Annotated in this window: 52 protein-coding genes, 1 other RNA gene and 1 pseudogene (1 of these 54 running past the window's edge); 17 read left to right on the plus strand and 37 right to left on the minus strand. The window is 63.8% G+C overall.

From position 1 onward, the window contains the following. Positions 1–95 precede the first annotated feature (95 nt). Together H6979_08510 and H6979_08515 are read left to right on the plus strand one after the other, a co-directional pair. Positions 96–593 carry a hypothetical protein gene (locus H6979_08510; protein ID MCP5139885.1) on the plus strand — a complete coding sequence of 166 codons (498 nt, stop codon included), beginning with the start codon at positions 96–98 and terminating at the stop codon, positions 591–593. Continuing rightward, complete coding sequence (locus H6979_08515; GenBank protein ID MCP5139886.1) at positions 590–775, plus strand: hypothetical protein; 186 nt, start codon at positions 590–592, stop codon at positions 773–775. Before H6979_08510 ends, H6979_08515 begins: the two co-directional genes overlap by 4 nt. Before the next feature lie 230 nt (positions 776–1,005). On the opposite strand, the gene clpB is transcribed toward H6979_08515, so the two are convergent. The 3 genes from clpB to rluD all read right to left on the minus strand — a co-directional run bounded on the left by clpB (position 1,006) and on the right by rluD (position 5,397). After that, entirely contained in the window at positions 1,006–3,588 is a 2,583-nt protein-coding gene (gene clpB / locus H6979_08520; GenBank protein MCP5139887.1) for an ATP-dependent chaperone ClpB, read from the minus strand. Positions 3,589–3,658: 70 nt separating this feature from the next. Next, on the minus strand, positions 3,659–4,423 hold the full coding sequence (gene pgeF / locus H6979_08525; GenBank protein MCP5139888.1) for a peptidoglycan editing factor PgeF: 765 nt from the start codon (positions 4,421–4,423) through the stop codon (positions 3,659–3,661). Beyond that, on the minus strand, positions 4,393–5,397 hold the full coding sequence (gene rluD / locus H6979_08530; protein MCP5139889.1) for a 23S rRNA pseudouridine(1911/1915/1917) synthase RluD: 1,005 nt from the start codon (positions 5,395–5,397) through the stop codon (positions 4,393–4,395). The genes pgeF and rluD overlap by 31 nt, the downstream gene beginning before the upstream one ends. Here rluD and H6979_08535 point away from each other — a divergent pair. Continuing rightward, positions 5,380–6,276: an outer membrane protein assembly factor BamD gene (locus tag H6979_08535; GenBank protein MCP5139890.1), complete on the plus strand. Its 897-nt coding sequence runs from the start codon at positions 5,380–5,382 to the stop codon at positions 6,274–6,276. The genes rluD and H6979_08535 overlap by 18 nt on opposite strands. Before the next feature lie 57 nt (positions 6,277–6,333). On the opposite strand, the gene H6979_08540 is transcribed toward H6979_08535, so the two are convergent. The 3 genes from H6979_08540 to sucC all read right to left on the minus strand — a co-directional run bounded on the left by H6979_08540 (position 6,334) and on the right by sucC (position 10,118). Further along, complete coding sequence (locus H6979_08540; GenBank protein ID MCP5139891.1) at positions 6,334–7,974, minus strand: NAD+ synthase; 1,641 nt, start codon at positions 7,972–7,974, stop codon at positions 6,334–6,336. Positions 7,975–7,981: 7 nt separating this feature from the next. Continuing rightward, positions 7,982–8,851, minus strand: a complete 870-nt coding sequence (sucD, locus tag H6979_08545; GenBank protein ID MCP5139892.1) for a succinate--CoA ligase subunit alpha — start codon at positions 8,849–8,851, stop codon at positions 7,982–7,984. 106 nt (positions 8,852–8,957) lie between these two features. Next, a complete protein-coding gene (sucC, locus tag H6979_08550; protein ID MCP5139893.1) occupies positions 8,958–10,118 on the minus strand; it encodes an ADP-forming succinate--CoA ligase subunit beta in 1,161 nt (386 codons plus the stop codon). Between the two features lie 193 nt (positions 10,119–10,311). Here sucC and H6979_08555 point away from each other — a divergent pair, with 193 nt between their 5' ends. The 8 genes from H6979_08555 (at position 10,312) to zapD (ending at position 19,785) form a co-directional block, all read left to right on the plus strand. Beyond that, complete coding sequence (locus H6979_08555; GenBank protein MCP5139894.1) at positions 10,312–11,964, plus strand: PAS domain-containing protein; 1,653 nt, start codon at positions 10,312–10,314, stop codon at positions 11,962–11,964. Positions 11,965–11,980: 16 nt separating this feature from the next. Further along, positions 11,981–13,303 (plus strand): sigma-54-dependent Fis family transcriptional regulator, encoded by a 1,323-nt coding sequence (locus H6979_08560; GenBank protein ID MCP5139895.1) that lies wholly within the window; start codon positions 11,981–11,983, stop codon positions 13,301–13,303. A 341-nt stretch (positions 13,304–13,644) separates the two neighbouring features. Beyond that, positions 13,645–14,163: a pilin gene (locus tag H6979_08565; GenBank protein ID MCP5139896.1), complete on the plus strand. Its 519-nt coding sequence runs from the start codon at positions 13,645–13,647 to the stop codon at positions 14,161–14,163. A gap of 182 nt (positions 14,164–14,345) precedes the next feature. After that, the gene (pilB, locus tag H6979_08570; protein MCP5139897.1) at positions 14,346–16,070 is read left to right on the plus strand and encodes a type IV-A pilus assembly ATPase PilB; all 1,725 of its coding nucleotides are present in this window, start codon (positions 14,346–14,348) and stop codon (positions 16,068–16,070) included. A gap of 15 nt (positions 16,071–16,085) precedes the next feature. Continuing rightward, positions 16,086–17,300, plus strand: coding sequence for a type II secretion system F family protein (locus H6979_08575; protein MCP5139898.1), 1,215 nt, complete (start codon positions 16,086–16,088; stop codon positions 17,298–17,300). After that, entirely contained in the window at positions 17,300–18,214 is a 915-nt protein-coding gene (locus H6979_08580) for a prepilin peptidase (GenBank protein MCP5139899.1), read from the plus strand. The genes H6979_08575 and H6979_08580 overlap by 1 nt, the downstream gene beginning before the upstream one ends. A 61-nt stretch (positions 18,215–18,275) precedes the next feature. Next, positions 18,276–18,872: a dephospho-CoA kinase gene (locus H6979_08585; GenBank protein ID MCP5139900.1), complete on the plus strand. Its 597-nt coding sequence runs from the start codon at positions 18,276–18,278 to the stop codon at positions 18,870–18,872. A gap of 190 nt (positions 18,873–19,062) precedes the next feature. After that, positions 19,063–19,785, plus strand: coding sequence for a cell division protein ZapD (zapD, locus tag H6979_08590; protein MCP5139901.1), 723 nt, complete (start codon positions 19,063–19,065; stop codon positions 19,783–19,785). A gap of 11 nt (positions 19,786–19,796) precedes the next feature. Here zapD and mutT read toward each other — a convergent pair whose 3' ends face one another. The 3 genes from mutT to H6979_08605 all read right to left on the minus strand — a co-directional run bounded on the left by mutT (position 19,797) and on the right by H6979_08605 (position 23,960). After that, entirely contained in the window at positions 19,797–20,216 is a 420-nt protein-coding gene (gene mutT / locus H6979_08595; GenBank protein ID MCP5139902.1) for an 8-oxo-dGTP diphosphatase MutT, read from the minus strand. Positions 20,217–20,241: 25 nt separating this feature from the next. Continuing rightward, positions 20,242–23,025 (minus strand): preprotein translocase subunit SecA, encoded by a 2,784-nt coding sequence (gene secA / locus H6979_08600; GenBank protein ID MCP5139903.1) that lies wholly within the window; start codon positions 23,023–23,025, stop codon positions 20,242–20,244. 140 nt (positions 23,026–23,165) lie between these two features. Continuing rightward, positions 23,166–23,960, minus strand: coding sequence for a M23 family metallopeptidase (locus tag H6979_08605; protein ID MCP5139904.1), 795 nt, complete (start codon positions 23,958–23,960; stop codon positions 23,166–23,168). Here H6979_08605 and H6979_08610 point away from each other — a divergent pair. Beyond that, on the plus strand, positions 23,948–24,283 hold the full coding sequence (locus H6979_08610) for a DUF721 domain-containing protein (GenBank protein MCP5139905.1): 336 nt from the start codon (positions 23,948–23,950) through the stop codon (positions 24,281–24,283). The two genes, H6979_08605 and H6979_08610, sit on opposite strands and share 13 nt — an antisense overlap. Here H6979_08610 and H6979_08615 read toward each other — a convergent pair. The 17 genes from H6979_08615 to mraZ all read right to left on the minus strand — a co-directional run bounded on the left by H6979_08615 (position 24,256) and on the right by mraZ (position 42,890). Beyond that, positions 24,256–25,209, minus strand: a complete 954-nt coding sequence (locus tag H6979_08615; GenBank protein MCP5139906.1) for a UDP-3-O-acyl-N-acetylglucosamine deacetylase — start codon at positions 25,207–25,209, stop codon at positions 24,256–24,258. The genes H6979_08610 and H6979_08615 overlap by 28 nt on opposite strands. Before the next feature lie 78 nt (positions 25,210–25,287). After that, positions 25,288–26,490 carry a cell division protein FtsZ gene (gene ftsZ / locus H6979_08620; GenBank protein ID MCP5139907.1) on the minus strand — a complete coding sequence of 401 codons (1,203 nt, stop codon included), beginning with the start codon at positions 26,488–26,490 and terminating at the stop codon, positions 25,288–25,290. Between the two features lie 43 nt (positions 26,491–26,533). Beyond that, positions 26,534–27,769 (minus strand): cell division protein FtsA, encoded by a 1,236-nt coding sequence (ftsA, locus tag H6979_08625; GenBank protein ID MCP5139908.1) that lies wholly within the window; start codon positions 27,767–27,769, stop codon positions 26,534–26,536. Beyond that, positions 27,762–28,538, minus strand: a complete 777-nt coding sequence (locus H6979_08630) for a cell division protein FtsQ/DivIB (protein MCP5139909.1) — start codon at positions 28,536–28,538, stop codon at positions 27,762–27,764. Before H6979_08630 ends, ftsA begins: the two co-directional genes overlap by 8 nt. Then, positions 28,535–29,494, minus strand: coding sequence for a D-alanine--D-alanine ligase (locus H6979_08635; GenBank protein ID MCP5139910.1), 960 nt, complete (start codon positions 29,492–29,494; stop codon positions 28,535–28,537). Before H6979_08635 ends, H6979_08630 begins: the two co-directional genes overlap by 4 nt. A 2-nt stretch (positions 29,495–29,496) precedes the next feature. Next, entirely contained in the window at positions 29,497–30,411 is a 915-nt protein-coding gene (murB, locus tag H6979_08640) for a UDP-N-acetylmuramate dehydrogenase (GenBank protein MCP5139911.1), read from the minus strand. Then, positions 30,411–31,829: a UDP-N-acetylmuramate--L-alanine ligase gene (murC, locus tag H6979_08645; GenBank protein ID MCP5139912.1), complete on the minus strand. Its 1,419-nt coding sequence runs from the start codon at positions 31,827–31,829 to the stop codon at positions 30,411–30,413. The genes murB and murC overlap by 1 nt, the downstream gene beginning before the upstream one ends. A gap of 4 nt (positions 31,830–31,833) precedes the next feature. Continuing rightward, positions 31,834–32,934, minus strand: coding sequence for an undecaprenyldiphospho-muramoylpentapeptide beta-N-acetylglucosaminyltransferase (gene murG, locus H6979_08650; GenBank protein ID MCP5139913.1), 1,101 nt, complete (start codon positions 32,932–32,934; stop codon positions 31,834–31,836). After that, entirely contained in the window at positions 32,931–34,106 is a 1,176-nt protein-coding gene (gene ftsW / locus H6979_08655) for a putative lipid II flippase FtsW (GenBank protein ID MCP5139914.1), read from the minus strand. The genes murG and ftsW overlap by 4 nt, the downstream gene beginning before the upstream one ends. Beyond that, positions 34,103–35,464: a UDP-N-acetylmuramoyl-L-alanine--D-glutamate ligase gene (gene murD / locus H6979_08660; GenBank protein ID MCP5139915.1), complete on the minus strand. Its 1,362-nt coding sequence runs from the start codon at positions 35,462–35,464 to the stop codon at positions 34,103–34,105. Before murD ends, ftsW begins: the two co-directional genes overlap by 4 nt. A gap of 14 nt (positions 35,465–35,478) precedes the next feature. After that, complete coding sequence (locus H6979_08665) at positions 35,479–36,561, minus strand: phospho-N-acetylmuramoyl-pentapeptide-transferase (protein ID MCP5139916.1); 1,083 nt, start codon at positions 36,559–36,561, stop codon at positions 35,479–35,481. Next, entirely contained in the window at positions 36,561–37,952 is a 1,392-nt protein-coding gene (gene murF, locus H6979_08670; protein ID MCP5139917.1) for a UDP-N-acetylmuramoyl-tripeptide--D-alanyl-D-alanine ligase, read from the minus strand. The genes H6979_08665 and murF overlap by 1 nt, the downstream gene beginning before the upstream one ends. Next, the gene (locus H6979_08675) at positions 37,949–39,454 is read right to left on the minus strand and encodes a UDP-N-acetylmuramoyl-L-alanyl-D-glutamate--2,6-diaminopimelate ligase (GenBank protein MCP5139918.1); all 1,506 of its coding nucleotides are present in this window, start codon (positions 39,452–39,454) and stop codon (positions 37,949–37,951) included. The genes murF and H6979_08675 overlap by 4 nt, the downstream gene beginning before the upstream one ends. Continuing rightward, positions 39,451–41,184, minus strand: coding sequence for a penicillin-binding protein 2 (locus H6979_08680; GenBank protein MCP5139919.1), 1,734 nt, complete (start codon positions 41,182–41,184; stop codon positions 39,451–39,453). Before H6979_08680 ends, H6979_08675 begins: the two co-directional genes overlap by 4 nt. Next, positions 41,181–41,405 (minus strand): cell division protein FtsL, encoded by a 225-nt coding sequence (gene ftsL, locus H6979_08685; GenBank protein ID MCP5139920.1) that lies wholly within the window; start codon positions 41,403–41,405, stop codon positions 41,181–41,183. Before ftsL ends, H6979_08680 begins: the two co-directional genes overlap by 4 nt. Before the next feature lie 50 nt (positions 41,406–41,455). Then, complete coding sequence (rsmH, locus tag H6979_08690; protein MCP5139921.1) at positions 41,456–42,400, minus strand: 16S rRNA (cytosine(1402)-N(4))-methyltransferase RsmH; 945 nt, start codon at positions 42,398–42,400, stop codon at positions 41,456–41,458. Positions 42,401–42,434: 34 nt separating this feature from the next. Continuing rightward, a complete protein-coding gene (mraZ, locus tag H6979_08695; protein ID MCP5139922.1) occupies positions 42,435–42,890 on the minus strand; it encodes a division/cell wall cluster transcriptional repressor MraZ in 456 nt (151 codons plus the stop codon). 433 nt (positions 42,891–43,323) lie between these two features. Here mraZ and H6979_08700 point away from each other — a divergent pair. Beyond that, positions 43,324–43,906 (plus strand): annotated as a pseudogene (locus H6979_08700) (transposase). Between the two features lie 176 nt (positions 43,907–44,082). On the opposite strand, the gene H6979_08705 reads toward H6979_08700, so the two are convergent. The 5 genes from H6979_08705 to H6979_08725 form a co-directional block, all read right to left on the minus strand. Continuing rightward, positions 44,083–44,691, minus strand: a complete 609-nt coding sequence (locus tag H6979_08705) for a hypothetical protein (protein MCP5139923.1) — start codon at positions 44,689–44,691, stop codon at positions 44,083–44,085. Between the two features lie 2 nt (positions 44,692–44,693). After that, on the minus strand, positions 44,694–46,466 hold the full coding sequence (locus H6979_08710) for a hypothetical protein (GenBank protein ID MCP5139924.1): 1,773 nt from the start codon (positions 46,464–46,466) through the stop codon (positions 44,694–44,696). Positions 46,467–46,470: 4 nt separating this feature from the next. Next, a complete protein-coding gene (locus tag H6979_08715; protein ID MCP5139925.1) occupies positions 46,471–46,989 on the minus strand; it encodes a hypothetical protein in 519 nt (172 codons plus the stop codon). Positions 46,990–47,527: 538 nt separating this feature from the next. Continuing rightward, entirely contained in the window at positions 47,528–48,154 is a 627-nt protein-coding gene (locus tag H6979_08720) for a hypothetical protein (protein MCP5139926.1), read from the minus strand. 40 nt (positions 48,155–48,194) lie between these two features. Further along, positions 48,195–49,730 (minus strand): IS3 family transposase, encoded by a 1,536-nt coding sequence (locus tag H6979_08725; GenBank protein MCP5139927.1) that lies wholly within the window; start codon positions 49,728–49,730, stop codon positions 48,195–48,197. Between the two features lie 56 nt (positions 49,731–49,786). Here H6979_08725 and H6979_08730 point away from each other — a divergent pair, with 56 nt between their 5' ends. Then, positions 49,787–50,848 carry a GH3 auxin-responsive promoter family protein gene (locus tag H6979_08730; protein ID MCP5139928.1) on the plus strand — a complete coding sequence of 354 codons (1,062 nt, stop codon included), beginning with the start codon at positions 49,787–49,789 and terminating at the stop codon, positions 50,846–50,848. A gap of 545 nt (positions 50,849–51,393) precedes the next feature. On the opposite strand, the gene rnpB is transcribed toward H6979_08730, so the two are convergent. Beyond that, an RNA gene (gene rnpB, locus H6979_08735) (RNase P RNA component class A) lies at positions 51,394–51,760 on the minus strand. Between the two features lie 66 nt (positions 51,761–51,826). Continuing rightward, positions 51,827–52,756 carry a 16S rRNA (cytidine(1402)-2'-O)-methyltransferase gene (rsmI, locus tag H6979_08740; protein MCP5139929.1) on the minus strand — a complete coding sequence of 310 codons (930 nt, stop codon included), beginning with the start codon at positions 52,754–52,756 and terminating at the stop codon, positions 51,827–51,829. Here rsmI and H6979_08745 point away from each other — a divergent pair. The 3 genes from H6979_08745 to H6979_08755 are packed head-to-tail and all read left to right on the plus strand — an operon-like array spanning position 52,751 to position 55,101. Next, positions 52,751–54,049 carry a penicillin-binding protein activator gene (locus tag H6979_08745; protein MCP5139930.1) on the plus strand — a complete coding sequence of 433 codons (1,299 nt, stop codon included), beginning with the start codon at positions 52,751–52,753 and terminating at the stop codon, positions 54,047–54,049. The two genes, rsmI and H6979_08745, sit on opposite strands and share 6 nt — an antisense overlap. A 16-nt stretch (positions 54,050–54,065) precedes the next feature. Further along, positions 54,066–54,446, plus strand: coding sequence for a YraN family protein (locus H6979_08750; GenBank protein MCP5139931.1), 381 nt, complete (start codon positions 54,066–54,068; stop codon positions 54,444–54,446). A 49-nt stretch (positions 54,447–54,495) separates the two neighbouring features. Beyond that, complete coding sequence (locus H6979_08755) at positions 54,496–55,101, plus strand: phosphoheptose isomerase (protein MCP5139932.1); 606 nt, start codon at positions 54,496–54,498, stop codon at positions 55,099–55,101. Positions 55,102–55,118: 17 nt separating this feature from the next. On the opposite strand, the gene H6979_08760 is transcribed toward H6979_08755, so the two are convergent. The 4 genes from H6979_08760 to H6979_08775 form a co-directional block, all read right to left on the minus strand. Continuing rightward, positions 55,119–55,517: a ClpXP protease specificity-enhancing factor gene (locus H6979_08760; GenBank protein ID MCP5139933.1), complete on the minus strand. Its 399-nt coding sequence runs from the start codon at positions 55,515–55,517 to the stop codon at positions 55,119–55,121. Positions 55,518–55,564: 47 nt separating this feature from the next. Beyond that, positions 55,565–56,167, minus strand: a complete 603-nt coding sequence (locus tag H6979_08765; protein MCP5139934.1) for a glutathione S-transferase N-terminal domain-containing protein — start codon at positions 56,165–56,167, stop codon at positions 55,565–55,567. 153 nt (positions 56,168–56,320) lie between these two features. Beyond that, positions 56,321–57,079 carry a cytochrome c1 gene (locus H6979_08770; protein MCP5139935.1) on the minus strand — a complete coding sequence of 253 codons (759 nt, stop codon included), beginning with the start codon at positions 57,077–57,079 and terminating at the stop codon, positions 56,321–56,323. Between the two features lie 20 nt (positions 57,080–57,099). Further along, positions 57,100–57,671 carry the 3' portion of a cytochrome bc complex cytochrome b subunit gene (locus H6979_08775; GenBank protein MCP5139936.1) on the minus strand. It continues 700 nt past the right edge of the window, so the window shows 572 of its 1,272 coding nt (coding positions 701–1,272); its start codon lies beyond the right edge, outside the window; it ends in the stop codon at positions 57,100–57,102.

The following is a 57,671-nucleotide window of genomic DNA, read 5'->3' on the forward strand; positions in this document are numbered from 1 at the left end:
CGGTCAGCAGGACTGCAGGGCTGCAGGCCGCCCGAAGGGTGCGGCACAGGAACTGCGACCTTTACCCTGCTTACCGACCCCGTTAGGCTTGCCACATGAAGGTCGCCAGCTTCGAGGCCATTGCCCGGGCTCTGCAGGAAGCCTCCGTGCGTTACCTTGTGGCGGGCGGGCTAGCCGTCAACGCGCACGGTTATCTGCGGTTCACCAAGGACGTAGACCTCGTCGTGCAACTCGATCCGGCCAACGTCCAGCTCGCGCTCGGAGCGCTCGCGACCCTCGGCTACCGGCCGGCCATACCGGTGGCGGCCGAGCAGTTCGCCGATCCGGCACAACGCGAAGCCTGGGCGCGGGACAAAGGCATGCAGGTATTCCAGCTCTGGAGCGATCAGCATCGCGAGACGCCCATCGATATTTTTGTCAACGAACCATTCGCATTCGATCCGGAGTACGGTGCCGCGCTAGTCAAGCCCTTGCGGGCCGATCTGCCGGTGCGTTTCGTGTCCATCGCGACGTTGATCCGGATGAAGCAGCTTGCCGACCGGCCGCAGGACCGGCTCGACGTCGAGCACCTGAAGCTGCGACTGACGCCATGAGCACAGCGACCCCGCCGGACATCGACTGGTCTATCACCACCTTCGAGGGCGCGCGGCGCGAACAGATACGCCGCTGGGCAGAACTGCCGCTCATCGAGATACTCGAGGCACTCGAGGAGATGGAAGCGCTCGCGCAGACGCTCGGTACCGACACCAGCGCAGGGAGAGCCCCATCGCCGTAGAAAGGTGCCAGAAAAGGTGCCGGATTTTATTTTCCCCTGACCCCGACTACCGCGACTTCCCCTGCGCAGCAAAAAAATCCCAGATCACATCAGTAGCATTCACTGATGTACCCGGCGCAGCCGCTCACCCCGGCCCCGTGACGGCGCCATGAACCGGACAGCTGACTGATCAGAGAAAACCCGAATCCCCCAGCGGTGGCCCGCAATGAATTCCTTGAGCACCTGATTGATCAGCCAGCTTGGGCTGCGAAGGCCAACTGCCCGTCGGCCACGCTGGCCCTGATCAGCGTCCCCGGACCGAAATGGCCGCGCAGGATCTCCTGCGCCAGCGGGTTCTCGATGTATTGCTGGATCGCACGTTTCAGCGGCCGGGCACCATACACCGGGTCGAAACCGGCCTCGGCCAGCTTGTCGAGTGCCGCATCGTCGAGTTCCAGCCGCATGTCGCGATCGGCGAGGCGGGCCTGCAGATAGCGGAGCTGGATGCCGACGATGTCGCGGATCTGGTCCGCCGATAGCGGGTGGAAGACCACGATATCGTCCACGCGGTTGATGAACTCCGGGCGGAAGTGCTCGGTGAGCACTTCCATCACCGCGGCTTTCATCGCCGCGTAGTTTTCCTCGCCCGTCATGCTCTGGATGCGCTGCGAGCCGAGGTTCGAGGTCATGACGATGACTGTGTTGCGAAAATCCACGGTACGGCCCTGGCCGTCGGTCAGGCGCCCGTCATCGAGCACCTGCAGCAACACGTTGAAGACGTCGGGGTGCGCCTTCTCGACCTCGTCGAGCAGCACCACGGAATAAGGCTTGCGGCGCACCGCCTCGGTCAGGTAACCGCCCTCTTCGTAGCCCACGTAACCCGGCGGTGCGCCGATCAGCCGGGCCACGGAATGCTTTTCCATGAACTCGGACATGTCGATGCGCACCATCGCGTCTTCGGTATCGAAGAGAAACTCCGCCAGCGCGCGGGTCAGCTCGGTCTTGCCGACACCCGTCGGGCCGAGAAACATGAAGGAACCGTTCGGCCGCTTCGGATCCGAAAGGCCGGCACGCGAGCGGCGGATTGCATCGGCAACGGTCTTCAGCGCTTCGGTCTGGCCGACCACGCGGCGGCCGAGCGCCTCTTCCATGCGCAGCAGCTTGTCCTTCTCGCCTTCGAGCATCTTGCTGACCGGGATGCCGGTCCACTTGGCGACGACCTCGGCGATTTCCTCGTCGGTCACCCGGTTGCGCAGCAGGCGGGTCTCGCCCTGATCGGCACCGATGGCCGCTTCGAGCTGTTTTTCGAGCTCCGGAATCCGCCCGTACTGCAGTTCCGACATGCGCGCCAGATCCTGGCCACGACGCGCGGTTTCCAGATCCATGCGCGCGCGCTCGAGTTCTTCCTTGATGTGCGCCTCGCCCTGCACCGCCGACTTCTCGGCTTTCCAGATCTCCTCGAGATCGGCATATTCTTTTTCCAGCGCGGCGAGCTGCGTGCTGAGGTCCGCCAGGCGCTTCTTCGAGGCCTCGTCGGATTCCTTTTTCAGCGCCTCGCGCTCGATCTTGAGCTGGATGATGCGGCGGTCGAGACGGTCCATCTCCTCGGGCTTGGAATCGATCTCCATGCGCAGCCGCGAGGCCGCCTCGTCGATCAGGTCGATGGCCTTGTCGGGCAGCTGCCGGTCGGCAATATAACGGTGCGAGAGCGTGGCGGCGGCGACGATGGCCGGGTCGGTGATGTCCACGCCGTGATGGACTTCGTAACGCTCCTTGAGGCCGCGCAGGATGGCGATGGTGTCGTCCACCGAGGGCTCGTCGACCAGCACCTTCTGGAAGCGGCGCTCGAGCGCGGCGTCCTTCTCCACATACTTGCGGTATTCGTCGAGCGTGGTCGCGCCCACGCAGTGCAGCTCGCCACGCGCCAGCGCGGGCTTGAGCATGTTGCCGGCATCCATCGAGCCTTCGGCCTTGCCGGCGCCGACCATGGTGTGCAGCTCGTCGATGAACAGGATCACCTGGCCTTCCTGTTTGGCCAGGTCCTTGAGCACGGCCTTCAGCCGCTCCTCGAAGTCGCCGCGATATTTCGCGCCGGCGATCAGCGCGCCCATGTCCAGTGCGAGGATGCGCTTGCTCTTCAGGCTCTCGGGCACTTCGCCGTTGACGATGCGCTGCGCGAGGCCTTCGACGATCGCGGTCTTGCCGACGCCCGGCGCGCCGATCAGCACGGGATTGTTCTTGGTGCGCCGCTGCAGCACCTGGATGGTGCGGCGGATCTCGTCGTCGCGGCCGATCACCGGATCGAGCTTGCCCTGCTCGGCACGCTCGGTGAGATCGACGGTGTATTTTTCCAGCGCCTGGCGCGTCTCTTCGGCGTTGGGATCATCGATGGTCGCGCCGCCGCGCACCTCATCGATGGCCTTCTCGAGTGCGCCGCGTACCACGCCGGCGTCCTTGAGGATGCGGCCGAGAGCGCCCTTGTCCTCGCAGGCGGCGAGCGCAAACAGCTCGCTGGAAATGTACTGGTCGTTGCGCTTCTGCGCGAGCTTGTCGGTGACATTGAGCAGCCGGCCCAGATCGTTGGACATCGCCACATCGCCGCCGGCCCCTTCGACCTGGGGCAACTGGTCGAGCGCCTCGCCGAGCCGCGAGCGCAGCAGGTTGAGGTTGGCACCCGCCTGGCTGAACAGCGGCCGCACCGTACCGCCGCGCTGTTCCAGCAGTGCGAGCATCAGGTGTACCGGTTCGATGAATTGATGATCACGGCCAACCGCCAGCGACTGCGCGTCCTGCAGTGCCGACTGGAACTTGGCGGTCAGTTTGTCCATGCGCATGATTCAGCTCCGCTGCCTGGGATTCATGAATACCGGGTACTGCAGAAAGATGGGGACGCGATGCAGGAATTCAACATGGGCTCAGCCAGATCAGCGTTGCCTGTCTGCCGGTCCTGCCGCTACGCCGGTGCGAGTAGAAATGCTGCGGATCGCTCCAGGTACAGTAATTGCCGCCCCAGACGGCCGTGACCCCGGCGCGCGCCAGCCGGGCACGGGCCGCCGCATAGAGATCAAGCCACCAGTGGCCTGGCCGGCCGTCACGAAAAGCGGCTTCGGCGCCCGGATCGGCGGCCAGAAATGCATTGCGGACCTCCTCACCGACTTCATAGGCCTGCGGGCCGATTGCCGGACCGAGCCAGGCCAGCAGATCCTCTGCCGCCGCACCGGAACTGCAGAGTGCCGCAACGCTGGCCTCGAGCACGCCGCCCGCCAGTCCGCGCCAGCCGGCATGCGCAGCTGCCACGCGCGTGCCGGCGCGATCACAGAACAGCACCGGCAGACAGTCGGCCGTCAGCACGGCGCATACCCGGCCTGACGAATCGGCATATGCGGCATCGGCCACAGGGCGCAAGCCAGCGGTCGCGGCATTCACCACCTCGATGCCATGCACCTGCTGCAGCCACAGGGGCTCGGCGGGCAGCTCAAGGGCTGCGCGCAGCTTTGCGCGGTTGCTCTGTACCGGCGCACGCCCGTCAGACACGTGGTCGCCGAGATTGAGCGAGGCATATACGCCCCTGCTGCAGCCCCCGGTACGCGTGGTCGCAAACGCGCGCACGGCTGCCGGTGCCGGCCAGTCGGGCCGGATCAGATCGAGTTCTGCTGGTGCCCGGGCCATGGCAGATTCTCCAGCCGGTCGACGGCGGCATCGTCATCGGCGAGCGCCGCCAGAAGGATGCGGAAATCCGCCGGCAAGGGCGCCAGCAGATCGATCGTTTCACCGCTGACCGGATGCACGAAGGACAGACGCCGTGCGTGCAGCGCCTGGCGGCGAAATCCGCGCAGCGCGTCAGCGAGGCGCGGTGTGGCACCGGCCGGAATGATCAGCCGGCCGCTGTAGGCGGGATCGCCCACCAGCGGGTGACGCACGTGCGCCATGTGCACGCGGATCTGGTGCGTGCGGCCCGTCTCGAGCCGCACGGCGATATAGGTGTGGTGCGCAAAACGCGCCAGCACCCGGTAGTGCGTGAGCGCCACACGCCCGCCCTGCTCCACCGCCATCTTCGTGCGCTGGGTACGGTGCCGGGCGATGGGCTCGTCGACCATTCCGCCGCCGGTCATCGTACCCACGCATACGGCGCGATACTCGCGGGTGATCCGCCGCGCCTCCAGGTCGCGCACCAGGTGCGTGTGCGCGCGAATGGTCCTCGCGATCAGCAACAGGCCGCTCGTGTCCTTGTCGAGGCGATGCAGGATCCCGCTGCGCGGCAGTTCAGCGAGTTCCGGCAGGTAAGCCAGCAGACCGTTCTGCAGCGTACCGGCCGGATTGCCGGCCCCGGGATGCACCACCAGCCCCGCGGGCTTGTCGACCACCAGCACATCACCGTCTTCGTACACGACGTTGAGCGGCATCGCTTCTGCCCGCGCGTCGTCCGCCGGTTCGGGGCCGGGGATCCCGATCACTGCCCACTGGCCGGCCAGCACCCGCGTGCGCGGTTCGGGCACGGTGTCATCGAGCAGCACCTGGCCATCGAGAATCCATTGCTTGATGCGGCTGCGCGAATAATCGGGCATGAGTTCCGCCAGCACCTGGTCGAGCCGGTGCCCGTCCCGTCCCGGCGGAATCTGTACCCGATGCTGCGGAAGGTCCATGGCGCGCTAGGCTATACTCTCGGCCCGCCCGGCGACAGCACGGAAACCGAATTCCATCCCATGCACCTGTACAACTCCCGCAGGCCATCCCTTCAGCGCATCACCGTGACGCTTGTGCTGGCCACAGTGCTCGCCAGCAGCCTGAGCGGCTGCTTCTTGCGCAAGGACAAAGAAGACAAGTCCGGGGTGGAACAGCTCTACGAGCGCGCCCACAAGTCCATGGACTCGGGCAATTTCAAGAACGCGATCCAGTATTACGAGGCACTGGAAGCGCGCTTTCCGTTCGCCAACCAGAGCAAGCAGGCCCAGCTCGACCTGATTTACTGCTATTACAACGACCGGCAGATCGAGGCGACGGTCGATGCGGCCACCACGTTCGAGCGCGAAAATCCGACCCATCCGCGCGTCGACTACGCGCTGTACATGCGCGGCCTGGCTTATTTCTCGGGCGAAAGCAGCTGGTATCACCGCTGGTTCAATGCGGATCTCTCGGAACGGCCGCCGAAGAACCTCGAGGAATCCTTCTCGGCCTTTGCCCAGCTCATCCAGCGTTTTCCGAACAGCGCCTACTCGGCGGATGCCCGCCAGCGCATGGTCTTTCTGCGCAACCGGCTGGCCGACTACGAACTGCATGTCGCCCGGTACTACATGAGTCGCGGTGGCTGGCTGGCAGCCGCCAGCCGTGCCCGCTACATCGTCGAACACTACGATGGGGCACCGGCCGTGGCCGAGTCGCTGAAGATCATGCTGGATGCCTACCGGCAACTCGGCATGCGCGACCAGGCCGACGACGTGCGACGGGTGATCGCCAGCAATTACCCGGACACGCTCAAGCAGGTCGTCAAGGAAGAAAAGAAGCCCTGGTACAAGTTCTGGTAGGAGCGGCTTCAGCCGCGATCATGGCTTGAAGATTTGGAATCGCGGCTGAAGCCGCTCCTACGCCTTGTGGCGGTAGCCCGAAGTGATCGGATAGCGCCAGTCGCGGCCGAAGGCCCGCCCGGAAATCCGTACGCCCGGCGGCGCCTGCCGGCGCTTGTACTCGGCACGACGCACCATCTCCAGAACCCGCACGACCACTTCCCGGTCGAAGCCGTGCGCGGCGATCTCGTCCACCGAACGGTTGTCGATGATCAGCGCATCGAGTATCGCATCGAGCACCGGATAGGGCGGCAGTGAATCGCTGTCCTGCTGGTCCGGACGCAACTCGGCGCTCGGCGGACGGCTGATCACGCGCTCGGGAATCACCGCGCCGATGCTGTTGCGATAGCGGGCCAGTTCGTAGACGAGGGTCTTGGTGCAGTCCTTGATCGGTGCGAAGCCGCCGGCCATGTCGCCGTAGAGCGTCGCGTAGCCGACTGCCATCTCGCTCTTGTTGCCGGTCGCCAGCACCATCCGGCCACTCTTGTTGGAGATCGCCATCAGCAGGATGCCGCGGCAGCGCGACTGGATGTTTTCCTCGGTCGCATCCTCCGGCAGCCCGGCAAACAGCGATGCCAGCGAGTTGCGCGTGGCCTCGACCATCGGCTCGATCGGCAGCACCTGGTAGTCGACGCCCATCAGCTGCGCCTGCAAGGCAGCGTCCTCGATGCTCATCGCCGCCGTATAGCGGTAGGGCATCATCACCGCCTGCACCGCCATCGCACCCAGCGCATCGACGGCCAGCGCCAGGGTCAGCGCGGAATCGATGCCGCCGGACAGGCCGAGCACCACGCCGGGGAACCCGTTCTTGTGCACGTAATCGCGTATGCCCGTAAGCAGCGCCGCATAGACGCTGGGCACGTCGTCGAGCAGCGGCACGACGGTGCCCGGCACCGGTGCGAGGCGCCCGTCAGGCTCGCGGCGAAAGCGCAGCAAATGCAGTCCGGCCGCAAAGGCCGGTGCGCGAAACACGATCCGGCCATCGGCATCGGCGACACAGGAACCGCCGTCGAAGACCAGTTCGTCCTGGCCACCGACCAGATTCAGATAGGCCAGCGGCCGGCCGGTTTCGACCGCACGCGCCGCGATCACCGCTTCGCGCCGCGCCTGCTTGCCGGTTTCGAAGGGTGAGCCGTTGATGACCAGCAGCAGTTCCGCACCGGCCGCGACCGCGCGCGCCGGGAGACCGGGCTGCCAGATGTCTTCACAGATGCCGAGACCGAGTCTGTAGCCGCGAAACTCGACAACCGCCGGATCGCCGCCAGGGGTGAAATAGCGCTGCTCGTCGAACACGCTGTAGTTCGGCAGGCAGCACTTTCGATAATTGGCAAGCTGCCTGCCGCCCGCAAACAGCGCCACGGAATTATAAATACGCTGGTCCGCGAACTCGGGATAGCCGACCAGCACCCCGGGGTCGGCGCTCTCCGCACGGATTCGCTCGAGGCCCTCGGCGACCTGCCGCCTCAGTCCGGCATGGAAGAGCAGATCTTCCGGCGGGTAGCCGCACATGGCGAGTTCGGGAAAGACCACCAGATCGGCATTCCCGGCCTGCCGGACCTGGCGCAACACGGCGATGATCTTGTCGGTGTTGCCACTGACATCGCCAACCGGGAAATCCTGCTGGGCCAGCGCGATACGGAGTTCCGGTGAGCCTGGCATCGGCGCATCAGCGCATCAGTTCAAGCATCGCGCTGCCGAGTTCGGCAGGTGAGCGGACGGTGCGTACCTTCGCTGCTTCAAGCGCAGCGAACTTGGCGTCTGCCGTACCTTCGCCGCCGGAGATGATCGCGCCGGCATGGCCCATGCGCTTGCCCGGCGGTGCCGTCACGCCGGCGATGTAGGCGACGACCGGCTTGGTGACATGCTTCTGGATATAGCGTGCGGCGGCCTCTTCGTCCGTGCCGCCGATCTCGCCGACCATGATCACGCCTTCCGTGGCCGGGTCCTGCTGGAAGAGTTCCAGACAGTCGATGAAGTTCATGCCGCGGATCGGATCGCCGCCGATGCCCACGCAGGTGGTCTGGCCGAGGCCGTTGCGCGTGGTCTGGTAGACCGCTTCGTAGGTCAGTGTGCCGGAGCGCGAGACGATGCCGATCCTGCCGGGCTTGTGGATGAAGCCCGGCATGATGCCGATCTTGCATTCGCCCGGCGTGATGATGCCCGGGCAGTTGGGACCGATCAGCCGGCAATCGTGGTCCTTGAGACCGGCCTTCACGCGCACCATGTCGAGCACCGGAATGCCCTCGGTGATGCACACGATCAGCTTGATGCCGGCATCGGCCGCCGCGAGTATCGAGTCTGCCGCTGCCGGCGCCGGCACGAAGATCATGCTGACATCGGCGCCGGTGGCGCGCACCGCTTCCGGCATGGTGTTGAACACCGGCAGTCCGAGGTGTTCCTCACCGCCACGGCCCGGCGTCACGCCGGCCACGATCTTCGAGCCATACTCGATGCACTGCTGGGCGTGAAACGAGCCCTGCCTGCCGGTCAGACCCTGGCAGATGATGCGGGAGTTCCTGTCGACGAGAATGCTCATGCTGATTGCTCTGCTTGTACAAGCGTAGGAGCGCCTTCAGGCGCGATATTAGGCTGAAGAATCGCGGCTGAAGCCGCTCCCACAGAAGGCGCGGTATCCGGGAACCTCATGACAGCGCTGCCACAGCCTTGCGGGCCGCATCGCTGAGGTCGTCGGCCGGAATGATGGCGAGGCCGCTGTCCTTGAGCATCGCCCGGCCCTGTTCGACATTGGTGCCTTCCAGGCGCACCACCACCGGCACCGCAACCTTCACGTCGCGCACCGCGCGCACCACGCCCTCGGCGATCAGGTCGCAGCGCACGATGCCGCCGAAGATGTTGACGAGAATGGCCTTCACGTCCGGGTTGGACAGGATCAGCTTGAAGGCTGCCGCCACCCGCTCGGGCGTTGCGCCACCGCCGACATCGAGAAAGTTCGCCGGCTCACCGCCGTGCAGCTTGATGAGGTCCATGGTCGCCATGGCCAGGCCGGCACCGTTGACCATGCAGGCGATATTGCCGTCGAGCGAAACGTAGTTGAGATCGTGCTCGGCAGCGCGCCGCTCCATCTCGTCTTCCTGGCTCGGATCGCGCATGGTCTGCAGCTCGCGCTGACGGAACAGGGCGTTGTCTTCGATGTTGATCTTGGCATCGAGCGACAGCAATTCGCCGCCCCTGGTGACGATCAGTGGATTGATCTCGACGAGGCTGGCATCGCACTCGTTGCACAGGCGGTAAAGCTTCGTGGCCAGATCGACAAACTGCTTGACCTGCTCGTGATTGAGGCCGAGCCCGTAAGCCAGCTGGCGTGCCTGATAGGGCTGCAGGCCGGCGCCCGGATTGATCGCCACGCTGAGGATCTGTTCCGGCGTCTTCGCCGCGACTTCCTCGATGTCCATGCCACCGGCCGCCGAAGCGATGAAGGCAACGCGTTCGCGGGAACGGTCGACGAGCAGGCTCAGATAGAGTTCACGGTCGATCTCGCTGCCCGCCTCCACATAGACCTGGTTGACCGGCATGCCCTGCGGGCCACTCTGCTTCGTGACGAGCCGGGTGCCGAGCATGGCCCGGGCCAGCTGGCCGACCTCCTCGGCACTGCGTGCGAGCTTGACGCCGCCGGCCTTGCCGCGCCCGCCGGCGTGGACCTGGGCCTTGACCACCCAGACCTTGCCGCCGATACGCCCGGCAGCAGCCGCAGCCTGGGTCGGGGTACTGGCCACCTCGCCGGAGGGGACCGGGATGCCGAAACGGTGGAACAGTTCTTTGGCCTGGTATTCGTGCAGATTCATGGCGCGCGCCTGAGCGGGGAAGGCGCGTATTGTGGGCGAATCAGTCGCACTGTCAAACCGCAGCGTGGCGCGCCGGGCAGAGACCTCGACACGGGCCAGGCAGCGGGGGAAGTGGGAAAGGCGTCACGCTTTCAGGCAGGCGGGCAGACATAATGTGTCTGCTAAGGTCTCCTGGAACACGCAAGCCGGATCGATGGCGACAGCTGAACACACACTGACGGCGCAAACCGGTGCCACACCGGAACCGGCCGCGCGGAGCATCGGCAACGAAACCTCGCGCCGCATGCTGCGCTTCGTGGCGATATTCCGCGCCGTGGTCGCCGTCGTCCTGCTGGCGATCGCGCTCGGCTTCCGCAATCCGCAGCTGCTCGGCATCCGCGACGCGGGGCTGTTTCTGGCCAGCGCGGCGAGTTACTGCCTGTTTGCCCTGCTGCTGCTCGTCTGGCAGTGGCGCCGGCCGGTCATCGTGCCCCGTCTGGTACTGGTGGAACTGCTCATCGACGTGCTGGCCATCATCCTGCTGATGTACGCCAGCAGCGGGGTACGCAGCGGTCTCGGCGGCCTGCTGGTGGTGTTTGTCGGCGCAGCGAGCCTGTCGCTCCAGGGCCGGCAGGCCTTCTTTGGCTCCGCCATCGCCGCCCTTGCCATCCTCGCCGAACAGTCGCTGCGCGTCCTCGAGCACGGCGCGCCCAGCGGTGATTTCGTCGCCGCCGGCGTGCTCGGTGCCATCATCTTCATGATCGCCTCGGCTGCCTATCCGCTTGCCCGCCGCCTGGAGGAAAGCGAGGCGCTGGCCCGGCAGCGCGGTATCGATCTCGCCAATCTCGCCCAGCTGAATGACTACATCATCCAGAACCTGCGCGAGAGCATCGTCGTGGTGGATGCAGCCAACCGCGTGCGGCTCATCAACCAGTCCGCCGCCGAACACACCGGTATCCGCACACGCGAACCGGGCCAGGATCTCGCACAGCTGGCACCGCATCTGGACCGCATGCTCCGCGACTGGCGCCGCCAGGGGAATCCGCTGCTGCAACCGCCATCCTTCCTTTCCGCCGACGGCAGCACGCGCATCAACGCCTACCTCGCCCCGCTCGGCGGTGGCGACGACGGTCCGGTGCTCATGTTTCTCGAAGACGCGGGGCTGCTCAGCCAGAAGGTCCAGCAAACCAAGCTGGCGGCGCTCGGCCGGCTGTCGGCGAGCATCGCGCACGAGATCCGCAATCCGGTCGGCGCGCTGAGTCATGCCAGCCAGCTGCTCGAAGAATCGCCCCGGCTCGGCGCCGACGACCGGCGGCTGATCGACATCATTCGCACCAATTCCGGACGGGTCAACGAGATCATAGAGAACGTCCTGCAGCTTTCGCGGCGCGAGACCAGCCGTCCCGAACTGACCTACCTGGCCGGCTGGAGCCGCGATTTCGCGGCCGAGTTCAGCTCGACGCTGGAACTCCACGAAGGCCAGATAAGCATCACCAGCACCGAAGATGTGGAGGTGCGCGTAGACCCAAGCCACCTGCGGCAGATCGTCTGGAACCTGTGCGAAAACGCCATCAAGTACGGCAGCAGCAATGGCGGCATCGCCGTGGAAATTTCCTTCGGACGCCTGTCCGGCAACCGGCGGCCCTATCTTGAAGTCAGCGATTGCGGTGCGGGCATCCCGGAAGAGATGCGTGAACAGATTTTCGAACCCTTCGCCACGGGGCGCAGCGGCGGCACCGGGCTCGGCCTGTTCATCTCGCGCGAACTCTGCGAATGCAATCGCGCGGCACTGGTATATGAAGCCCGCCGCGGCGGCGGCAGCGTGTTCCGGATCGTGTTTGCCGATCCGGCGCGCTGGGAAAACTGAGGCAGCGGAGACCAGCGTGGCAAAACCAATCGCCCTCGTCGTCGATGACGAACCCGACATCCGGGAACTGCTCGGCATCACCCTGGAACGCATGGATATCGACGTCTGCAGCTGTGCCGATATCGCTGCGGCAAAGGCGCAGCTCACGCGACGAGAGTTCCAGCTCTGCCTGACCGACATGCGTCTGCCGGACGGCGATGGCATCGACCTGATCGAGTGGATGCAGCTGCGCGGCATAGGCACACCGGTGGCGGTGATCACCGCCCACGGCAATGTGGAAACCGCCGTGCGTGCGCTGAAGGCCGGCGCCTTCGATTTCATCTCCAAGCCGGTGGATATCAAGGTGCTGCGCAAGCTGGTCGGCAGCGCGCTGAAAGTGCCACACACCGGCGTGACCGGCGGCAAGGCCCAGCTGCTCGGCAACTCGGCTGCCATCGAGCAATTGCGCGAAACCATCGCCAAGGTCGCGCGCAGCCAGGCACCGGTGCACATCACCGGCGAGTCCGGCACCGGCAAGGAACTGGTGGCGCGCATGATCCACGAGCAAGGCTCGCGGGCCGAGGCGCCCTTCGTGCCGGTGAATTGCGGCGCGATCCCCGGCGAACTGATGGAGAGCGAGTTCTTCGGCCATCGCAAGGGCTCTTTTACCGGCGCCGTCAGCGACAAGGAAGGCCTGTTCCAGTCCGCCGAGGGCGGCACGCTGTTCATGGACGAAATCGCCGACCTGCCGCTGCCCATGCAGGTGAAACTGCTGCGCGTGATCCAGGAAAAGTCGCTGCGGCCGGTGGGCCAGACGGCCGAAGTGCCGGTCGATGTGCGCATCCTCTCGGCAACCCACAAGGATCTGCGCGCGCTGGTGGCGAGCGGCCACTTCCGCGAAGACCTCTACTACCGGATCAATGTCATCGAGTTGCGCGTGCCGCCGCTGCGCGAACGCGGCGATGACACCCTGCTGCTCACCCGCCACATCCTCGCGCGTCTGGCCGGCGGCATGGGCCTGCCGCCGCCGGAGCTGAGTGCGGGCGCACGCGCCAGGCTCGCCGGCTACCGCTTTCCCGGCAACGTGCGCGAACTGGAAAACATCCTCGAGCGGGCCATCGCGCTCTCCGGCGACGAGATTGCCGCCGACGACATCCATATCCACCACGGCGAACCGGTAGCCGACAGCCCGGTGCTGCCAGGCACCGCACCGCTCGGCGACCGCCTTGAACTGGTCGAACGCGAAACCATCGTCAAGGCGCTGGAAGAGAACCGCTACAACAAGACCGTCACCGCCAGGAAACTCGGCCTGACGCTGCGCGCCCTGCGCTACCGGATGCAGAAGCTCGGCATCGACTGAAGCCAACAGGAACGGCCGGGAATCGCGCCTGAAGGCGCTCCTACCGGAACCGGACCACCGTAGGAGTGGCTTCGGCCGCGATCCTTCCCTGGAGAGGGTTCCGACGCAAAAACGTCAGAAAGTGACGCTGGGCGTCCGGTCGGCGGCATCCAGCGGCTGACCTTATGTTGTGCAGCCGCCAAGGAAAAAACAGCCGTTCCTTGATTTTCCCTTGTGCGCCATGGACTTGAGATGCGGCCGCTGGCAACTGGCACAGATCCTGCAACGTACTGGCCCGCAGGCCCCGTTCACAACCCTCAGGGCCGCAGCTTCCAGTTCGCAACCATATGGAGAGTTCGCTAATGAAGAAAATCCAGCAGGGCTTCACGCTCATCGAATTGATGATCGTCGTCGCCATCATCGGCATCCTGGCCGCCATCGCGATCCCGGCGTATCAGGACTACACGATCCGTTCGCAGGTCACGGAAGGCCTGAATCTGGCCAGCGCGGTGAAAGCCGGCGTGGCTGAAGCCTTTGCCAACACCGGCGAATGGCCCACCAGCCTGGAGCTGGCCGGTGGCGACGCCAACAATCATCCGTCCGGCAAGTACGTGGACGACGTGGATATCACCGGTACCGGCACGATCATCATCCGTTTCGGCAACAATGCCAACGGCGCGATCCAGGGCGAAACCCTGGCCCTGCAGCCGATGCTGAGCGACAACAACGACGTGGTCTGGCTCTGCGGCTACTACACCGCCGCTGACCAGACCACCAACCTGACGGCAGACGACACGGCCGGCAATGCGTCGGACGGCGCGGCTGGCGGGACCAGCGTGGAGCAGAAGTACCTGCCCCAGTCCTGCCGCGACGACAGCTAAGAGAGTCGCCCAGGGTCCGAGACGACCTGGAAAGCCCCTGCCGCAAGGCAGGGGCTTTTCTTTTTTTGGGGGCCGGCGGAAGAAAAGTGCGAAAGTGGCGAATTGAGCGGTTGCGCCGGGCGCTCATCCTTAGTAACACTACACACTTGCCCTGATATCTTTCCGGTCACCCAAGGAAGCCGATGGCCGTATCCGCCACCAATGCGCCGCTCAGCGGCCTCTCCCGACGACTGGTCCAGGACGGCCTGATCGCGGAAGACGCGGTAATTCATGCCATCAAGGGGGCGGAAGCCCAGCATATCGGCCTGGTCGCCTACCTCGTCGACCGGCAACTGGTTGATGCCGCCAAGATCGCAGTCGCCGCCTCGTCGGAATTCGGCGTACCGCTGCTCGACCTCGAGGCCATCGACCTGGATATGGAAGCGGTCAAGTCGGTCGACCAGCGCCTGCTGGCCAAGCACCGCGTCCTGCCGCTGCTGCTGCGTGGCAAGAGACTCTTTCTGGCTGTTTCCGACCCCACCAGCCATGCCGCCATCGACGAGATCAAGTTCCAGTCCGGCGTCCGCGTCGACCCGATCATCGTCGAACAGGACAAGCTCGATGCGATGGTCGGCAAGGCGCTTGAAGCCGTCGACACCTCGATGTCGGGCTTTGACGAGGACGACTTCGACCTCGAAAGCCTGCAGGTCAGCAGCGACGACGACGTGGTCACCGACGATGTGGCGCGTGACGACATCGAAGACGCCCCGGTGGTGCGCTTCGTCAACAAGATCATGCTCGATGCGATCAAGCGCGGCGCCTCGGACATCCATTTCGAGCCCTACGAGAAGAACTACCGGGTGCGTACCCGCCTCGACGGCGTGCTGAAGCAGGTGGCTGCGCCGCCGCTCGCACTGTCCAACAAGGTCACGGCGCGTCTCAAGGTCATGTCGCGGCTGGATATCGCCGAACGTCGCGTGCCGCAGGACGGGCGCATCAAGCTGCGGCTGTCGAAAAACCGCGCCATCGATTTTCGCGTCAACACCTGCCCGACGCTGTTTGGCGAGAAGGTCGTGCTGCGTATCCTCGACCCGACCGCGGCGAAGCTCGGCATCGAGGTGCTCGGTTACGAAGACTTCCAGCGCAAGCTTTATCTGGATGCGCTGGCCAAACCCTACGGCATGATCCTCGTCACGGGTCCGACCGGCAGCGGCAAGACCGTGTCGCTCTATACCGGCATCAATATCCTGAACACCGAAGACCGCAACATCTCGACCTGCGAAGACCCGGTCGAAATCAACGTGCCCGGCATCAACCAGGTAAACGTGAATCCCAAGGTGGGGCTGACCTTCGCTTCGGCCCTGAAAGCCTTCCTGCGCCAGGATCCGGACGTGATCATGGTCGGCGAAATCCGCGATCTGGAGACTGCCGAGACGGCCATCAAGGCCGCCCAGACGGGGCATCTGGTGCTCTCCACCCTGCACACCAACGATGCGCCGCGCACCCTGACGCGCATGGTCGACATGGGCGTCAAGCCTTATGCCATCGCCACCTCGGTGCACCTGATCATCGCCCAGCGCCTGGCCCGCCGCCTCTGCGAACAGTGCAAGGAACTGCGGGATATTCCCGACGACGCCCTGCTGCTGGAAGGCTTCAGCAAAGAGGATATTCGCGGTGGCCTGCGCGTCTTCGGCCCGATCGGCTGCAAGCAGTGCAACGATGGCTACAAGGGCCGCGTCGGCATCTACCAGGTCATGCCGGTGACCGAAACCATCGGCCGGATCATCCTCGAAGGCGGCAACGCCGTGCAGATCGCGGAACAGGCCGAAAAAGACGGGGTCTGGTCGCTGCGTCGCTCGGCCCTGCAAAAAGTCAAGGACGGGCTTACAAGTCTTGAGGAAATCAATAGGGTTACAATCGAGTCTTAATTCGGAGTTGGGGTTATGGCTGCAGGCGTCGCCATCAATCAGGTCGGGTTTACCTGGGAAGGGACTGACAACCGGGGCAACAAGATCAGGGGCAAGACCATGGCCTCCAGCGAGGCCGCGGTGCGCGCCGTGCTGCGCAAGCAGGGTGTCGTACCGGTCCGCATCCGCAAGGAATCCACCCTGTTCAAGGGCGGCAAGGTAACTCCCGGCGACATCGCCATCTTCAGCCGCCAGATCGCCACCATGCTTGCAGCCGGTATCCCGCTGGTTCAGGCCTTCGATATCGTGGGCGCCGGACACGACAACCCGGCGATGCAGAAACTGATCCTCGGCATCCGCGCTGACCTCGAGTCCGGCACCGCGCTCGCCGAAGCGCTCGGCCGCCATCCGCTGTACTTCGACGACCTGTTCGTGAACCTGGTTACGGCCGGTGAACAGGCCGGCGCACTCGATACCCTGCTGGACAAGATCGCGACCTACAAGGAAAAGACCGAGGCCATCAAGAAGAAGATCAAGAAGGCGCTGTTCTATCCGGCGGCGGTACTGGTCGTGGCTTTCATCGTGACACTGATCCTGCTGATCTTCGTGATCCCGCAGTTCGAGTCGCTGTTCAAGGGCTTTGGTGCAGATCTGCCTGCCTTTACCCGCATGGTGATCGACCTCTCGGCCTTCGTGCAGAGCAAGGGCTGGGCTGTCGGACTGGTCATGGGCGCTGGTGGCGCCTTCTATGTCTACACCAAGAAGCGTTCAAAGAAGCTGCGTGAATTCGAGGACCGGCTGTTCCTGAAGCTGCCGATCGTCGGCTCGATTCTCGTCAAGGCCTCCATCGCGCGCTTCGCCCGCACGCTGTCCACCATGTTCAGCGCCGGCGTCCCGCTGGTCGAGGCGCTGCAGTCGGTCGCCGGTGCAACCGGCAACATCGTTTACGAGAAAGCCGTGCTGGCCATGCGCGATGAGGTATCGACCGGCCAGCGCCTGCAGCGGGCCATGGAGAACACCGGCCTGTTTCCCAACATGGTGATCCAGATGATCGCCGTCGGCGAAGAGTCGGGCTCGCTGGACGAGATGTCCGCCAAGGTCGCGGACTTCTACGAAGCGGATGTCGACAATGCAGTGGACAGCATGAGCAGCCTGCTCGAACCACTGATCATGGCCATACTCGGCGTCCTCGTCGGTGGTCTCGTCATCGCAATGTACCTGCCGATCTTCAAGATGGGTTCGGTCATCTGATCGAGCCCGGCGCGTTGCAGTCCACCCTGCCGCTGCTGGCAGCTTTTGCCGGCCTGATCGGCCTGCTGGTGGGCAGCTTCCTGAACGTGGTGATCTACCGCCTGCCGCTGATGATGCAGCGGGAGTGGCGTGAGCAGTGCCGCGCCTTGCTCGAAGGCGGCGATACAACGGCATCAACGACCAGCCCGGCAGATACCGCACGCTTCAACCTGATCGTCCCGCGCTCGGGCTGCCCGGCCTGCAAGGCGCCGATCAAGGCACGACACAATATCCCGCTGCTCGGCTGGTTGTGGCTGCGCGGTCGCTGCGCTGCCTGCGGCACCCGGATTCCGGTGCGCTATCCGGTCGTCGAAGCATTCACCGGCCTGGTCTCGGCATACCTGGTCTGGCACTTCGGCTATACGGCGGATGCCGCCGCGGCCGTGGTGATCAGCTGGGCGCTGATCGCCCTGACCGTGATCGACCTCGACCATCAACTGCTTCCCGACTCCATCACGGTCCCGCTGCTCTGGGGCGGACTGCTGTTCCACTTGCTGGACGTTCCGCATGCAGTACCCGGCCCCTTCGCGGTGAGCCTTGCGGACGGGGTGATCGGTGCAATGGCCGGCTACCTGAGCCTGTGGCTCGTGTACCAGGGCTTCCGCCTGGCGACCGGAAAGGAGGGCATGGGCTACGGGGACTTCAAACTGTTCGCCGCACTCCTCGCCTGGCTCGGCTACCAGATGTTCTTGCCGATACTGCTGCTCTCCGCCCTGACCGGGGCGGTGACCGGTATCGCGCTGATCGCGCTGGGGCGTCACGGCCGCAAGGAACCGATTCCGTTTGGACCCTATCTGGCGGCCGCCGGCTTCGTGGCAATGGCCTGGGGCGAGCCGTTGTTGACCGCGGTGCCCTTCTTGCGGGTTTTCGGCTGAGCATGCGGTGACAGAGCGACCAGACACGAGCCGCCCGGAATCTGCACAGCGCACCTGGCGCGTGGGGCTGACCGGTGGCATCGCCAGCGGCAAGAGCGCCGTCGCCGACATGTTTGCCGGACTCGGCGTACCGGTGATCGACACCGACCTGATCGCGCGGGAAGTGGTCGGCCCTGGCTCCCCGGCCCTGCAGGAAATCGCCGCCGCATTCGGGACTCAAGTGCTGCTCCCCGATGGCAGCCTGGACCGGGCGCAGCTGCGCAAAATCGTGTTTTCAGAGCCCGCGCGCCGGAAGCAGCTGGAGGCGATCACTCATCCGCGGATCGGCGTGGCGATGGAAGCGCAGTGCCGCCAGGCGGGTGGCCCCTATCAGCTGGTGGTGGTTCCGCTGCTCATCGAATCGGGTCTGGACCAGCGCGTGGACCGGGTCCTGGTGGTCGACTGTCCGGAGGAACTGCAGCTCAAGCGCCTGATGATGCGTGACGGCGAAAGCGCGGCGCATGCGAAGCAGGTGCTGGCCGCACAGCTCAGCCGCGCAGAGCGGCTCGCGCGCGCGGACGATATCGTCGACAATTCAGGCAGCCTGACCGAGACCCGGCGGCGCGTGACGGCGCTGGATGCGATCTATCGTGAGCTGGCACGCCGGTCTGCGCGCTGAGGCAACGGCAGCAGAAACGGCTTCCGGCAGGGCGCATTTGCCCTTGCCCCGCCCGGTGGCGCAGAATGCCGGGAAAACAACGGCTACGGACTGAAACCAACCATTCATGGTTAGCATTCCAGGCGCAGATTTCCAGCAACCTTCCACATCCGGTTCTTCAGGGCTTTACGAGCAGCCGCTGAGTGAACGGATGCGTACACTGCTGCGCCTCGAATTCCTCTATCAGCAGCTCTGCTTCAATATCGAGCAGAATTCCGAATGGGGCAGCCGCGGGGCGATTACCAGTCTGCTCGATATCGTCACGATTCTCGGCCGCGGCGATGTGCGCGGTGATGTGCTCAAGGAACTCGAGCGACAGATCGGCGTTTACGACCGCTACCAGAATGTCGCCGGCATCGACGAAGCGCGCTTAAAGCGCGTGCTGCGCAACCTTCAGGAGCTGCGCCAGAAACTGTTTGCGGTCGGCTCGCAGTTCTTGCAGCCGATCCGCGACAGTGAATTCCTGGCGGCGGTGAAACACCGCAGCGCGATTCCGGGCGGTACCTGCGAGTTCGACCTGCCGGACTATGCCCACTGGCTGAGTCACCCCTACGAAGTCCGCCTGGCCGACATCGAACGCTGGATCGTCAACCTGCGGCCGCTCTGCGACAGCATTGCCGAACTGCTCTGGCTGCTGCGCGAAAGCGGACACAGTTCCGAGCAGGTGGCAGTCAACGGTGTCTATCAGCACGGCATGGTCGGCGAAGGGACGGCGGGCCTGCTGCGCATCAGCCTGCAGCCCGGCGTGAGTCTCTATCCGGAAATCAGCGGCAGCCATCATCGCTTTACAGTCCGCTTCATGCAGTGGCCGGACGCCAGCCAGCGTCCCGTGCAGATCAACAAGGATGTGCATTTCCGCCTGACGATCTGCTAGTAGGAGCGGCTTTAGCCGCGATCCGATTTTTCTGCCAGCGCAGCGGCAATCGGCGCATCCGCTTCCAGCAACCCCGCCGTGGCCAGCTCGTCCACCGCGACCCAGCGCAAGGGCTGACCCTCCAGACCCCGCGGCTCGCCCGAGTACTCACCGACTTCAAACACATGCAGCTCGACTACCCGTTCCGGATAGCTGTGGCGGTATGTCATCAGTGCCAGGGCCGCGGTTACCTTTACGCCGATCTCTTCGGCAAGCTCGCGGCAGAGGCCCTGCAGCGGGGCTTCGCCGGCCTGGATCTTGCCGCCTGGAAACTCCCAGAATCCGCCCGCATGCCCCCCGTCGGGACGGCGGGCAATCAGCACACGGCCTGCGGCATCGCGCAGCACACCCGCAGCAACCGGAATCACTTCTGCCGGCTTCAGATCAGGCAAATCCGGCTCCGGCTGTGAGCGGTTCTCAATCGAGCCGGCCGTGGCACTGCTTGTACTTCTTGCCTGAGCCGCAGGGACACGGCTCGTTGCGGCCCACCTTGCGTTCCGGTCGCACGAAGGGTTCAGCTGGCGCCGCAGGCTCCGCGCGCGGCGTCTGCCTGAGTGTCATCGACTGGCCGCCCGGTGCAGCCTGTGCCGGCGACGCTTCCGGCTCGGGGGCCATTGCCGATGGCGCCTCATCGTGCCGGTACTGGAGCTGTTCGATCATGCGCCGCTGTTCTTCCTCGGCACGGATCTCTTCCGGGCTGCGGATGCGCGCCTTGGCGAGGATCGTGACCACATCCCGCTTCACCTGGTCGAGCATGCTGCTGAACATCTCGAAGGCCTCGCGCTTGTACTCCTGCTTCGGGTTCTTCTGCGCATAACCGCGCAGATGAATACCCTGGCGCAGGTAGTCCATCGCGGCCAGGTGTTCCTTCCAGTGATGGTCCACCTGCTGCAACATCAACTGCTTCTCGACCTGGCGCAGCTCGGCCGGATCCATAATGGCGAACTTCTGCAGATACTGCTCTTCGACAGCAGAAAGGATCCTGGCCCGCAATCCGGCTTCGTCCAGTTTGCGGTCTTCGTCGAGCATGGCCTTGATGTCGAGCTGTGCACCGAACTCACGCTGCAGCTCTGTCGCCAGGCCGGCCACATCCCACTGCTCCTCCATGCTCTCCGGAGCGATGTATTCGCTGATCGTGGCGTTGACGACCTCGGCCCGGATTTCGGCCAGCGACTGCGATATGTCATCGGTCTTCATCAGCTGGTTGCGCTGCTGGTAGATCACCCGCCGCTGATCGTTCGCCACATCGTCATATTCGAGCAGCGACTTGCGGGCATCGAAGTTGTGCCCCTCGACCTTGCGCTGTGCGCGCTCGATCTGGCGCGTCAGCAGATTGCTCTCGATGGCCTCGCCCTCGCGCATCCCGACACCGCGCAGCATGCCCTTGGTGCGCTCGGGGTCACCGAAGATCCGCATCAGGTTGTCCTCGATGGACAGGTAGAAGCGGCTGGAACCGGGATCACCCTGGCGGCCGGCACGGCCGCGGAGCTGGTTGTCGATGCGCCGCGATTCGTGACGCTCGGTACCGATGATGCGCAGTCCACCAACAGCCAGCACCTTTTCGTGCCGCTGCTTCCACTCCGCGCGATGCTTCTGCCGGTCTTCCTCCGGAGCCTCGGCCGGCATCTGCGCGAGTTCAGCCTCCAGGTTTCCGCCCAGCACGATGTCGGTACCGCGACCGGCCATGTTCGTGGCAATGGTAACGGCACCGGGGCGACCTGCCTCGGCGACGACATGCGCTTCGCGCTCGTGCTGTTTGGCGTTCAGCACCTGGTGCGCTACGCCATCCCTGGTGAGCAAACCGGACAGGTATTCGGAAGTTTCAATGGAGGCCGTGCCCACCAGCACCGGTTGCTGGCGAGCCTGGCATTCCTTGATGTCCTCGATGATGGCCTGGAACTTGTCTTTCTGCGTCAGATAGACGAGATCGGCCTGGTCATCGCGCACCATCGGCCGGTGGGTCGGAATGACCACCACCTCGAGACCATAGATTTCCTGGAATTCGTAGGCCTCGGTATCGGCCGTACCGGTCATGCCAGCGAGTTTCTCGTAGAGCCGGAAATAGTTCTGGAAGGTGATCGATGCGACGGTCTGGTTTTCCTCGCGGACACGCACGCCCTCCTTCGCTTCAACCGCCTGGTGCAGTCCGTCTGACCAGCGACGGCCCGGCATGGTCCGGCCGGTGAACTCGTCGACGATGACGATTTCGCCGTTGCGCACGATGTATTCGACGTCCCGGCGATAGATGGCATGCGCCCGCAGTGCCGCCGTCAGGTGATGCATGAGGCGGATGTTTGCCGCGTCATAGAGGCTCTCGTCCTCGCCGAGCAGACCCTCCTTGACCATCAGGGCCTCGACTTTCTGATGTCCTTCCTCGCTCAGGGCAACCTGCCGGCTTTTTTCGTCTACCGAGAAGTCACCCGGACCGCCGTCGTCATCCTCGTCGGGCAGACGCTCCTGCCGCACCAGACCCGGCACCAGCTTGTTGATCCTGATGTAGAGCTCCGAACTGTCGTCGGCCGGCCCGGAAATGATCAGCGGCGTGCGCGCCTCGTCGATAAGGATCGAATCGACCTCGTCGACGACAGCGAAGACGGGCGAGCGCTGCACCTGGTCTTCGGGCCTGAAGGCCAGGTTGTCGCGCAGGTAATCGAAGCCGAATTCATTGTTGGTGCCATAAGTGATGTCAGCCGCATAGGCTGCCCGCTTCTCGGCGCTGCTCTGGCCGTTGCGGATGACCGCGACCTCCATGCCGAGGAAGCGGTAGATGGGCGCCATCCAGTCTGCATCGCGCTGGGCGAGATATTCGTTGACCGTCACGATATGCGTACCGCGACCGGGCAAGGCGTTCAGGTAGGCCGGCAGGGTTGCAACCAGCGTCTTGCCCTCGCCCGTACGCATCTCGGCGATCTTGCCTTCGTGCAGCGTCAGGCCACCGATCAGCTGCTCGTCGAAATGGCGCAGGCCGATGGTCCGCAGGGCGGCCTCGCGGACCACCGCAAAGGCCTCGGGAATGAGCGCATCCAGCGCCGTACCGGCCGCCAGTCGCTCCCGAAACTCGGCCGTCTTGGCCCGCAGCGCGGCATCGTCCAGCGCCTTGATGGCGGGCTCAAGCGCGTTGGTTGCGGCGACCACGCGCGAATAGCGACGCAGCAGCCGCTGGTTGCTGCTGCCAAACAGCCTGGTAATCCAGTTCAGCAAAACATGTTCCTCCCCAGCCAGCACGGGATGTCATGCCCGGGCCCGGGATCATTGCGTGAAAGTTGGGCACCGCTCGGTGCGGTGGTGGCGCATTCTAACAGGCGATTTCTGCCGACGCGGACCCGCGTCAGGCGGGCAGATCAGGCCGTTCTCGGCACGAAACGGGCCGGATTGATGTGGCGACCCTGATACAGCACTTCAAAGTGCAGATGGGTACCGGTGGCCCGGCCCGTCGCCCCCATCAGCGCGATGGTCTGGCCGGGCTTTACGTAGTCCCCCGGACTCACGAAATTGGAGGCATTGTGGCCGTAGCGGGTGACCCAGCCATTGCCATGATCGATCTCGATCAGATTGCCATAGCCGCGCAGCGGGCCAGACCAGGTTACGACGCCGGGAGCCACTGCCAGGATCACGCTGTTGACCGGCCCGGCAAAGTCCAGGCCGCGGTGCATGGCCGGGTCGCCGGTGAATGGGTCGGCGCGCTTGCCGTAGTTGCTGGACACCCAGCCGCCAACCACCGGCCGCGCGAGCCGATCGGCAAACTGCTCCGGAATCAGCTGAGCCCCGCTCGCCAGCGCAACAGGCTGTCGTTGCGGCCTGACTGGCGGTGCGACGCCGGTTTCGGACTCATCGGGACCGCCCGCCGGCATGGCCGGCTGCGCCACCGCGGCGACCGCCGGGGCCTGCAAGCTGGCATAGAGGCAGCCCAGGCCAAAGCCTGTTCCACCCAGCGACAGCGCGACAGCAGCACCCAGCAGCACGGGCAAGAGCTGTGCGCTGCGCGACCTGTCTGTCTGCGGAACCGTGCCCAACGGCAAACCCCTGAAGAAAAACCGGCCAGACACTGATGCGGCCGGCGCATAGACTATGCCCGAGGCATCCGGACGGGACAAGGAACAGCGCACAGCCTGACGCGAACCCCATGAGCGACGCATCACGAAATCAGCCCCGTTCGCTGGGCACACTGTTCACCGAGGTGAAGGCACTCGGCGCACTGGCCGAAGCAGTGGAGCGGCATCTCGATCTGGCAACACAGGTCCGGACCGCGCTCGGAGAACCACTGGGGTCCGGAGTCTCAGCCTGCAATCTGCGGCCGGATGGCACCCTGATCGTGACGGCGACGAGTCCCGAGTGGGCGGCCCGACTGCGCTTCGAGGCCGAGGGCATCCTCAGCGCCTGCCGCAGGCAATTCCCGGCAGCGAGCCGGATCAGGGTACGGGTCGGGACGAATCAGACGGCGCCGACAGGCACCGGGTAGAAGATCGGCGCCGCGCGCTGCTCATCGAAGCTGACCATCTCCCAGGCCGATGCATCCGCATGCAGGGCACGCAGCAGCTTGTTGTTGAGCGCATGGCCCGACTTGACGGCAGTCAGCTCGCCGACCAGACAGTGTCCGAGCAGGTAAATGTCGCCGACGACATCAAGAATCTTGTGCTTGACGAACTCGTCCTCAAATCGCAGGCCGTCCTCATTGAGGATGCGGAAATCGTCGAGCACGATCGCGTTGTCCATGCTGCCACCAAGCGTCAGCTGACGGGTGCGCAGCATCTCGATGTCCCGCGCAAAACCGAAGGTCCGGGCGCGGGAAATCTCCTTGAGGAAAGCAGTTGTCGAGAAATCCACCGTCGCCGCCTGGCTGTGCCGGCGGAAGACCGGATGATCGAAATCGATGCGGAAGTTGATCTTCAGGCCGGGAAAGGGCTTGATCTCGGCAGACTTGTCCCCTTCCTCAACGCGTACGGCCTTGCGTACACGTATGAACTTCTTGGCTGCATTCTGCTCGGCGATACCCGCGGACTGCAGCAAGAACACGAACGGCGCCGCACTGCCGTCCATGATCGGCACCTCGGGGGCGCTGAGATCCACAAAAGCGTTATCGATACCGAGGCCGGACAGCGCCGCCATCAGGTGTTCGATCGTCGCGACTTTCACGTCACCCTTGACCAGGGTGGTGCCCAGCATGGTCTCGCCCACACTGAAGGCATCGGCCTTGATGTCCACCGGCGGGTCGAGATCAACGCGACGGAACACGATTCCCGTATTCTCGGCTGCCGGACGCAGGGTCATGAACACCTTGCGGCCGGTATGCAGGCCCACGCCCGTGGCCCGAATCGCCGTTTTCAGCGTCCGTTGTTTCAAGACCGGCTCCCCGAAGGAGACAAAAACCCGCGACCACCGTAACACAGGCCGCCAAATCCGTGCAATGGCGCCGGTCCGGGTTCAAGCCACCGGTCCGGCGCTACTGCAATTTCTGGCCCCGCTTCAGTCTGCCTGCCGGCGCAGGAACGCCGGCACGTCGAGCAGATCAAAAGACGTGTCGCTACTGTCGGTCAACTGGTCACCAACCGCACGCTTGCGCATCCAGGCCGGCTGATCGTAAGCGCTGCCGTAGACATCAGCCGATACCGGTTCCGCTTCCCGCGTATTGCGGGCCCCCGCTTCCGATTGCCGCGGCGCGGCGGCCACCGGCTGCGGCACCATGCGGATGATCGGCTGCTGCCGGACCGCCGGCTGACCCAGACCGGTCGCCACCACCGTTACCCGGATCGCATCGCCCATCTCCGGATCGATGACCGTACCGATGACCACGGTGGCATCTTCCGATGCGCAGTGCTTGACCGCCTCGCCCACCTGGTTGAACTCGCCGATGGACAGGTTTTCGCCGCCAGTCACATTGACGAGAATGCCGCGCGCGCCGGAGAGGTTGATGTCTTCGAGCAGCGGGCTCGAAATCGCCGCCTCGGCGGCTTCACGGGCACGATCCGTACCGCGCGCTGAACCCGAGCCCATCATCGCCATGCCCATCTCGGACATCACCGTGCGTACGTCGGCGAAGTCCACGTTGATCAGGCCCGGCCGGGTAATCAGTTCAGCAATGCCCTGTACCGCACCCTGCAGCACCTCGTTGGCAGCCTTGAAGGCATCCAGCAGTGTGGTCTCCATGCCCAGCACGGACAGCAGCTTCTCGTTGGGGATCGTGATCAGCGAATCCACATACTTGCCGAGTTCGGCGATGCCCTGATCGGCGATCATCAGGCGCTTCTTGCCTTCCATCGCGAAGGGCTTGGTCACCACGGCAACCGTGAGGATGCCGAGTTCCCGGGCCACCTGCGCAACGATCGGCGCTGCACCGGTGCCGGTGCCACCGCCGAGGCCCGCCGTGATGAACAGCATGTCGGCACCTTCGATGACCTCGATGATCCGGTCACGGTCTTCCATCGCAGCCTGACGGCCGACGTCCGGATTCGCGCCGGCACCAAGGCCCTTGGTGATGTTGCAGCCGATCTGCAGGGCAGTACGGACGTTCGAAGTCCGCAATGCCTGCGCATCGGTATTGCAACAGATGAAATCCACACCATCGATCCCGGTGCTTACCATGTGCCGGACAGCGTTGCCGCCGCCCCCGCCCACGCCAAGTACCTTGATGACCGCGTTCTGGCTGCCCGCATCCATCAGTTCAAACATTTTTCCGTCTCCCGTAGTAAATGACTGGCGACAACAACAAAAATCAGAAATTCCCCTGGAACCAGCTCTTCATCCGGCCCCAGACCTCACGCAACCCTGCCCCTACCGGTACATCTCCAGCCAGGCGCATCGCCCGGCTCCTTGCGTAGACCAGCAATCCGATTCCCGTCGAGTGAATCGGATTGCGTACCACGTCGCCGAGGCCGCGCACATGCTGTGGCACGCCGAGGCGCACCGGCATGTGAAAGACCTCCTCAGCAAGTTCAACGGCGCCTTCCATCTTGGCGCTGCCGCCGGTCAGCACGATGCCGGCAGCGATCATGTTTTCGCATCCACTGCGCCGCAGTTCGTCCCGGATCAGACCGAACAGCTCCTCGTAGCGTGGCTCCACGACTTCGGCCAGCGTCTGACGGGCCAGCCGGCGCGGCGGACGGTCGCCCACACTCGGCACCTCGATGGTTTCATCAAGGTTGGCCAGCTGCGAAAGCGCGCAGGCGTACTTGATCTTGATCTCTTCCGCGTACTGGGTAGGTGTACGCATCGAGAGGGCAATGTCGTTGGTGACCTGGTCACCGGCGATCGGGATCACTGCCGTATGGCGGATCGCACCATTGTTGAATACCGCGATGTCGGTGGTGCCACCACCGATGTCCACAAGGCAGATGCCAAGCTCTTTCTCGTCATCGGTCAGCACGGCGTAACTCGACGCCAGTTGCTCGAGAACGATGTCCTCGACTTCGAGTCCGCAGCGCTGCACGCACTTGACGATGTTCTGCGCGGCGCTGGCCGCGCCGGTCACCATGTGCACGCGGGCTTCGAGGCGTACGCCGGACATGCCGATAGGCTCCCGGATGCCTTCCTGCCCGTCGATGATGAATTCCTGCGGCAGGACATGGAGGATCTTCTGGTCGGCGGGAATCGCCACGGCGCGCGCCGCATCGATCACCCGGTCGACATCGCTCTGCGTGACCTCACGGTCGCGGATCGCCACGATGCCGTGCGAATTCAGGCTGCGCACATGGCTGCCGGCTATGCCGGCATAGACCTGGCTGATATCGCAACCGGCCATGAGTTCGGCTTCCTCGATGGCGCGCTGTATCGAGATCACCGTGGACTCGATGTTGACGACCACACCTTTCTTCAGCCCCTTCGAGGGATGCATGCCGAAGCCGATCACTTCGACCTGGCCGTCGTCCTGCAACTCACCCACAATCGCGACCACCTTCGAGGTGCCGATATCGAGGCCGACGATGATGTGCTTGTCGTCCTTCCTAGGCATTGGGTGACTTTTCCCCGGCGGCGCGCTCATGCTTCCAGCCCACCGCAAAACCGTTCGTGTAACGCATGTCGATGTAGTTCACGTCGGCCGCAACCGCGGCGACGACCGAATCCAGCGCTTCAAAGAAGCGCGCCAGGCGGATATCGGTATCCTGCGATCCGAGCCGTACCTGGATGCCGTTGCTCAGGCGCATTGACCAGGCGCCGCGCTTGTCCAGCTCAAGGGCCGCAAGCGCCAGTCCGCGATGTACCAGCTGCTCCTGGATGGCAACGTAGCGCGCCGCGACCTCGGCTTCCGTACCCTCGGGTCCGCTGAGCCGGGGCAGTCCGGCGGGGATGTGGTCGGCATCGCTGACGAACAGACGCCCCTGCGGATTGAGAAGACCGTGCTCGTTCCAGCGTGCGGCCGGCTGCTCCTCGGTTACCGTGACATCCAGGGTGCCGGGCCACTTGCGGCTCACGCGCGCAGTGGCAACCCAGGGCACCGCGGCCAGCTGCTGCTGCACCACGTCGAGCGGCGTGGCCAGAAAACCCTGACCCATATAGGGACGCAGCAGCGATTCGAGGCGATCAGCCGAGACGCGCTCGAATTCGCCATTGATCACCACCTGCTCGACCGGACGGTTCAGCAGCCAGCGGCCGGCGAGCAGAGCGCCTCCGGCGAGCAGCAGCACGCCGAGTACGCTCGTGATCCGCACCCAGGGGATCACCGGGAGCCTGATCCGCGGCTCGCTGCGGCGCTTGCGGTTACGACGGCTCAAGAGGCTCATTGCGATCCCTCCGCAAGCGGCGCGAAGCTCGTTTCAAGAATTCGCCAGACCAGGTCATCGAAGCCGGTACCGGCGGCGGCAGCGGCCATCGGTACGAGGCTGTGGCTGGTCATGCCGGGTACGGTATTGATTTCGAGCACCAGCGGCCCGACCAGCGGGGCCACCATGATGTCCACACGTCCCCAGCCTTCGGCACCGACCGCCGTGAAAGCGGCGCGGGCCACTTCGGCGAGCTCGCGTTCCTCCGCAGGGACCAGACCACAGGGGCACAGGTAGCGCGTCTCGTCGCTGAAGTACTTGGCCTGGTAGTCGTAAAACACGCCGTCGGTCTGGATGCGGATCAGCGGCAGGACTTCATCGTGCAGCACGGCTGCCGTGTACTCCGGCCCGCTCACCCATTCTTCGGCGAAGACCTCGCAGTTGAATCCGGCGGCAAGCTGCCAGGCTCCGGCCAGCTGCTCGACGCGGCTGACCTTGCTCATGCCGATGCTGGAGCCCTCGGCCGAAGGCTTGACCATCAGCGGCAAGCCGAGCTGCCCGGCCGCCTCGACCAGGTCCGCTTCATTGCGGATCACGCAGTAGCGCGGCGTGGGCAGACCGGCGCCCTGCAAGAGACGCTTGGTGCGCAGCTTGTCCATGCTGATCGCCGAACCCAACACGCCCGAGCCGGTGAAAGGCAGGCCCAGGAAGGACAGCAGCCCCTGCAGGGTGCCATCCTCACCGCCCCGGCCATGCAGGGCGATCCACACCCGGTCGTAGCCGCCGGCAGACAGCCGGCTGACGAGATCACGACCGCAGGCGTCCAGCGGCTCGGCAGCCACACCTTTATTAATGAGTGCCTTGAGCACTGCCTCACCGGTGAGCAGCGAGATCTCCCGCTCGGCAGAATCGCCGCCCATCAGCACGACGACGCGTCCGAATGCGGCGGGGTCGGTGATGCGCGGGTAGCTGGCCATGCTCAGACCCCCTCCGCCCCGGCGTGGCCGGCAGCCGGCTCACCGATGATCTGCACTTCCGGCTCGAGCCGTACGCCATGCCGGCTCTCAACCGTGGCCTGCACCTTCAGGATCAGGTTCTCGATGTCGGCCGCCGTCGCGCCGCCGGTGTTGATGATGAAATTGGCGTGCTTCGGCGAGACCTGCGCCCCGCCGATGCGGGCCTCCTTGAGGCCGGCTGTCTCGATGAGCCGCGCCGCATGGTCGCCGGGAGGATTCTTGAACACCGAACCGCAGCTCGGCAGCCCGAGCGGCTGACTGGCCTTGCGCTCGGCGATCAGCGTCTGCATGCGCGCCCCGGCAGCCTGGTAGTTCTCCTCGAACTGCATGCGGGCGGCGAGAAACCACTCGTCCGCGGGCTTCTGTACATGCCGGTAGCCGACTTCGTAGGCGTCACGGCTGCGGGTATGCACCACGCCGCGCCGGTCGAGTACATCGACCTCGATGACGCTGTTCCAGGTTTCTCCACCAAAGGCACCTGCGTTCATGCGCAGCGCACCGCCAACGCTGCCGGGAATGCCGGCAAAGAATTCCGCGGGGCCAAGCTGCCAGCGACCGCATTGCCGGGCCACGACCGTACACGCCACGCCCGCTTCCGCTTCGACGACGCCGCCGCCGAGATTGCGCAGTTCACAGAGTGCCTGGCTGGTCGCGATGACGACGCCGCGAATGCCACCATCCCTGACGAGAAGGTTGCTTCCGAAGCCAACCCAGTAAACCGGCGTGCTCGCATCAAGACCGCGAAAAAATTCCAGAAGTTCAGCGCGACAACGCGGCGCATGATACACGTCTGCGGGGCCGCCGACTCGCCATGTCGTATGTTTCGACATCAACTCGTCGCGCAACAATTTGCCCGGGCGTTCTTTCTTCATCGTCATCACATCGCACCACCCGTGTGCAACGTTGTCTGCTCGCCGTACTGCTCGCGAAGCTGCAGCGCCATCGCACCGATGTTGCCGGCGCCAAGCGTCAGCAGCACGTCACCGGACTCAAGCACGCCGGCCAGCAACTCGTTCAGTTCATCGATATGCGGGACGAATACCGGTTCGATCTGCCCGCGGCTGCGGATGGCCCGGCAGATGGCGCGTCCGTCAGCATTGGCGATCGGCGCTTCACCGGCGGCATAGACTTCCGTGACGAGCAGGCGATCGGCCACCGACAGCGCCTCGGCAAAATCATCGAGCAGATCGCGGGTTCTCGTGTAGCGGTGCGGCTGGAAAGCGACGACCAGCCGGCGTTCCGGCCAGGCCTGGCGTGCCGCTTCGATGGTGGCGGCGATCTCGGTCGGATGGTGGCCGTAGTCATCGACCAGCGTCACGCTGTGGCCAGCGATCACGATATCGCCGAGCATCTGCAGGCGACGGTCGACGCCCTCAAAGCTCGCAAGTGCCTGCTGGCAGGCCGCATCGTCGAGCTCAAGGTCGCAGGCAATGGCCACCGCGGCGAGCGCGTTCAGGACGTTGTGCCGGCCGGGCAGATTGAGCACGACCTGCAGGGGCGGTGCCGGTGCCGGGCGCACGACGGTAAAGCGGGAACGCAAGCCTTCGCGGACCAGGTTTTCCGCGCGTACATCGGCCTCGGGCGAGAAGCCATAGCTCAGGGTGGCCCGGTGGAGGTCCGGCAGGATCGCGCGCACGCCCGGATCGTCGATACACACGACAGCCAGGCCATAGAAGGGCAGATTGTGCAGGAACTCGACAAAGGTCTGACGCAGACGTCCGACGTCCCCGCCGTATGTGCCGAGATGATCGTTGCCGATATTGGTGACCACGGCCACCATCGGCTGCAGATGGATGAACGACGCATCGCTCTCGTCGGCTTCGGCAACCAGATAGCGGCCGGCACCGAGTCGCCCGTTCGAGTCGGCGCTCTTCAGCCGCCCGCCGATGACAAAAGTCGGATCCTGGCCGGCTTCGGCCAGCACGCTCGCGATCAGACTCGTGGTCGTGGTCTTGCCATGGCTGCCGGAGACGGCAATCGCATGCCGGAAGCGCATCAGTTCGGCGAGCATCTCGGCACGCCGGACCACCGGCTTGCGGCTGGCGTGCGCCGCCAGCACTTCCGGATTGTCGGCGGCAACCGCGCTGGAGGTCACCACGACATCGGCATCCGCGACCTGCCCGGCACGATGGCCGATATGCACGAGCGCGCCGAGCCGCGTGAGCCGCCGGGTGACAGCTGACTCGCGCAGGTCGGAGCCCTGCACGGCATAACCCAGGTTGAGCAGCACCTCGGCGATACCGCCCATGCCGACGCCGCCGATGCCGACCAGATGTATGCGATTGATCCGGCGCATGCGGTCACGCATTGCTGCGCCTCCTGGCCAGACTGAGGGCCAGGCAGCGGGCCACGATATCGGCAGTCGCATCGGGCATCGCCTGTGCACGCGCCAGCTGTGCCTGTTTCAGCACCAGTCCCGGGTCGCCGATATGCCGTTGCAGCTCCGCGGCCAGGCGCTCCGCATCGAGTTCGTCCTGCGGGATCAGCGTGGCAGCACCCGCGTTGACCAGATACGCCGCGTTCCGGGTCTGGTGATCGTCCACTGCAGCCGGATACGGCACGAGGATTGCGCCGACTCCGGCAGCCGCCAGTTCGGCGATCGTCAGGGCGCCCGAGCGGGCGATCACGAGATCAGCCCAGCCATAGGCTTCGGCCATATCGGCAATGAAGGTCTGCAGATGCGCCCGCACACCCGCGCGGCGATAGGCGACTTCGGCCACACCGTAAGTATTCTCGCCGGTCTGATGACGGATCTCCGGACGCTCGGCTTCGGGGAGCAGCGCCACGGCCGGCCCGACCACCGCATTCAGCGCCTGGGCACCCTGGCTGCCACCGAGCACCAGCAGGCGGAGTGGGCCCGAACGACCGCGCAGGCGCAGTTCGGGCGCCGGCAGCATGGCGATGTCGTGACGGACGGGATTGCCGGTCACGCGGGTCTTGATGCTGGCAGAAAAACTGCCCGGGAAGGCTTCAAGCACTTCCCGGGCAAAGTTCGCCAGAAGACGATTGGTAAGACCCGCGACAGCATTCTGTTCATGGATGACGAGTGGTATGCGCAGCAACCAGCTGGCGAGACCACCCGGCCCCGCCGTGTAGCCGCCCATGCCGAGCACCAGCTTCGGGCGCCGGCGGCGCAGGATGCGCAGTGCTTCAACGACTGCCAGCATGATCTGCAGCGGCCCCATCAGCCAGGCGCCGAGGCCGCGACGACGCAAGCCCTTGACGCGCACGCGCTCCAGCTCAATGCCCTCGGCCGGCACCAGCCGGGCCTCGATGCCGAGCTCGGTGCCCAGCCAGACGACGGGTTCGTTCCGCTCGCGCAGGGCGCGTGCCACGGCAAGCGCCGGGAATACATGTCCACCGGTGCCGCCTGCCATGATGAGGATCGGTGCCGGCTTCATCGCGCCACCCGCCCGTTGACCCGGCGCTTTGCGGCACTCGCAATACCGCGGTTCTCGAGATCGATACGCAGCAGCAGGCCGAGCGCGGCCAGCGTCACCAGCAGGCTGCTCCGGCCGTAACTCACCAGCGGCAGCGTCAGCCCCTTGGTGGGCAGCACGCCCATGTTCACGCCGAGATTGATGGCGGCCTGCATGGCCAGCCAGATACAGAGTCCGAAGGCCACGTAAGCCTGGAAGAAGTGCTCGCGCACGGCGGCCACCCGCGAGATGACCATGGCCCGCCAGATCAGCAGCACGTAGAGCAGGATCATCACCAGACTGCCGATCAGGCCAAACTCTTCGGCGATCACGGCGAAGATGAAGTCCGTATGCGCCTCCGGCAGATAAAAAAGCTTCTGCACGCTGGCGCCCAGGCCGAGGCCCGTCCATTCGCCGCTGCCGATCGCGATCAGTGACTGGGTAAGCTGAAAACCGTCGCCATAGGGATCAGCCCATGGATCCCAGAAGCCGGTGAGGCGCTTCATGCGATAGGGCGAGAACTTGGCGAGCAGCGCAAAACCGAGCACGACCGGTCCCAGCGTCAGGCCCACATCACGCAGCCGGGCACCGGCCAGGAACATCACGGTGAAGGAAATACCGATCAGCAGGACGGCGGAACCGAAATCGGGTTGTGCAAGCAGCAGGGCCGCAGCAAGGCCGACGATCACCAGCGGCTTCATGAAACCGAAGAAACTGCCGCGAATCTCCTCGCTGCGACGTACCGCATAGTCGGCGACATAGATCAGCAGCATCAGGCGGACCGGTTCACTGACCTGCATGATGTTGATGCCGGCAATGTTGAGCCAGCGCGTGCTGCCGTTGGCGGTGCGACCGAGGCCCGGCAGCAGCACCATGACGAGCAACAGGATGGCGACACCGGCCAGCCACGGGCCGAGGCGCTGCCACACCCGCGTCGGAACCTTCGCCATGCCCCAGGCGGCAGCAAGCCCCATCGTTGCAGCCACGATCTGTCGCTCGAAGAAATAGAAAGCATCGCCGTGCTGGCGATCGCCCAGCGCAATCGAGGCCGAGGCCACCATCAGCAGACCAACCGCGAGCAGGATCCCCACCACGCTCAGGAGAATCATGTCGGGCCGGCTCTGTCCCGGCGCGGCACCATGCGTTGCGCTCATGCCTGTGCCTCCTGCACGCCGAGTACCGCAGCGCGGAAGGCGTCACCGCGTGCGCCGTAGTCGCGGTACATGTCGAGACTGCTGCAGGCCGGGGCCAGCAGCACAGTCCAGCCCGGCCTCGCGACCGCACGCGCCTCGCTTGCGGCTGCCGGCATGTCGTCGACCAGCCTGACCGGACATACGCCGTGCAAGGCGGTCGCCAGCAGTTCGCGATCACGGCCCAGCAATATCGCCACGCACTCGCGGCCCCGCAATACATCGGCCAGCGTCGCGAAACTTGCACCCTTGCCGTCGCCACCGGCGATCAGCACCAGCGGGCCGTCGAGACTGCTGATGCTCGCCACCGCGGCGCCGACATTGGTGGCCTTTGAATCGTCGATCCAGGTCACCCCGTCGCGGCAGGCAACCACCGCCATCCGGTGCGGCAGCGGCCGGTAGTTGCGCAGGCCAGGCACTAGCGTTGCCGGCTCCAGTCCGAGCGCAGCACCCAGGGACAGCGCTGCCAGCGCGTTCGAGATGTTGTGCCGGCCGGTGAGCTTCAGTTCCGTCACCGGCAGCAAGGCTTCATCACCGCGGGCCAGCCAGCTGCCGTCCAGCCGCTGCAGCAGACCAAACTCACCGTCGCCAGGCGCACCGAGCCCGAAGCTGATGACCGGAACGCCGGCTGGCACGAGAGTCCTTAGTGCCGGCTCGTCACGGTTCAGTACCGCGACCTTGCAATGCGCGTAGACACGGGCCTTGGCCGCCGTATAACCGGCCATATCGCCGTGGATATCGAGATGATCCGGCGAGACATTCAGCAGAACTGCCGCTGCCGCATCGATCGGCTGGCTGCGCTCGAGCTGAAAGCTCGACAGCTCCAGCACATATACCTGTGTTTCCACATCGAGCAGATCGAGCGACGGGATACCGAGATTGCCGCCGACGCCGACCCGCAGACCAGCGGCGGCAAGCATCTCGCCGAGCATCGAGGTCACGGTGCTCTTGCCGTTCGAGCCGGTGATGGCCACGATCGGCGCACGCGCCTCGCCGACAAAGAGATCGATATCGCTCAGCACGGGGATGCCGCGCCGACGCGCGTCCTGCAGCAGCGGCAGCTGCAGGTCCACGCCGGGTGACACCACCACCCGCGCGACATGCGCCGGGAGCTTCAGCGGAATCTGGCCGGTATGTGTTTCCACGCCCGGCATCGCCGTACGGATTGCGGAGAGCCCCGGCGGCGCGGCGCGCGTATCGGCAAATACCGCTGTCACACCACGGTCGGCAAGGTAACGGGCGCAGGCAGCGCCGGTCCCGCCCATGCCCAGCACGAACACCGGCCCCGTCGCTTGCGCCTGTCCACTGTACTGCGGACTCATTACTGCGGCCCCCATCACCGGATCTTCAGACTCGACAGCCCGACCAGTACCAGCACCACGGTCACGATCCAGAAGCGCACGATGACTTTTGGTTCGGCCCAGCCCTTGAGTTCAAAGTGATGGTGCAGCGGGGCCATGCGGAAAATGCGCTTGCCGGTCATCTTGAAAGAGGCCACCTGCATCATCACCGAGACAGTCTCGGCGACGAACACGCCGCCCATGATCAGCAGCACCACTTCCTGGCGCACGACCACTGCCACCGCACCGAGCGCGCCGCCCAGAGCCAGTGCGCCGATGTCGCCCATGAAGACCTGGGCCGGATAGGTGTTGAACCAGAGAAAGCCGAGCCCGGCGCCGGCCAGCGCCGCGCAGAAAACGAACAGCTCGCCGGCCCCGGCTATATAAGGAATGCCGAGGTAGCGGGAAAAAATCGCATTGCCGGCCACCCAGGCAAATACGCCGAGTGCGCCGCCGACCAGCACCGTCGGCATGATCGCCAGGCCGTCCAGACCATCGGTGAGATTCACCGCGTTGCTGCTGCCGACGATGACCAGACAGACAAAAGGCACGAAGAGCCAGCCGAGCGGAATGGAAATATCCTTCAGGTAGGGAATCAGCAGTGCAGTCGACTGCGGCGCATCGGCATGCCGGTAAAGCGCGACACCCACGATGATGGCGATCAGCAGCTGCCAGAAAAGTTTCTTCCCGGCCGACAGGCCCTTCGGATCACGCAGCACGAGCTTGCGGTAGTCATCGACGAAACCGATCAGGCCATAGCAAAAGGTCACGCCGATCACGACCCAGACGAACAGGCTGCGCAGATCGGCCCACAACAGCGTGCTGAAGATGATCGCGAGCAGGATCAGCGCCCCGCCCATGGTCGGCGTACCGGCTTTCTGCAGGTGGGTCTGCGGACCGTCCTGGCGAACGGTCTGGCCGATCTGCCGCAGGGTCAGGCGACGGATCAGCGGTGGACCAAGAAACAGCGACAGCGCCAGTGCCGTCAGCGCGCCGAGAATCGCGCGCATCGTCAGATAGGTGAAGACGTTGAAGCCCGACACGTAGCCCTTCAGGCCTTCTGCCAGCAGCAGCAGCATCAGTGCACCCCCGCCGTATCGCCACGCCCGGTGACCAGCTGCACCAGGCGCTCAAGCCCCGCGCTGCGTGAACCCTTGACGAGCAGATGGACGTCTGCAGTCATCCGGGGCCGCAGGACCTCGGCAAGTTCGGTGACATCGGCGTACCAGCGAGCGTCCGGGCCGAAGCCTTCAGCGGCCGGTCGCGTCAGCTCACCGACACAGTAAAAGCGGTCGATGCCGCTCTGTGCCGCCAGCACACCAACCTCGCGGTGCAGGGCTGCCGCATCCGGACCGAGTTCAGCCATTCCGCCGAGAACCAGCCAGCGCTGCCCGTCGAGACCGGCGAGAAACTGTATGGCCGCGGCGACCGAACCCGGATTGGCGTTGTAGCTGTCATCGAAGATCGTGCTGCCGGCCGGACCGGGTTCGGCGCGCAGGCGACCGGCGACGTTCGCCATCTGCGCCAGGCCATCGCGCACTGCCTGCAGGCTGGCCCCGGCGGCGAGCGACGCGGCCGCTGCGGCCAGCGCGTTGCGCACGTTATGGCCACCGGACATCGGCAGTTCAACCGGTATCCCGGCGGTCGGCGTGAGCAGCCGGAAACCGAGGCTCCGCACGCCGGAAGCCTGCACCTCGACGGCGCGATAGTCCGCCTCCGGCGACAGGCCGAATGAACGATAGCTGATGTCCTTGCGAAGGCTGCGCCAGTAACCGTAGAAAGGGTCATCCCGGTTGATGATGGCGATGCTCCCGGCAGGCAGACCCGCAAACAGCTCGCCCTTCGCCTCGGCAACATCCTTGAGGGTGCCGCCGAATCCGCCCAGATGTGCCGGCCCGGCATTGGTAATGATGGCCACCGTGGGCGCGGCTATCGCAGCCAGTCGGGCAATCTCGTGTTTTGCGCTTGCGCCCATCTCGATCACCGCAGCGCGGTGACTTTCGCGCATCCACAGCAGCGTGATGGGTACACCGATGTGGTTGTTCAGATTACCCCAGGTCACCAGCACACCGGCATCGTCGCCGGGACCGGCAAAGTGCGTGCGCAGTATGGTGCCGACCATTTCCTTGACGGTGGTCTTGCCGTTGCTGCCGGTCACTGCAACGAGCGGCAGGCTGAAACGCTTGCGCCACATCGTTGCGAAGCTGCGCAGTGCTTCGCCCGCGTCCGCCACATGTATCTGCGGCAGATCGATCGACTGTCGCTCCTCGATGACAACGCCGGCGGCGCCGGCCGCCGCGGCATCGCGGGCAAACTCCGCCGCGTTGTGCCGCACGCCACGCAGGGCGAAGAACAACTGGCCCGGCTCCAGGCTGCGGCTGTCGGTACTCACCGAATCAAAACCCGCATCAGTGCCGATCAGCGTGCCGCCTACCGCCTCTGCAACCATGCCGAGCGTACCCATGGTCATGCACCCGGCCCCTGCTGCGCGACAGACAGCGCCGCGGCAGCGACCGCCACATCGGAAAACGGCAGGCTCGCACCGGCCACGATCTGTGTCTGCTCATGGCCCTTGCCGGCAATCAGGATCGCGTCGCCGGGAGCGGCCAGGTGTATGGCCCGCCGGATGGCTGCCGCACGGTCCGGTATCACCTGCACCGCCGTGCCGGATCCCGCGCCGGCAAGAATGTCGTCGATGATCTGCCGTGAATCCTCGTCACGGGGATTGTCGTCCGTGATGATCACGTGGTCGGCAAGTTCGACCGCCACGCTGCCCATGAGCGCACGCTTGCCGCGGTCACGGTTGCCACCGCAGCCGAACACGCACCAGAGCTGGCCGCTGCAGTGCGCGCGAATCGCCGCCAGCGCCTTGCGCAGCGCATCGGGCGTGTGTGCAAAATCAACCAGCACGGCCGGCTGACCGGCGGATGCAGGAACAAGCTGCATGCGCCCCGGCGGCGCCGTGCAGTCCGCGAGGGCGGCGACGACACGATCGAGCGGCCAGCCTTCGGCCAGCAGTATGCCCGCGGCCAGCAGCAGATTTTCGGCATTGAAGCGGCCCCAAAGACGGCTGCCGAGCCGTGCCGTACCGAAATCACCGCGGAGATCCAGCACCAGACCATCGGCACCGGTCTGCACCAGCTCGGCGCGCAGCTTCGCCGCCGGATTGCCGTCCATGCTCACACCCAGACAAGCGGTTTCGGGTGGCAGCGAAGCCGCCAGTGTCCTGCCGAAGGGGTCGTCGAGGTTTATCACCGCTGTGCGCGCGCCAGCGCGGAACAACCGCGCCTTGGCATCGGCATAGTGCTGCGGATCGCGGTGATAATCGAGGTGATCGCGGCCGAGGTTGCTGAACGCGACAGTACTGAAATGCACGCCGTCGACGCGATGCTGATCGAGCGCATGCGAAGATACCTCGAGCACCGCATGGCGGGCGCCTGCGTCAGCCAGTTCGCGCAACTGGCGATGCAGCGTAATGCAGCCCGGTGTGGTCAACGCGCCCGCACGCACTTCAATGCCCAGCCCGTGACCGAGCGTACCCATGTAGCCCGCCGACTCGCCGAGCTTGCCGAGCGCCTGGGTCACCAGCCATGCCGTGGTCGTCTTGCCGTTGGTGCCGGTGATGCCGGTGACGGCAATTGCGGCAGACGGCGAGGCAAAGAAACGGTTGGCAATCTCGCCCAGCCGCTGGCCGAGATGCGGTACGGGAAAGCCACAGACGTCGGCCGGCAGTACCGGCTCCTGTACATCGACATCCGGTTCCCAGGCAATGGCGGACGCACCCTCGGCCAGCACCTGATCGATGAATTCGAGGCCGTGGTGCGTGTTCCCCCGACAGGCGAGAAACAGCCCGTCCCGGCTCACACTGCGACTCTCCGTGCTGATATCGGCAACTTCGCGCTGCGGCACCTCTACCCCGAAGCCGTCGAACAGTGTGTGCAGATCCATGTCCTTGCTGATCACCAGATTCATGGCTGGTTTGCGGCCAGCGTCGTCGGACGCGGCACTTCATCCGCAGGCTTGCCATCGGGTGGAACGGCAAAGATGCGGAGCGCACCCGCGGCAATGGTGGAAAAGACCGGTGCGGCAACGTCGCCGCCGTAGTAGGCCGCTCCTTGTGGATCATCCACCACCACGACGATGGCGAAGCGGGGATCATCAACCGGCGTGATGCCGGCGAATACCGCGGTATGCCGATCGTCGGAATAACCGCTGGCGGTGAGCTTGCGCGCGGTCCCGGTCTTGCCAGCCACCCGGTAACCCGTCACTGCGGCCTTCACCCCGGTACCCTCTTCGCCGACAACCTGCTCGAGCATCGTCAGCAGGTCGCGTGCAACCTGTGCGCTCACGACCCGGCGGGCAATCGGCGCCTGGGAAATGCGCACCAGCGATACCGGCCGCTGCAGCCCTCCCGCGCCGAATACGGCATAGGCCTGGGCGAGTTGCAGCGGGGTTATGGACAGGCCGTAGCCGTAGCCCAGCGTGGCCTGCCCGATCGGCCGCCAGCTCTGGTATGGGGCCAGCACGCCGGCTGATTCACCCGGAAAACCGCTGCTGGTCAGCCGGCCCACGCCGAAGCGGCTGAGCGTGTTCCATAGCGAGTCCTTGTCGAGCTGCATGACCACGTGGACGATGCCGACGTTGCTCGACTTGGCGAGGATCGTGCCGAGACTGATACGGCCGAAGTTCCGGTGATCCTCGATGTGCTTGCTGCCAATCTGGATGAACCCGGGACTGGTATCCACCTGGCTCTGCGCATTGAAGCGCCCGCTGTCGAGTGCCGCTGCAACAATCAGCGGCTTGAAGGTCGACCCCGGCTCGATGATGTCGGTGATGGCGCGATTGCGGAACAGCGCGGGCTTGAGCTGGCTGCGGTCATTCGGATTGTAGGCCGGCTGGTTGACGTCAGCGAGCACTTCGCCGGTTGTGACATCGATGACGACTGCCGAAGCCGAAGCCGCGTGATACTGCTGAACGGCCGCCTTGAGCGCACGATAGGCAAAGTACTGGATGCGCAGGTCGATCGAGGTCACCAGATCACCGCCTGGCTGCGGCGGCTCGATACTCTCGACATCCTCGATCACCCGGCCCAGCCGGTCGCGCAGCACGCGCTTCTTGCCCGGAATGCCCTGCAGCCAGTTGTTGAACGCGAGCTCCAGCCCTTCCTGGCCCCGGTCATCGATGTTGGTAAAGCCGAGGAGATGGCCGGTCACTTCGCCGGCCGGATAGTAGCGACGGTACTCACGCAGCAGATGCACACCCGGAATCTGCAGGGCGTCGACCGCCGCCGCCTCGGCCGGATTCATGTGGCGCTTCAGATAGACGAATTCCTTGCGCACATTGCGGGTAAGGCGTGCGGTGAGTTCGCCACCATTCATCTTCAGCAGGCGGGCCAGCCCGGGGATTTTCTCCGGCGACTCGAGGAGCTGCGGGGGATTCACCCACACACTGTCGACCGGCGTACTGACAGCCAGCGGCACCCCGTTCCGGTCCTTGATAACACCGCGCGTGGCCGAAAGCGTGGCGACCCGCAGATGTCGTGCGGCCGCCTGGGCATTCAGGAATTCGGTATTGAACACCTGCAGATGCACGGCGCGCGCGACCAGTCCGCCCACCGACAGCATCAGCAATGCAGCGACGAACCACATGCGCCAGATGAAGCTGCGCAGGGCGGGCTTCTGCTGCCTGTCCGTTCCGCTCATCGCCCCGTGACCTCGATGCCGCGCGGATCAGGCATGTGCATCGCCAGCTTGTCGCGGGCCACGGTCTCGACGCGCGGATAGCTCGCCTGGGTGCTCTGTTCGATCTGCAGCCGGCCCCAGTCCATCTCGAGGCGATCGCGCTCCGCGGTCAGCGCCTGCAACTCGACGAACAGCTTGCGCGACTTGTGCTTGGCATAAACCGCAGCCACTGCCGACACCATCACGGCAGCAGCCAGCGTCGCGCAAATCGCCCGGCTGCGATCCGCCGGGGTCACCGGAGCTTCTCCGCCGTGCGCAACACCGCACTCCGTGCCCGCGGGTTCTCTCGCAACTCGGCCTCGCCCGCCGTCACGGCCCGACTCAGTAGTTTCAGCGTGGGCAATGCCGACTCGGGGACAACCGGCACGTCGCGCAACGCCGGATCCACACGCGAGTGGTCACGCAGAAAGCGCTTCACGATGCGGTCCTCGAGCGAATGGAAGCTGATGACACAGAGTCGCCCGCCCACAGCCAGCGCCGCGACTGCGCCACGCAGTCCGGCCTCCAGCTCTTCGAGCTCGCCGTTGATGAAGATGCGGATCGCCTGGAAGCTGCGGGTCGCGGCATGCCGGCCGGGTTCGCTGCGGATGACGCCGGAAATGATTCCGGCCAGCTGTGCGGTGCGCAAGACGGGCTCAACCTCGCGTGCGGCACAGATCGCGCGGGCGATGCGCCGCGAAGCACGCTCTTCGCCATAGCGCCAGAGCACGCTGGCAATATCCGACTCACTGGCGGTGTTGATCCAGTCCGCTGCAGACCGGCCGCTCGAAGGATCCATGCGCATGTCGAGCGGACCATCAGCGCGAAAACTGAAACCGCGGGCCGGATCATCGAGCTGTGGCGATGAAACGCCGATGTCGAGCAGAATGCCGTGTATGCAGCCAAGGTACCCCTGCTCCTCCAGCACTGCGCGCAGCTGCGAAAACCCTGTCTGCCGGATGCTGAAGCGCTGATCGGCTGCCTGCAGTGCGTTGCCCGCCGCGACAGCTTCCGGATCGCGATCCAGCGCCAGCAGCCTTCCATCCGGCCCCAGCTGTGCGAGGATGGCCCGCGCGTGCCCCCCGCGCCCGAAAGTAGCGTCGACATAGAGGCCATCAGCCCGGATGGCCAAATAACGAAGCACCTCGTCCAGCAGGACAGGTACATGTGAAATCACCCCAGCACCCCGCGTCTTCATCAGGACGCGTTTGTTTGCGTTTTCGACGTCGTCCCTACAGCGAAAGCGACTCAAGCTCCGCCGGCAGGCCGAGTCCGTCCCCTGTCTCGTCGGTCAGCCAGCTGTCCCGACGTTCGTTCCAGCGCGCCTCGTCCCAAAGCTCGAACTTGTTGCCCTGCCCGATCAGCATCGCCTGGCGTTCAAGACCGGCAAACTCACGCAGCTCGCGTGGAATCAGCACTCGCCCATGACCATCGACTTCAAGTTCGCTGGCGTAACCAACCATCAGTCGCTGCAAACGCCGCGTGCTCTTGTTGAAGCTCGACAGGCGCATGAGCTTGCGCTCGATCTCTTCCCAGTCCGGCAGCGGGTAAATCAGCAGGCAGTGGTCCTGGTCCACGGTACAAATCAGGTGTCCGGCACAACGAGCTGCCAGCCGGTCGCGATAGCGCGCCGGGACAGCCAGCCGGCCCTTGGCATCAAGGGTGATTTGAGTTGCTCCACGGAACACTGCCGTCAGGGCCTTTTGGCCCCTTTTCTCCCACTACATGCCACTTCGCTCCACTATAGGTTTGAGCCGCACATGCGTCAACACAAGTGGCAAAAAAAAGCACAAGCGACAGGGGCTTAGCGCATGAAAACAAGACTCCGCCATGGATCCGGAGCCGAGGTCGTTTCGGAAATCATGGGCTTAGGGGGCGTTTCTCGCGGCGATCTCAAGACCAGTTGCGAGCGCAGGGCGAAGCATCGGCCACCCGTCGGCGAGGCGCTGGCCGGGGAATCCGCGCAAACAGCGGTGGGGACAGGCCTATTTCTGCTCCGGAACGGGCAGCAAGGAGAAATCATATAACTGCGTCACGGGCGCGGGGGGCTGGGTAATCCCCCCGGAATTTAGCTGAAGCCAGAAGTGGAATTTTCTCGTAATCTGAGTCGAGGAGATTCCCGTGAAGAAATCGCGATTTACCGACAGCCAGATCATTGGCGTTTTGAAGCAGGCGGAGGCCGGTAGCCCGGTCCCGGAGCTGTGCCGGACGCATGGCATCAGCAGCGCCACGTTCTACAAGTGGCGGGCAAAGTACGGCGGCCTGGATGTGCCGATGATGTCCCGGATCAAGGAGCTGGAGGAAGAGAACCGGCGCTTGAAGAAGATGTACGCCGAGGTACAGATGCGGGCCGAGATCATGAAGGAGGCCCTCACAAAAAAATGGTGAGGCCATCTCAGCGGCGTGAGATGGCCAGATGGGCGGTCAAGGCTCGCGGGGCCCGCGTTCGCCAGCCTTGCGGGACTGGGCGCGGAACCGCGGTATCCACCTCGAACACATCCAGCCCGGGAAGCCGCAGCAGAATGCCTACGTTGAACGCTATAACCGCACCGTGCGTTACGACTGGCTGAGCCAGACCTTGTTCGAGTCCATCAACGACGTCCGGGAATCAGCTACCCGCTGGCTCTGGACTTACAACCACGAGCGTCCGAATATGGCCATCGGCGGCATCACCCCGATACAGAAACTGGCGATGGCCGCTTAGCTCCACTTCTGCCAAGAGCTAATAAAGGGGGGATTACCATAAACTGCGGAGTCACAGCTGGAGCATCGTCCAGACCACCTCCTCCGGCTCCAGTTATCACTGTCGCATCATTCGAAGCAGCAGCCACCGCATAGCTAAACGCGGCATAGGCGGCGCCATTGGCAAAAACGCGTGCGCTACTTGGACAACTCGTCGATTACGTAATCTAGGACTACCGGCTCGCTAAGGCGAATCTCACCGTCTCCGAAGTCTGTTGTAACAATTCGAGTTTGATCTATCGTCCCCTCACTCTCGGGGTCTGTGAAACGCACTGCCTCAACAATCCCGTCTCCCGTCCAGATCTCGTAGATTGGATTGATCGCCTTGTAGGGCAGAAAAAAGCCGTCGAAACGGTCAACACATGCTCGACGCACACCCTCGTCTTCAATGCCTTCAAGCGTTTTGCGATACGAGGAAGTGTACCCATGTGAAACTCCTATCAAGTATCGATCTCCAACGGTCATGCCAACCTCAGAAACAAGCTCGACCTGACCCTTGCGCCAAGTATCTCCCTTAATCACTTGATCTACGTTTGCTGTGTACGCGAAGTAGCAACGCGTCGAATGATTGCCGTTAGATTCTGCGTTTACCGCCATGCCCGCATCGATTGACACAACCAAGACATAATCAAATTGAACCTTGTACTCGGACAAAAAGCTATCATCGACTTGTCCGAAGCAGGCATTTGCAACTGCTAGTAAGACTGTTGAGCAGGCCAGGCGGAGAACTTTGCCGCAGTAGTTCACAGTTATTTTCCTGTCACATGCCGATAGACGTCCCGCGAATACCGGTCAGCAATATTCTCAAGACGAGGCGTGTTAGCTGGATTTCGAATGCGGCCAATATTCCCAATAGTTCTAGCTACCGCCTCAGGGGTATGGTGGCCAAACTCGTGCAATATGATTTTTACTGCGCTTTCTACGGAGCGAGCACTGCCCGCATAAAGTGTGATCCGATCACCGACGATATCTGAGCCGGCTGGACCGAAAGTTGCCCGATGCATAGCACCAACATCGTTCGGCCCACGTTCATGGATGTACACAATTTCCGGGAACACTCCGTCGCTTACAGGATAGCCCTCGAACCCTTCTCGATAAATTATCTCGACATACTCAGCAGCCACCTCAACATTTAAAGCATCAGCTACTCCATCACGCCGCAAGGCACGCTGGATATCACGTCCCTCTAAGAAATCCGATGTGACGTCCGCCTCGACTCGATTCGATTGATCCCGGCTAGCCTCGGCCCCAGCAGCTACCGCATAGCTAAACGCCGCATAGGCTGCCCCATTGGCAAACTTGCCGCCTCCAATTTCACCGGCCGTACCTCCGATGATTGCTGAGCGAAATATACCTTCACCGAAACCGCTCGCAGTACGCGTCCATGGCATGGCCACCGTCGCTGCGAATGCGCTCAGGAATCCCTCACCGAATTTGCCACCGTAGGCTTGCGCAGTGATGCCGCCCATGAAGCCCATCACCGCAGACGCCCCCAACAGCTTGCCCGGATCGGCAAATCCCAGCTGCCCCAACCCTAACGCCTGTCCGAACCCGGCACCGACAGAGAAAAACAGGGTGTTCTGTATCGCACCTGCCAGAGAGCCCGTCTCAAGAAAGCCGACAACGAAGATGGCGATCGCTGTTTGCTCAATGGTCCACCCACCGGCCAACGCAAAGAGAGCACCCACAACAAACAGATCATGCCCACTCGGATCCGTATAGCGAAGCGGATTATTTGCGGCATAAGCGTAGCGATCAAATCCCTGGGTGCTCTGCGGAAACTGCATGAACGAGTCCGCAGACAGGAAGCGGCCAATCTGCGGGTCAAAGACCCGACCATTCATATGGATCAGCCCCAGGCGATCAAGATGCTCGTGATCGGTAAAGCCACGTGAAATGTGATCGAGCATCGTCGGGAGATAGGTGCCCGCAGCATCCCAAGTGGCGGGGTTGCGGCGCTTTCCCCATGGATCGTAGCTAAAGCGCTCAACGATCGCACCGCTGGTTTGGGTGATGGCTGTAACTGACCCGAGATGGTCTTGAAACAGATACTCGTCACGCGTATTCGCGTTGCTCCACTCTGTATGAATGGCAACGCGCGCACCACCCGCCATCACGTAATGTCGGTACTCGGTCAACGACGTGGTGTCTTTGTCGATCTGCTCGAACAATGCACCGACGTACATCGTCGTGATCGTCTCCTCGTTACCGGGTATCGCCGCATACGCTACCTGACTGTAACGCTCACCCGCCGGGCCATACCGAAAATCAGCCGAATCACCGGTGCCGTTGAAGATACTTTCGGGCAGATTGCGCTCGTTCCAGGGAATAGGACATTCAAAGCCCCTGTTGTCGGCAGTATAGCCGTGCGGCGCGATGTCGACTACCGGTGATAACGCGAGCCGGCCAATGCCGCAGCGGGTTGCACTGCGGGAAATGCGGGCGTGAGGGCCGGATTCTCGCACCGCACGAGGCCGCAGGCGCAGGCGCTCCTCCGCACCGCTGAGCCGGGCGCGTGCCACCGCTTCAGTTGAGGTCGAACTCCCCCTGCCCCGGCGGGCCGCGCGGGCGGTTTGCAGCGGCGGCGTTCGCTGGTACCTCCCGCACCTGTATCCGGTGTTCCAGGTGCGCCAGAATCTTCCCGATCACCGCCGGATCCTCCACGCTGGCGATGATCCGCACTTTGCCGCCGCAACTCTCGCAGCTCTCGATCTCGATGCGGAATACCCGCTTGAGCCGCTGCGCCCAGCTCATGACCCGATGCCGCTCGGCCGGGCTGCGCTCGCTCACGCCACTCTTCTTGCCCCGCCCCGCCGGGGTGACCTGAGGGCGCAGCGCACTGTGCGGGATCAGCAGTGCCCCGACGGGTGGGTAAAAGAACGACACGATCGAGCCCACTATACCCAGCAGCCCGTGCCCGCTCGGATCCGTATAACTCAGTGGGCTGTTGCCCACGTACGCATAACGGTCAAAGCCCTGCGTGCTCTCCGGAAACTGTATCAGCGGATCCGCCGACAGGAAACAACCCAGCTCCGGATCGCACACCCGGCCGTTCATGTGGATCAGACAAACGAATGCTCGGGCACCGCACCCTGCGACATCTATCAACGAGAGAAAAAGAAATCACGGGCACGTTTGCCAGTGAGGTACCAATAGTTTCCAGCCAACCACGCAATCCAAAGGAGCGGTGTCGAGAATGCCCACCATTGTGGCCACGACCAAGCACCCAGAGTTTCGCGAACTGGAGCTGAAAGTGCATATTGCACAATCAGCAGCCCATCCCATGTACCTCCCAACGCCAAGATCGTAGAAGCGGCCAGAAAGATATTCCGAGCGCTCCGACGACCGGTGACCATGGCCGCGCTGGAAATACAAACCACTACCAGTACGGCTGTCAACACGATCGACCGTAGCAGGGCGCCAGGTGCCCAGTGGCCCAAATGATACTCATGCAAGACCACGTAGGCACCTTCAAACATCACGATCGCGACAAACCACGCGACAACCAAGATCATCCAGATTCCCAACGGACGTGACAACCGTCGTTTGCTCCGCACTTGCCCCTCGCCCGAAGCCGCCGCGTTCATCTGAACCCAGCACTCTTTCCGTAGTAGATGAACTCCCGTACGCCTAACGGGGTTTTTCCTTGAATGACATGGAACGCACCCGGATAGTCACCGGCTACTTGCATGTCGTTTGTAGAGGGCCCTTGGACATAGTTTCTGTACGCCCTATTTCCGAATGACCATGCACGCGGATGCGTATGCTCAACAAGCGCGACCCTGTAGCCCTTGGGCTTGGGAAGCGAGCTCGGTAGCCCAACAAAGTCGCTATTGCTTCCAGCCGCATAGAATTCGTACTTGAGGCTACCGTCAGTCAGGCTTTCGTAGGCCACGAGCGCATGCTCTTTGGCTCCGATTTCAGTTCCGAACCAACCCTTCGAATCCTCCCAGAGGCGGTTTTCGTTGGCTACCAGCTCCGGATTTGCTTCACGGAGAGCCGCCAGCCCGGCCGGAGCGTCGTCCGTAAACGGACCGGCGCTGTCGCCGTCAGAAAGTCCGTACCGCACGCGCTTATCTCTGATGCTGCCAAACGCCTGCACAAACGCCCCGGTAACCGCGCCGTTGGCAAACTTGCCGCCTCCAATTTCACCGGCCGTACCTCCGATGATTGCTGAGCGAAATATACCTTCATGTTGACGTCCATCCAAAATTGACCCACTGGGGGTGCGGACAGAACCTTGGACTGGTTTAGGTTGCATATCCGAGGTTCGCGCGGTACTCCATAGGACTGCGTGAACCCAGTGAGATTTTGATCCGCTCTTCGTTGTACCAGCGAATGTACGAGTCAACCTCTACGATGAAGTGCTCGATGGTCGTGGTCTGCCAGCTTCCCGGGTAGAAAAGCTCATTCTTCAAACGGCCGAAGAAGCCCTCACATGCAGCATTGTCTGGGGAACAGGCTTTGCGGGACATCGAGCGAATCAGGCGTGCACCATCAATTCGAGACAGCCAGCCCGGCCATCGATAGTGGGCGCCGCGATCAGAGTGCACGATGGGTCGGTCAGGGCCGTTGGCAACCGTCTCGATGGCCGTGTCGAGCATGGTGTTCACGAGTTCAGCGTCTGGCGTTGTACCCAGCGACCAGCTGACGACCAGACCGTCGAAGCAGTCGATGATCGGTGACAGGTACACCTTGCCGGCCGGGATATGGAACTCCGTAATGTCGGTGAGCCACTTCTGATTTGGCGCGGCCGACCGGAAGTCGCGATTGATCAGATTCTCCGGCGCAGGACTGATCTCGCCCAGGTACGAGCCGTACCGGCGCCGCTTTGGAGTGGCAGCGATTAAGTTCTCCTGCTTCATCAGGCGCCGCACAACCTTCTCCGAGAGGGAGATGCACATCCGTCGCAACGACGCGTGCATCCTGCGGTAGCCGTAGCAGCGACGATTCCTCTCGAAGATCTCGGCGAGTGTGCGGCGCACGTCGACATACCGGTCCCCGAGGCGAATCTGGCCACGGTGGTAGAAATAGGAGCTGCGCGCCAGGTCCAGCGCCGCCAGCAGTTCCTTGACGGCATGAACCGGTCTCAGGGCATCAACCAGCATCGTCTTCTCCCGATTGGTCAGGAGCTGCAGGTTGACGCCCAGGTCTTTTTTTATGATTTCGTTGGCCTTTTTCAGCAGGTCGTGTTCGAGCTGAAGTCGTCGCAGCTCGCCTTTCAGCGCTGCCAGTTGTTGCTCCACCTGGGCCTTGTCCGGGTCGGCCGGCGGTTTGCTTTGGCGTTTCATCGATGCAGGCGCCTCTCGACCGAGTAGCTGATTCTTCCAGTTGTACAAGGTTTCCCTCGAGACGCCTAGATCCTGCGCGATGGCTTGGGCCTTCCCCTGCCGCGTACAGAGGGCAATCACGGCTTCTTGCTTTACCTCCAGGGGGCTCGGTACTGCGCGACTGCGCCCGACACTGCGCTGACAGAGTTCCGGATGCCGCTCGTAAATCCAGCTCCGCAACACCGACCGGCAGGGATAGCCCAGCACTTTCCGGGTGAAATCGATGCAGCGTCCATGGTGGAGAAAATGAGCCACAGCAGCCTCCTGCTGTGCCATCGAGTACTTCGGTGCACGGTGAAATCCCTTCGCAAGGTCGCCTCGCCGCTCGTATTCCCGGTACCAGACCTTCAACGCGTTCTTGGTCGGATAACCCAATTGCCGAATGGTCGCCTTCACACGCTTGCCCAGCTTGATGTAGAGCTCGACCGCGCGGATCCTGTCTTCGTACGTGTACATGAACTACCTCCAGGTAGTCCAAGTTCTTGTCCGCACCCCCCCCGGGTCAATATTGGGTGAAAATCAACAAGCACTGGCCACAGCTGGTCCGCGACCTACATTCTGGCGCCATTTGCCCCGACCTCAATCTACCGGCCGGAACGCGAGCCGCATTGTCGCCAATTCTGCGTCCGAATCCGGCGCGTGCGGAAACTGTCGCTAGAGCATTCGGGCACGGCCTTGACGCAATACTGCAACGGCTCTGGCCTGAACTTCGCGTCTTGTGCAGCGTGACGACGGGTAGCTTCGCCGCCACCGTTCCACGCCTTCGCGCGCTATTGGGTCCTGATGTATCGCTATTCAGCGGTACTTATGCCGCTTCGGAAGCCGTCATCGGAGTGCAGCTGGAACTTGACTCGGAGCACTACACGTTGGCAAACGGTAGCGCGTATTTCGAGTTTGTGCCGATGGCTGATGCCGATGCTGCACAGCCAACAACCGTTGGTCCGGGCGACCTGGAGCTGGGGCACGAGTATGAAGTGGTTGTAACGACTGCGGCTGGCCTATATCGCTATAGACTCGGTGACGTGATTCGTGTCACCGGACGTCAAGGCAGCACACCTCGATTCACGTTCTCCTACCGCTTGGGGACGGTACTCGATCTGCTCGGCGAGAAAACCACGGAAGCCCAGGCACGCCAAGCTATTTTCGCGGCGGCCGAACAAAGCCTGGGCTCCGATGCCGTCGTGAATGGCTACGCACTGGCCCGCTCACCGCAAGACATACGGTCTCGTTACCTCGCCTTCATCGAGCTGTGGCCAGATGGCGGCGTGACGACAGCGCAGTTGCAAACCCTCGCGGAAAACATTGAGCACGGTCTCAGGCACTATAACCAGACCTACTGGACGCTCGGTGGACTACGCGGTCGCATGGAGCCAGTCAGGTTGATTCTACTGCCGGTCGGCTCACTTGACCGTATATGGCGGAACGACCGGGGTGTACACCAGAGCGCATCGAGCCAATGGAAGGCACGAAACCTTGTTTCGTCTGATGCTGATATTGAATCCTTGACCCGTATGGCTGTCTGGATGGGTACCGCAGCCACCTCGTCAATAGAAGTGCGCACCAGCCATCACTAGGCCCAAGCTGAAATGCCTGATGTGGACAAGCAGTGACACGCGGAACCGATTCGCGGCGAGCGGCGCACGAACGAGAGGCACGTATCGCCGACCGATCCGGAGGCCAATGTACCACAAGGGGAACGGCCAGCCGGCCAAGCTTTACTGCATGGGGCATGTGCGGATGGATCACCAGCACGGCTTGCCGGTCGATGTCGAGGTGACCGAGGCGGATGGTTATGCCGAGCGTACCGCAGCGCTGGCCATACTCGATCGTCAGCCGGCCCGAGGCCAGCGTATGCTGGCTGCCGACAATGCCAATGACACGGCGGACTTCGTCGCCGACTGTCGGGCGCGCGGTGTGACGCCGCATTTGGCCTGCAATGTCAGCCGACCAGGCAGCTCGGCACTCGATACCCGCCATGCGGACCATCGCCGGATGCCGGGTCACGGTATGCGTCACGCCGGTGGCCAGACGCAGGGTGTGCGTGCGTCCGGCGAGCAGGGCAAGAATGGCGTAGGCATCGCGCAATCACCACCGGAGACATCAGCAGGCATGCGAAAAAAGAGCGAGTCGGCCGATAAGCCGGGTTCTGTCGTGGACAATCATTCCTCTGGGATCGTTGTCACCAACGACCTCAAGCGACCTACCCGGAAGCCCGCGGGGCGACGGTGCCTTCCTTGCGGAATGCTGCTTCCCTATTTGGTCTTGCTCCGGGTGGGGTTTACCTAAGCCGCGAAGTGTTGCCACCCGCGCGGTGCGCTCTTACCGCACCTTTTCACCCTTGCCGGGGTCTTGCGACCCTTAGGCGGTTATTTTCTGTGGCACTTTCCGTAGGCTCGCGCCTCCCAGGCGTTACCTGGCACCCTGCCCGCCGGAGCCCGGACTTTCCTCCCGCGTGCATGCACGCGAGCGATTGCCTGGCCGACTCGCCGGGCAAGTATAGGGGTAATCCGGTGTGATACGGAGAGCACGCGCAGGAGCGCATTCAGGCAGTCCTATGGGCGCTGCTGCCGGCGTTCCTGCACCAGACGGTAAGCATCGCGCCGCGACGCGCCGGTAATGCGCGCCGCGAGTCCCGCTGCCTGTGCAGCCGGCAGCTCGGCGGCGAGCAGATTGACGATGCGGGCCAGTTCGTCCTCGCCCGGCGCAAGCGGTACCGGGCTTCCGCCGATCAGCAAGGTGCACTCGCCGCGCTCACCGCCCGGATCAGCCTTCACCGCGCCGAGCACATCGGCGAGGCTGCCTCTGTAGATGGTTTCATGCAGCTTGGTGAGTTCGCGTCCCACCGCCGCCGGTCGCGATTCGCCGAGCACGCTGATCGCATCCACAAGGGTTTCGGGCAGGCGGTGCGCGCTTTCGTAAAACACCAGCGTCGGTCCCACGCCTGCCAGTTCGCCGAGTCGGGCCAAGCGTGCGGCACGCCGCGCCGGGAGAAACCCTTCGAACAGGAAGCGGTCGGTAGGCAGCCCGGCAACCGACAATGCCGCGATCAGCGCACAGCAGCCCGGTATCGGACTGACCGGCAACCCGGCGGCCCGCGCCGCGGCCAGCAGCCGATAACCCGGGTCAGAGATGAGCGGCGTGCCCGCATCGCTGACCAGCGCGATGCTGCTGCCGGTTTTCAACAGCTCCAGGAGCTCATCGCTACGCTGCGCTTCGTTGTGTTCATGCAGTGAAACGAGGCGCGCGCTGATGCCGAGGCGCGTTAGCAATTGACCCGCGTGGCGGGTATCCTCCGCAGCGACCAGGCTGACCTCCGCGAGGACTTCCCGGGCCCGTGGACTCAGGTCATCGATGTTGCCGATCGGGGTCGCCACAACGTACAGGGTTCCTGACTGGATCTTCACGGCTAACCCTCTGCGCGCCTGGTTCCGAATCTGCTCCGCGACACTATAGACAGGAACGAGCAAACGAAGCGCATGCATTCCGCCCCGAAAAAATGCCTGTTCGCAGTGATGCTCATGTCGGTCATTGTCGGAGCAGCCTGCCAGCCGCTGCAACCTGCCAACGAGGCGCAGGCAGCCGGACCGAAGCAGGCCGTGAGCCAGACCCGGCCTTCCGGCCAGACCGGCACCGCAGGCAGAACCGCAAGGGGCCCGGCCGCACCATCTGCTGCACCGACCGTCCCGGTCTGGCAGGCAGGCACCGCGCAGAATCCCGGCGGACCCGTGGCCTTGCTGCTGCCGCTGTCGGGCCGGCAGCAATCGGCGGGCGCGGCGGTACGCGATGGATTTGTCGCCGCATATCTGGGTTCCGCCCGCAGCCAGCAGCAGGTGCTGGTTTTCGATGTCGCCCTGCTCGGCGTAGCCGAGGCCAGCCGGCAGGCAGTGGATGCAGGGGCCAGCGTCATCGTCGGTCCGTTGCTGCGCGAGTCGGTGCAGGCCCTCAACCAGATCGCCGGAACGATTCCGGTGCTGGCACTCAACTATCTGCCGGATGGCGAAGCGGCACGGACGGGTTTCTGGCAATTCGGCCTGGCGCCGGAAGACGAAGCCTGGGAAATCGCCGCCCGGGCCGTGTCGCTCGGCCAGCGGCGTGCGATCTCGCTCGCGCCGGACAACGGCTGGGGCAGGCGACTGCTTGCGGCCTTCCAGGATGATTTCACCGCGCTTGGCGGTCAGGTGGTTGCAGCCCGCCTGTATCCGCCGGGCGCCTCTGATTTCTCACCGGAGCTGCGGGCTGTACTCGCATATCGGGATAAATCGCCGACTTTCGACGGGGGACGGCGGCAGGATATCGATCTAGTCTTTCTTGCCGCAACGAATACGACCGGCAAACTGATTTACCCGCAGCTGCGCTTCTACGGCGCGGGCGATCTTCCGACCTACAGCACGTCGGCAATCTGGGAGGATGGCGACCGTGACGCCAGCGACCTGAATGGCATCAGCTTTCCGGACGGACCATGGATGATTGCACCGGACAGCCGCAGCGCGCTCCTCAGGTCACAGCTGACGCGCTACTGGGGGCCACAATCGCTGGCGCTGTCCCGCCTCTATGCGCTCGGTTACGACGCCTGGCAGCTGCTGCCGGCCGTTCGCAGCCAATCCGTGCCGGGGCCATTCCGCGGTGCTGAAGTCCAGGGCGTCACCGGCACACTGCAGGCCGACTCCATGGGGCGCATCCACCGGCGCCTGTTGTGGGCCACCCTGCGCGACGGGCAACCTGCCCCGGCGGTACTGCCAACGGGCGAGTTTCAGCCGGTATCCGGCGAACGCTGAGTCCTGACACAAGCCCGTGGCCAGGCATCTGGAGCACGGTCGAAGCGCGGAGCAGCTGGCTGCCGCTTACCTGGTCCGTCAGGGCCTCATCCTGGTGGCGAGCAACCACCGGGCCAGGGTTGGCGAACTCGACCTGGTGATGCGCGAGAGCCAGACGCTGGTGATCATCGAAGTACGATCGAGAACCAGTACACGGGTGGCGACACCGGCCGAGACCGTCGACAGGCACAAGCAGCGGCGGATCATCCTCGCCACCCAGCACTTCATCCTGCAGAACCGGTGCTACAGGGATTGGCCGCTGAGATTCGATGTTGTCGCGGTCACCGGTGAACTGGTTACGGCAGAGATCAGGTGGATCCGCGCGGCATTTACGCTGAACGACATGGCCAGCCGCTGAGCACTGGCCGTATCATGCAAGCTGCAGAAAGATCTGAACGGGGTTAGCGATGTCCGCCGCCGACAGCATTCGCAGGCACTTCGAAGACAGCATCGCCGTGAAGCAGGCGTCGCTGGCGGTTCTGGTTTCGCCGATCGCGGCAGCAGCCGGATTGCTGGCGGCGACGCTCCGCAGCGGCAGCAAGATCCTCAGCTGCGGCAATGGCGGCTCGGCTGGCGATGCGCAGCACTTCGCGGCAGAACTGCTGAACCGCTTCGAGATGGAGCGGCCCGGGCTCGCCGCCCTGGCCTTGTCCACCGACACCTCGACACTGACGTCGATCGCCAACGATTATTCCTACGAACAGGTTTTTTCCAAGCAGCTCACCGCACTTGGCCGCAGCGGCGATGTGCTGCTGGCAATCTCGACTTCGGGAAATTCAGCCAATGTCATCGCCGCTGTACATGCAGCTCATGAGCGCGGTATGCGCGTGATCGGACTGACCGGCCGGGATGGCGGCAAGCTGGCCAGCGCGTTGCGCAACGACGACATCGAAATCCGCGTGCCGGCCCAACGCACAGCCCGCATCCAGGAAGTTCACCTCGTGGTGATCCACTGCCTCTGCGACGCGATCGATCAGGCCTTGTTTGCGGGGCCGGCACACAGCCAGCCCTGATCCGGACTGCCGGCAGCCTACTTGACGACTTTCAGGCTGGGGCGACCTCGTGGAGGCACTGCCGGATCGGGTTCCGGCTCAGCGGGTGCGGGATCGGCAGCCGTATATTCATCAGCCGGAAAGACGAGCCCCTCGCCGCTCTCCCGCGCGTAGATACCGAGCACCGCGGGCATGGGAATGAAGATCCGCCGCGCAGCGCCACCAAATCGCGCATCGAAGCTGACCTCATCGTTGCCCATCGTCAGATTGCTGGTGGCCGAATAGCTGAGATTGAGCGTGATCCGGCCATCCTGGACGTGTTCTTCCGGCACGGCAACGCCGGGATACGCGGCATCCACAACCAGATGAGGCGTCTGGTTGTTGTCGGTCATCCACTGGTGCAGGGCCCGCAGCAGATACGGGCGTTTGGGTGGCAGAGCCGGCTTTGGAACGGGCGGTTCAGTCACTTCAGGTGAATTGCGGTCTACTGCCGCATCTCGCGTTCTGCCTCGGTGAGGCTCTCGCGAAAAGACCGCGTGGCAAAAATCCGGTCCATGTACCTGCGGATCGGCTGTGCAGCATTGCCGTTGAGCTCGATGCCCAGCACGGGCAGGCGCCACAGCACCGGCGAAATACTCGCGTCCACCAGCGAGAACTCGTCGTTCAGGAAGAATTTCTTCGCGGCGAAGATCTCGGCGCTCGACAGCAGGCTCTCCTGCAGGATCTTGCGCGCCTGGGTCGCCTGCTTCTTGTCGGTGGCGCGCTCGATCTGGTCCACCACGCCGTACCAGTCTCTCTCCACCCGATACAGGGCCAGCCGGACATGCGCACGACTGACCGGGTCTACCGGCATCAGCGGCGGGTGTGGAAAGCGCTCGTCCAGATACTCCATGATCACGCGCGAGTCGTACAGCACCAGCCCCCGATCAACCAGCGTAGGCACGCTGTGATACGGATTGATATCGAGCAGATCTTCGGGCAGATCGGGCCCGTCGACATTCACGATATCGATGCCGATACCCTTCTCGGCCAGCACGATGCGCGTGCGGTGGCTGAGGATCGCAGTCGGGCTGGCGTACAGCGTCATGGCCGCGCGCCTGCCCGGCCCCAGACCAGTACTGCTCCAATCATCTGTCACGGGTCAAGCCTCTCGCCGGAGTTCCGGGCATCCGTGATGAGCCAATCACAAGGATCCCGGCGGCCGCCGGAGCGCCGGGACAGGCAAGGGATGCAAATCCGATTACCTGACGTCTCGCCAGATCTCGCGCTTCAGGAGATACGCAAGCACCAGGAAGACGACCAGGAACGCCATGACCAGGATTCCCAGGCTCTGACGCTTCTGTTTCACGGGTTCGCCAATGTAATCGAGGAAGTTGACGGTATCCCGGACAAACTCATCATACTCCGCGGGGGTCATCGTGCCCGGGCTGACTTGCTCAAACCTGTCGAATACATGTTGAACGGTGCCGTTGACCTCTGCCTCCCTGAAGATCGCCCGCTGGGTGCCCTGCAGCGTGACCAGTACATGCGGCATGCTGGCACCCGGCAGCATCAGGTTGTTCACACCCGTGAACCGCGAGGGGTCGAGGTAGAAGGAACGCAGGAAGTTGTACAGGTAGTTCGGCCCCTTCGAGCGCGCAATCAGCGAAAGATCAGGCGGCACCAGTCCGAACCAGCGCTGCGCGTCTTCCGGACGCATGGCGATCTCCATGGTCTCGGTCGGCTTGGCGGCGGCAAACATCAGGTTCCTGACCACCTGGTCTTCCGACATCTGCAGATCGCGGGCCAGCTGGTTATAGCGAACGTATTTTGCCGAGTGACAGCCCGAGCAATAGTTGACGAAGTTGCCGGCCCCGCGCTGCAGCGACGGGATATTGCCGATGTCGTTGTTGGCCACATCATGCAAGGCACCCCCGCCGCTGGCGAAAGCGGGACCAAGCGCCAGAACGGCAACCAACCCTGTGACAGCAACCAGACCGGACTGTAGCCTGCGATTCATAGCTTTGCTCACCATGGCGATCAGTGGTGTCCGTGGTAAACGACGCGATCCGGAACCGGTTTGGTCCGTTCACGCGCGGTATACAGCGGCATGAGGAGGAAAAACGCGAAGTAGAGAACGCCAAACAACCGTGCAGCGTAGACAAACACTGGCGTGACCGGCTGCATGCCGAGAAAGCCCAGCGCAAGGAAGCTGACAGTGAAGACGGTCAGGGCAATCTTGTAGGACCAGCCGCGATAGCGGATCGACTTCACCTTGCAGCGATCCAGCCACGGCAGCAGGAACAACATGACGATGGCCATGGCCATCAGGAACGCACCCCAGCCCTTGCTCGGCACCGCACGCAAAATCGCGTAGAAGGGCGTGAAGTACCACACCGGCGCAATATGCGGAGGTGTCTTCAGCATGTTGGCCGGTTCGAAGTTCGCATGCTCGAGGAAGTAGCCGCCCATTTCCGGCGCAAAGAAGATCACCGCACAGAACACGATCGCAAAGATGATGATGGCGACCAGGTCCTTGGCCGTATGGAAGGGATGGAAGGCAACGCCATCCAGCGGTATGCCGTCCGGACCCTTCATCTTCTTGATCTCGA

Source organism: Chromatiales bacterium, assembly GCA_024234935.1.
GTDB lineage: Bacteria > Pseudomonadota > Gammaproteobacteria > Steroidobacterales.

What these genes read in the sequence shown, in the direction of transcription:
- H6979_08540 (MCP5139891.1), bottom strand. Translation starts at nt 7,974, where the DNA reads ATGCCAGGCTCACCGGAACTCCGTATCGCGCTGGCCCAGCAGGATTTC.
- H6979_08605 (MCP5139904.1), bottom strand. Translation starts at nt 23,960, where the DNA reads ATGCGTCGCTCATGGGGTTCGCGTCAGGCTGTGCGCTGTTCCTTGTCC.
- H6979_08565 (MCP5139896.1), top strand. Translation starts at nt 13,645, where the DNA reads ATGAAGAAAATCCAGCAGGGCTTCACGCTCATCGAATTGATGATCGTC.
- H6979_08635 (MCP5139910.1), bottom strand. Translation starts at nt 29,494, where the DNA reads ATGGCCAGCTACCCGCGCATCACCGACCCCGCCGCATTCGGACGCGTC.
- murG (MCP5139913.1), bottom strand. Translation starts at nt 32,934, where the DNA reads ATGAAGCCGGCACCGATCCTCATCATGGCAGGCGGCACCGGTGGACAT.
- sucC (MCP5139893.1), bottom strand. Translation starts at nt 10,118, where the DNA reads ATGAATCTGCACGAATACCAGGCCAAAGAACTGTTCCACCGTTTCGGC.
- zapD (MCP5139901.1), top strand. Translation starts at nt 19,063, where the DNA reads ATGCGTACACTGCTGCGCCTCGAATTCCTCTATCAGCAGCTCTGCTTC.
- H6979_08510 (MCP5139885.1), top strand. Translation starts at nt 96, where the DNA reads ATGAAGGTCGCCAGCTTCGAGGCCATTGCCCGGGCTCTGCAGGAAGCC.
- H6979_08680 (MCP5139919.1), bottom strand. Translation starts at nt 41,184, where the DNA reads ATGAGCGGAACGGACAGGCAGCAGAAGCCCGCCCTGCGCAGCTTCATC.
- rsmH (MCP5139921.1), bottom strand. Translation starts at nt 42,400, where the DNA reads ATGAAGACGCGGGGTGCTGGGGTGATTTCACATGTACCTGTCCTGCTG.
- ftsZ (MCP5139907.1), bottom strand. Translation starts at nt 26,490, where the DNA reads ATGTTTGAACTGATGGATGCGGGCAGCCAGAACGCGGTCATCAAGGTA.
- clpB (MCP5139887.1), bottom strand. Translation starts at nt 3,588, where the DNA reads ATGCGCATGGACAAACTGACCGCCAAGTTCCAGTCGGCACTGCAGGAC.
- H6979_08515 (MCP5139886.1), top strand. Translation starts at nt 590, where the DNA reads ATGAGCACAGCGACCCCGCCGGACATCGACTGGTCTATCACCACCTTC.
- H6979_08770 (MCP5139935.1), bottom strand. Translation starts at nt 57,079, where the DNA reads ATGAATCGCAGGCTACAGTCCGGTCTGGTTGCTGTCACAGGGTTGGTT.
- H6979_08745 (MCP5139930.1), top strand. Translation starts at nt 52,751, where the DNA reads ATGCATTCCGCCCCGAAAAAATGCCTGTTCGCAGTGATGCTCATGTCG.
- rsmI (MCP5139929.1), bottom strand. Translation starts at nt 52,756, where the DNA reads ATGCATGCGCTTCGTTTGCTCGTTCCTGTCTATAGTGTCGCGGAGCAG.
- H6979_08725 (MCP5139927.1), bottom strand. Translation starts at nt 49,730, where the DNA reads ATGTACACGTACGAAGACAGGATCCGCGCGGTCGAGCTCTACATCAAG.
- pilB (MCP5139897.1), top strand. Translation starts at nt 14,346, where the DNA reads ATGGCCGTATCCGCCACCAATGCGCCGCTCAGCGGCCTCTCCCGACGA.
- pgeF (MCP5139888.1), bottom strand. Translation starts at nt 4,423, where the DNA reads ATGGCCCGGGCACCAGCAGAACTCGATCTGATCCGGCCCGACTGGCCG.
- H6979_08675 (MCP5139918.1), bottom strand. Translation starts at nt 39,454, where the DNA reads ATGAATCTGGTGATCAGCAAGGACATGGATCTGCACACACTGTTCGAC.
- H6979_08765 (MCP5139934.1), bottom strand. Translation starts at nt 56,167, where the DNA reads ATGACGCTGTACGCCAGCCCGACTGCGATCCTCAGCCACCGCACGCGC.
- H6979_08610 (MCP5139905.1), top strand. Translation starts at nt 23,948, where the DNA reads ATGAGCGACGCATCACGAAATCAGCCCCGTTCGCTGGGCACACTGTTC.
- H6979_08755 (MCP5139932.1), top strand. Translation starts at nt 54,496, where the DNA reads ATGTCCGCCGCCGACAGCATTCGCAGGCACTTCGAAGACAGCATCGCC.
- sucD (MCP5139892.1), bottom strand. Translation starts at nt 8,851, where the DNA reads ATGAGCATTCTCGTCGACAGGAACTCCCGCATCATCTGCCAGGGTCTG.
- murD (MCP5139915.1), bottom strand. Translation starts at nt 35,464, where the DNA reads ATGAGTCCGCAGTACAGTGGACAGGCGCAAGCGACGGGGCCGGTGTTC.
- murB (MCP5139911.1), bottom strand. Translation starts at nt 30,411, where the DNA reads ATGACGATGAAGAAAGAACGCCCGGGCAAATTGTTGCGCGACGAGTTG.
- murC (MCP5139912.1), bottom strand. Translation starts at nt 31,829, where the DNA reads ATGCGCCGGATCAATCGCATACATCTGGTCGGCATCGGCGGCGTCGGC.
- H6979_08555 (MCP5139894.1), top strand. Translation starts at nt 10,312, where the DNA reads ATGGCGACAGCTGAACACACACTGACGGCGCAAACCGGTGCCACACCG.
- H6979_08575 (MCP5139898.1), top strand. Translation starts at nt 16,086, where the DNA reads ATGGCTGCAGGCGTCGCCATCAATCAGGTCGGGTTTACCTGGGAAGGG.
- H6979_08630 (MCP5139909.1), bottom strand. Translation starts at nt 28,538, where the DNA reads ATGAGCCTCTTGAGCCGTCGTAACCGCAAGCGCCGCAGCGAGCCGCGG.
- ftsA (MCP5139908.1), bottom strand. Translation starts at nt 27,769, where the DNA reads ATGCCTAGGAAGGACGACAAGCACATCATCGTCGGCCTCGATATCGGC.
- H6979_08665 (MCP5139916.1), bottom strand. Translation starts at nt 36,561, where the DNA reads ATGCTGCTGCTGCTGGCAGAAGGCCTGAAGGGCTACGTGTCGGGCTTC.
- ftsW (MCP5139914.1), bottom strand. Translation starts at nt 34,106, where the DNA reads ATGAGCGCAACGCATGGTGCCGCGCCGGGACAGAGCCGGCCCGACATG.
- rluD (MCP5139889.1), bottom strand. Translation starts at nt 5,397, where the DNA reads ATGGACCTTCCGCAGCATCGGGTACAGATTCCGCCGGGACGGGACGGG.
- ftsL (MCP5139920.1), bottom strand. Translation starts at nt 41,405, where the DNA reads ATGGTGTCGGCAGTGGCTGCGGTTTATGCCAAGCACAAGTCGCGCAAG.
- murF (MCP5139917.1), bottom strand. Translation starts at nt 37,952, where the DNA reads ATGACCATGGGTACGCTCGGCATGGTTGCAGAGGCGGTAGGCGGCACG.
- H6979_08535 (MCP5139890.1), top strand. Translation starts at nt 5,380, where the DNA reads ATGCTGCGGAAGGTCCATGGCGCGCTAGGCTATACTCTCGGCCCGCCC.